The following is a 55,774-nucleotide window of genomic DNA, read 5'->3' as shown; positions in this document are numbered from 1 at the left end:
GAGTTAGAGCAGGTTAAAGAGGAGTTGTCCGCATTCTCTCCAGAGCAGGTGGTTTGGGATATCGAAGATCTTTCAAAGCAACCGCCGTGGGGTTCTGACATTTCACAGGACATCACGTCACTGGCCAACTATTTTGTGGCGTCTACAGGTCGTGATCTCATAGAAATTTTATTAGAAGCGCTAGATGAAGCTGCCAAGAGCAAAAGGCCAACTGCTATTGTTCATTGCTAACAAGGTGCTGCTATCGGGCAAGTTTCCGCAGAGCGCGGCGCTACGTGTTGTTATAGTTAGGGGAAGCGGATTATGTCAAATAAAAGCCTAAATGACAGGGTGTCCGCTTACAAAGAGGCTTTCGCTAGTGGAGAGATCCAGGAAACGCATCAAAAATTGGTCGGTATCGTTCAAAGCCTTCGCACTGAATTTGTAAAAAGATACAAAGAAAAGTTTTCTGTAGCAGGCGTAATGCATGGTTACATAGACTTCACATACTTTTATTTGCAAAATGACTTCCTAAAAAGCCACAAGCTCAAACTCGCCGTTGTGTTTAACCACCAGCAGGTACGCTTCGAACTGTGGCTGCTTGGGCAAACCAAGGATGTCCAAATTCGTTATTGGGAAAAGCTAAAAGGCTTGTCGTGGGTCAATCCTGCAGTAATGCCTGAATATTCAATTTTCGAAGTGACACTTCTAGCTAATCCAGATTTCGACAATATTACAGAGCTGTTTAAATCTGTTCACGGTGCATTTAGCGTATTATCTCAGGAAATATCTGACACGCTGGTAGCATACGAGTAATGGCGAAAAGCTAGGTCAATCACGGCAACAGCGTTTTCGTTGTGGCTTCGCCTTCACTGTAAAGCTGCACGTGTTGGCGACGTTATGCGATCAAATCAATGGAGTATGGCTTTGCGGAAAGAGCTTAGAGAAATACTTATTGAAGTATGCGATCGAAAAATCGATCAGAAAGGATCAGAGGTAGGGTTATCGTTTTACGCATTTTTCAAAAACAAAAACGATCAGCCAGAAGTTCACATGGAGGTGGCACGGTGGTGGATTGAAACTCACGAATTGGATCATTTCGAGAAAGCAGTAAAAATCAGAGATATGGTTAAATCCGGTGCTTAGTCTTGCCATAAAACTACATAACAAACGTCTGCTGTCGTCCCTCTGGGTCTGGGATGGCCTTTTCGCTGCTGTGCGGCTTCAAGCCCGCTCCAAAGCCGGACGGTATATGCATTGAAAGTTATCGTTCTATTATCCCTATTTAATCAGTGAACTAGCTTTATACAAGGAAGAAGCTATGAATGAAGTGAATAAGTATATTTTGGATGCTATCAAGGTTCATGTATGGGGTGGTTTTGACACACCTGAAGACATTCAAGAGATGATTGCTGATTTACTTGAAGAAGGAGCTGATGAAGAGATGCTTCGTGAATCCGTAAGCATCGAGTTTAAGAAAAAGCGAGAAGCCGAAAAATCATGGCCTCAAGTTACAGACCTAGATCGATTAGATGGTGTGTTTCAAGCCCTCAATGCTAATGGCATTCTTTGCTTACATAACGCTGGCTATACCATGTCTGACGGGCATGAAGATTCAAATGAAGCATTGAGTGCGTACCCGCAAGGTGAATTCTACGGCTATTGTTTCTATCATGGTCAAGATTTAGAACGAGCTGTTTCTGGTGGTGGGTTGATGCTAGCTTATGACCACGTTAATGGTGACGTGCCTGAAAAAAATGAGGTTGCTCAAACTATCCAGCAAGCGTTAGAGAAGGCGGGATTTACCGTAGAATGGGATGGCACTACAAATCAAAGAATTAATATCCCTAAATTTGATTGGAAGCATCGTGCAAGCAGCATATAACAAGCGCATGCATCGGAACCGCCTAAAAATTCGCTCCTGGCCGAGTGCAGAGCCTCAAGCTACTCTGATGGCGAGATGACAGATAACGCCCAGAGCGAACATTCCGGCTGAAAGCGGCCTACAGGTTCAGCAGTGTTATGTGGCAGGTACGGTTATTTATGTTAAGTGGGGGATTCGATGCTCCAACGCAGTTGGGATAAGGTGGCGAGTGACGTCGACTTTAATCTTGAAATTGACCTAGCGCGATTTCTAGGCATGATCAGCCGAAAAGCCAAAGTGCTCGATTTTGGCTGTGGATACGGACGGATTTCCAACGAACTTACCGAGTGCGGATACATTGACGTTACGGGTGTTGATCCTTCCTTCGCCATGATCGAGCGTGGAAGGAAGGCGTTTCCTGGGGTGCCTCTCCTACATTTGGATGGGATTGATCTTCCGTTCGGCGAAAATGCATTTGATGTTGTCGTCATTTGCGCGGTATTTACGTGCATTCCTTCACTTGATGAGCGAGATAGAGTGTCTGCGGAGATAACCCGCGTGCTGAAGCCTGGCGGCATCGTTCATATATCGGAGTTCTGTTCCGAAAAAAGTAAGGGATTTATTTCCGGTCTCGGCATACCGATGCGCTACTGTAGCCCAGCAGAACTCCGCGACGCATTCGTTGGTTTTTCCTGCCTTCACGATGAGGTTGTGAGCGCAAGCACTATTAGTGGTGATTCTACGTCCAGTTACCGTGCGTTCATCCGAAAGCCACTGAACAAAGCAATGCACGCGACAAGCGCATGATTGCAGGCGATATGCGCTAGGATCATACCACTACCCGTAAATTAAATTGACTTCACATATGTCTGAGAAGCCAAAATCGTATTTCGAAGGCGAGGTTGATCGTTTATACACAGAGGAGCTATTTCGGGCTGAGCTGTACGTTCAAGTAAGGCGGTCGAAAGCACTCATGGAAAATTACTATTCTGAGAGAATAGAGGTGAATGAGCTCGCAAAAACTGCACTTATGTCTCGCTTTCACTATATTCGTACTTTTCAGAGCATGTATGGCTTAACGCCCAGAAGCTATCTGAGAGATTTGCGTATCAAACAAGCCAAGAACCTACTGAGGAGCGGGTTATCAGTTACTGAAGTATGTTTCGCGGTGGGTTATGAAAGCTTGCCTACGTTTTCTGCAGTTTTCAAAAAATGTACTGGATATACGCCGAGAGACTATCAGTGGCTCCACAAGAGCAATCGAGAATAAGTGTTCCAACTTGTTTCCAGCTATCGTTGGCATTCCATTAGTTTAGCCGGAGTTCTCATCGCCATGATTAAAATTTATGTCACAAGCGTCCCAGTTGAGAGTCAGGAAAAAGCCCTTGATTTCTATACAAATATTTTGGGGTTTGTTAAGAAAAAAGAAGTATCTTTGGGTGAGCACAAGTGGTTGACCGTTGTATCTCCGCAAGAGCAGTCGGGAGTTGAGTTGCTGCTAGAGCCTATGGCATTTGAGCCTGCAAGAATCTATCAACAATCGCTGAAAGAGGCTGGCATTCCTTGGACGTCTTTCGCTATTGACGATCTTGAAAAAGAGTACGCCAGACTTTCCGGGTTAGGAGTGAGGTTTTCAATTCCTCCCAAGGAAGCTGGGACAGTCAAAATTGCCGTCTTTGATGATACTTGTGGAAACTTTATTCAGCTGGTGCAAGAGCTATAAACCAAAAAGCGGAACGCACATAACAATGCCTTGCAGCCGACCACGCTTTTCGCTCCCCCTTGATCATGCGCTCCAAGCGGTCGGCTTAGTTCAGGTGTTAGTCCTACTATAGGGTTTGAAAACTGAGCAAGATGAAGACTGGTGGACCAATGCTCATTCAAACATTCATCTCGAAAACACCCATGACAACATGGCGTTCCCACAGAATTGCTTGCCCATAGGGTTGGATTCTAAAGTGCAGTGCTACTCAATCTGGGGTGAGGTCGGCGGTAAGTGCGATCCGGAGTAGTGAAATTACTTAGCCACTGCAGCAACGATGGATATTTCCACTAGTAATTCAGGGCTAGCCATTTTTGCCTCTACACAGGCACGTGCAGGCGCACACCCTTTGGGTACCCAGGTGTCCCACACTTGGTTCATCGCCTCGAGAAGAGCCATATCTTTCAAATACAGTGTAGCAGAGAGCATGTGATGCTTATTGCTACCAACGGATTCAAGAAGGGCATCGACTTTGGCGAGCATTGTTTCGGTCTGGCCGGTAATATCAGCGTGAGGGTCTTTGGCTACCTGACCACATAAGTAGACAGTGTCGTGGTGTACAACAGCTCGGCTCATACGGGTGCCGGTTTCGTGGCGTAAAAGTGACATTCTGAAACTCCAAGAAAAATTGAAAAAGTAGTCAGTCTGCAATGTCTGCAAGCTCACCGATTGTCAAGGGCTTAATTGGTGGGCGAAGGTGATAGTAGCCAACAGCGTCGACAGGTTGATTAGTGCGCTCAGCGAGCACCTGAGAAACCGTCAAACCGCATAGGCGCCCCTGGCAAGGCCCCATGCCCGCTCGGCAGAAAGCTTTGGCTTGGTTGGGCCCTTGGCAACCAGCGTCTGCGATGTGGCGCAGTTCACCTGCAGTGATTTCCTCGCAGCGACAGACAATAGTGTCATCTTCAGGAGTGAGAAAAGTTCGGGCAGGTTGATAGAGCACATCCAGGAAAGGTCGTATGGATTGTTGTGGTCTCAAGCGCCGCCGAAGGGGCTCCGCTCGTGTATCGCGTGCACTTTCCTCCAGCTGCCCTAATTGATTGGCAATCTGCAATACTGAAATTCGTCCGGCTTCCTCAGCTGCTTGAGCACCGGCGATACCGCTTGAGTCACCTGCCACGAAGATGCCTGCCCTGGAGGTTTCACCCCAGAGGTCGACCTGGGGATGCCAGCAAAGCTGTTGCTCGTGCCAGTGGTGTTCAAGCTCTAACGCTCTTGTTAACTGCACATTGGGTACGACGCCTTGGTGGACCAGAAGTGAGCGACAATGTAACTCTTGATCAATCCCCTTGCGGCGATAGTACACCTTGCCTAAATGATCATCGTTACCTAGTTCGGCTCTAAGGCTTTCTACTCCAGTAATATATGGAATCCCCGAGCGCTTGAGTGAGCTCAGCAAGCCAACTCCTTTAAGGAGCAACTTGGGGTTACGCAGCGCACCAGGGATAAACCGTGCTGCATGAAGGTAGTTTGCGCGGGGGGTGGTATCCAGTACCGCTTCGATAGCAACACCTGCATTAGACAACTGGCTAGCTATCAACAGCAAAAGAGGGCCACTGCCAGCCAGCACCAGAGGTGCCGGTGGCACCAGGGCGCTACTCTTGAGCAGTACTTGAGCGGCGCCGCAGGTCATGACACCAGGAAGCGTCCAGCCGGTAAACGGCACTGGCCGCTCCTGGGCGCCAGTCGCAATCAGTAATCTACGGGCACGGATCTGTCGGCTACGGCCATGATGGGAAACATTTAGCGTCAAATTTTCTTCGACATCCCATACCGAGGTGCTGGGAATGTAGTCGATGTGCGATGCCTGCATGGCTTCTAGTAGGAGCCGACCCTTGTAGTAGTCGCTACCAAGTATCCCCTTGTCGGCTAACGGTGCTCGCTCGATAGCTCTGTAGATTTGCCCGCCGGCTTCTTCTTGCTCATCGATCAATACGGTGGCTAGCCCAAGTTTTCCCGCTTCAGCTGCAGCGGCCATTCCAGCTGGGCCTGCACCTATGATAGCAAGGTCATAGCAGTACTCGGTCATACTACGTTTATTCATGTTGCTGCCTCCTGCGGGTGAGCATGGATATCGCGGGCACCGAGTTGACGGCGAATCTGCATACCATCGCGAACTTTTACCATGCAGCCCTGCTGATTGGACACGCCATCTATATCCAGCAGGCATTCGAAGCATACGCCCATGAGGCAGTAGGGGGCTCGTGGGCTACCACTTGTCGGCGTCGTGCGAGACGGCACCAAACCCGCCATCAACACGACTGAAGCGGCGGTATCATGACTGTCTACTTTGATTGCCTGACCCTCTAAAAAGACTGTCACTGACTCACCTGTATGAGTGGGCAAGCGTTCAAAGTGTGAAACGTTCGGCATGGAATACCTCCAAAGACGGGTCGTATAGACCGCTGGCAATTGAGTCAGCCAGCGGACCTTCATGAAAGGCCGTCAAGGTGACGCCGCTGTGGCAAGTGACAAGGTGCGCACCAGGGTAAGCCGTCGACGATTGATAGATTGGATAGCCATCCTGTGTCATGACGCGCAATGCGCCCCAAGCGCGAACCAGTTTCACATCGCGCAGCAAAGGGAACAGTCTGATTGCACGGTGGGCTATCTTTGCCATGACATCGGTAGTAGTTCCACTGTCGAAGCCCACGTCTTCTTTGGAGTCACCGATCTGGAGGGTACCCTCGCCAGTCTGGCGAACATGTCCGGTTGGATAGTTAAGGAAGGGGCGAACCCTTTCTCCCACGAGCACTTGTCCACGGTTGGGCAACAATGGTGCAGTCAGGCCGACTTGGGGAGCCAGCTCACGATTACCTAGGCCGGCACACAGCACAACCCGAGCACACTCCCAGTCACCAGCACGCCCACGGATACGAAATCCTGCGGGGCGGGGGACAATAGTTTCCACCCGTCCTGTATTGTCAATGATGCCCCCTTGCATCTGGAAACGTTTCGTCATGGCACGCAGCAGCAGCAGTGGGTTTACGTGGCCATCTTCCGGGCACCAAGTGGCACCAGCCACTGTGTCTCCTACTTCTGGAATTTTTTCCCGAGCCTGCTTCAGATCCATTGTTTCGTAGGGGTAGTCTCCGCCTGCCGCTTCGCGCATTTTTTCCAGCATGCGTGTGCGGTCCTCAAGCTCTTGTTCTGTCAGGCAGAGGTACAATCCTCCACGCTGCTGAAGCTGAACATCGACTCCGGTATAGTCCTCAATAGCTGCAGCGAAGGTGGGCCATAGCCGTGCGGATAGCCGAGTGATATCGGCATATTCCGGCAAGGTATCTCCTTTACCCTGTACCCACACCAAGCCAAAATTACCTCTTGAGGCACGCAACGCCACGTCACCTTCGTCGAGCACCGCGACATGCAATCCGTTGCGCTGCAAACCTAATGCGATTGCCATGCCAACCAGGCCGCCACCTATCACGCAGACGTCGGCGATACGCGCTCCTGGCGTCACTGTTTCTTTCATGGTGAATCCTTGCGTCGTTCCGGGTAACTCGGTGAGCCCGGCCGAGTGGCCGAGCTAGGAAGCGTATCAACGACCAGCGCGATCCAGCACATCGTTAGCCCATTCGCTACCGATATCGTCGAGAATTACGGGCCATACTGTCTCGCGAACGATTTCCGCATGCTCGGCGATCTGCTCGTCCGACGTTGATACAATGGTGGCACCCGCTTCTTCAAGAAGCTGCTCGTTACGATCCTGATCCGCCTCGGCCTTTTCCCAGCGATTTCTCTCGAAGCGCTCTGCTGCTGCGCTTAAGGCTTCTTGCTGATCTTCAGCCAAGCTTTCGTAGGCGGGTTGGCTAATCAATAGGTACCACATCTCGAAATGTGTGTTGAGCGGTAAGTAATACTGCGTAACATCTCGGAAAGAGGCGTAATAGCCCTCGGCTCCCGAGCCCATGATGCCGTCGACCACGCCAGTTTGGATGGCGGTAAAGGCGTCTGAAAAAGGTAAGGGAGAGCCGATATACCCGATGTTATCTGCCATCAGCTGGAAAGATTTCATCGGTGGCACACGCAGTCGGGCGCCTTTGTCAGCGGTAGGGTCGTTGGCATTATCCACTTCACTATTTAGTGCCACCCCACCGAAATAGACTGGCCATGCTCCTAGAACATGAATGCCCTGATCTGAGTAAAGTTCTTCGACAGTCTCACGCAAAGGAGCGCCCGCTGTGAACGTCTCTTCAGCGTCTTCCCAGTTCTGCACAAGATAAGGCAAGTAGGCTAACTGGAAGCGACGATCAACTTCTGATGACGGAGGCTGAATAGCCATATCCACCGAGCCGATGCTAAGACCTTCCTGCACCGTGGTGTAGTCGCCGAGAGCACTGGCAGGAAACAACCGGATACTAATTGCTCCATTGGTGGCTTCTGCTACGTCTGCTGCGAATGTGCGCGCATCATTATCGATGGCGGTTCCTTCGGGGCGTACATGCGATAACATCAGGTTGGCAGCTTCAGCCATCGTGCTTGCTGAAACCGATAAGGCGATAGCAGCCGTCAGAAACTTAATTGAAGGCATTTTCATTGTTTTCTCCACTTTTTTATTGCAGGTATCGTGCTCGATTTATTGGAATTGATCAGTAACCGAACAGGCTGGGTAGATATTCGGACAGGTCAGGCCAGGCTGAAACAAGTACCACCACTGGCAGATAACCAAACAGGATCAGTGTCATGGCGGGTTTGACTACTTCGGTGAACTTCACCTTGCCAATGCGGGCGCCGAGATAAAGGATGCTTGCGTAGGGTGGGGTTACGCCGCCCATGGCGGTGTTGACACCCATGATGGCAGCAAACTGAATGGGACTGACTCCCAAGGCTTCCATCAGAGGAAGTAGCAAAGGACCGGTCAGGATAATAGCGGTGATATCGTTGACTACCATGCCGATGCCGAAAAGCATCAGATTGATAAGCAGCAATAAAAGGAACTTGTTGTCAGTAACCGCGAAGATCATCTCGACCAAGGCTTGGGGAATACCTTCCCGTACAAACAGCTGACTGAGTATCAAGCTGAACAGGATCATGATCAGGATGGCACCAATGGAGGTAGCGGACTCCTTGCCTGACTCAAGCAGCGTCTTCCAGGTTAGGCCACGATAGATCATGAAACCTACTGGTACGGCGTAAATAACAGCAACTGCAGCGGCCTCGGTAGGCGTCATGATGCCACCGTAAATACCGCCTAGAATTATCACTGGCATTAGTAGTGCTGGTAGTGCATGAAACGTGCGTCGACCGGCATCACGAATTCGCTGGTCGAATGCCATTGGTTCGTCAAGCACCAGATCGAATTTGCGCGACATAAACATGTTGACAGCACAGAACAGAAACATGATCAGGAGGCCTGGGCCTAACGTTGCCAGGAAGCTTGCTAAGATAGATGTGTCCGTAACCCATCCATAGACAATCATTGTGACGCTGGGAGGAATCAGTAAGCCCAGAATCGAGGAGCTTGCAATCAGCGCTGTCGCGTAAGCTCGGGGATATCCTTTGCGCTCCATTTCAGGAATGAGAATGGGGCCAATAGCCGCAATTCCCGTTAGACCGCTTCCGGAAATAGCGCCAATGATGGCGCAACTAATTGTTGCCATTACACCCAAGCCGCCACGAACCCGTCCCACGAAGATGTTGACGAACCTGAGAAGACTGGAGGCAATGCCACTAACGCTCATCAATGTTCCAGCAAAGACGAAGAGTGGGATTGCCAGGAGTATCGGGTTGGTGAGCTGGCTGAATCCCCACATCATCATACCGCGCATTGTCGACTCGCCGATCATGGTCATGACCATGAGAGCCGCACCGAAGCAGTAGGGTAGGGGGACTCCTAGGGTCAGCAACACGATCAGCACAGCAAATGCAAGAAGTGCTATCTCAATCATGATTTTTATCCTTGTTATTATCGGCCAAAACTTTGAATTCCTGAACTTCAGCAGTTTCGGGATAATTGGGGTCACTAGGGGGATGGTCGGGCTTTTGGCGAATACCAAATAGGTAGCCGAGATTGCGCAGCAAGTGCCACAGAGTAAAAATAACCATTAGAACGAGACCGATTATTAGTGCGGACTCATAAATAATGGTTGGTATATAAAGGGTTGGAGTGCTTTTGCCTACCCGAGAGGCATAGCTGATGTAATCCCATGCCCAAGTAGTCAGCCAAATCGAGATAATCACGCTGAGCGCATCGGAAAAAGCCTGCAGATAACTTTTAGCACGATCAGTTTTCAAAAAAATATCTAGCACATTAGCTCTAATCTGAGTGTCTTCACGTGACGCATTGACACTGCCGAGCATATAAAGCCAAAGAGTAGGAATCAGCGTGGCTTCTTCCAGACCCATTACCGGCATCTCAAGCAGGTAACGAGTAATAACCTGAATAAACTGGCTACCTGCTACCAAAATGATAAGAAAAGTTAAGGTATAGCGAAAAAATCGTTCCATAGGGCCTTCTCGCGTGTTTTGTTTGTTTGCCAGGGCCGTAAAGCAGCTTCATCGACATCTTGGCTTTCGTGACGTATAACATCCAATCGTTTGTTTGTATTTATTGATAACATTATGTTGTTAACTATTTCGGAAATTGAACATGCCAAAGTTGACTTATCGGCAGATCGAAGCCTTTCGAGCAGTCATGATCAGTGGAACAACTAGGGGAGCAGCAGATATCCTTTATGTCTCCCAACCTGCAGTAAGCCGCTTGTTAACTGACTTCGAGGAGACTATTGGGGTTAAGATGTTTGAACGGCATCGGCGCAGGCTGGTTCCTACGCCGGAAGCGCGCTTCTTCTACGAGGAAGTGGAACGGGCCTTCGTCTCACTTGAAAAGCTATCTCGAGCTGCTGAAGAGCTGAGGGAGTTCCATCTGGGATCGCTGCGTATCGCTTCCATGCCTGCTGTGTCGCTGGAGTTTCTGCCAGCTTTGACCGACCAGTTCTGTCGACTACATCCCGGCGTGTCAGTCACCTTGCAGGTGCGCAGTACCCAGCAAGTAGCTGATCTAGTGGCCAGTCAGCACTTCGACCTAGGGGTAATCTCAGGCATAGAACTTAACGACCCGAGTATCGAAGCAAGCGTTCTCGCAGATAGCCGCTTGGTCTGTGTTCTACCGTCTGGGCATCGGCTAGCCGATCACAAGGATATTCGGCCGCGAGACCTTGAGGGCGAAATTTTTGTCTCACTAGGCTCAGAGCAGAGTATCCGCCACAAGATTGATAGTGTCTTCGAACACGAGAACGTCAGCCGACAACTAATGATCGAAACACAACTAGGGTTCGGTGCCTGCGCCTTCGTTCTGGCTGGCAGCGGTGTCTCATTAGTTGACCCTATTACTGCTTGGCACTATCAGCGCTTAGGTCTAATCGTAAAGCGTTTCGAGCCAAGAATTCCATATCGTTACAGTTTGATTTTACCTAAACAGAGAGGGCAGTCCGGCCTTACCAAGTCCTTTCTAGAACTGCTGAATAGCTCGCTGATAAAACTAGAAAAAGAAACTGGTGGTCTTTTTGAGAGACAGTGAGTTAATTTTTGATAGCGGGGTTGTGGTTCTCTCAAGATGGAAAACATTAGAAAGCTCCATCTAATCGGCTTTTGGCTTTTTCTACTTTGCCGAGTATAACCAGCAAGAGGGCTTTAGTCGTATCTATGAGGTCTGAAAACGCTCGAAAAAGCATTAAAAATTTAATCCCCTAGCTACTTATATAGCTTTTTCCTGTAAGACTGATCTTGGCCGAAGACCAACATTACCAGTACCGCTAATGTCGGTTTTGATTATAGCCTTCTACATCCCACTCACCCTCATCACCTCTCGTTATCGCCTGCGTCTGATTTCCATTAGCGTGAGCCAGTCGCGGGTGTGGATGATGCCGGTGTAGACTCGTTCGCAGGCGAGAAGGGGCTAGCTACAGATATCCAATGCCGTCAACATTTTGTGGGGGAAAGTATTTTATTGAGCCGAACGAATAAAGGCGTCAGCTGCAGGAGATAAATGGCGGTAACCCAACACGAGATCGAAGTGAGCTTCCGAACCCGGTAGCGAACGATAGCTGATTCGGTCTGCCTGAAAGCCACTCATGCTTTTGGGAACAACGGAGACGCCGCTTCCTACGGCTACCAGAGACAGCACCGCATGCATCCCATATGCCTCTTGCGCCACTCTAGGAACAAAGCCTGCATTGGCGCAAAGGCGGATGACCTGCAGGTGAAAGCCACGCCCCTCCACCATTGGCCATAGAATGAAAGGTTCGTCAGAGAGGTCAGCAAGCGTCAGCGTTGGCCGACGACATAGAGGATGACCTTTCGGGATAGCCATGCACAAGTGGTCACTATCGAAGCGTGTTTGCTCGATATCTTCAGTCTTCGCAAGCGGTGGAATCAAAACGCCCACGTCGAGTGTTTCGTCGCGTAACGCATCAACCTGTGCGGCCGTCGTGAGCTCGCGTAGCTCAAGACGAACCTCTGGATGATTTGTCCGAAATTCACGAATGACATCAGGCAGTCGCCCATAAAGCGAACTTCCCACATAGCCTAGGCGTACTAAACCTGATCTGCCTGCTGCAACATCTTGCGTCGCGATGACCGCTTGTTCTGCTCGTCGAAGTGTCTCGTAGGATTCCTCAAGAAATCGCTTGCCTGCAGGGGTTAAGCCAAGCACACGGTTGCCACGTTCAATAAGAGTGACATTGATATCGCCCTCCAGCTTACGAATCGCACTGGTAAGCGGGGGCTGCGACATGTTCAAGCGCGCAGCAGCTCGGTGAAAGTGTAACTCTTCCGCCACTGCCACAAACTGCGCCATGGCGCGTAAGGTGATGCGCGTTTTGGTGTCATTCGTCATGCTGCAACTCCGAATAGGCCATTAGTGACTTAACAGATCAGCTATTTATTTAGCGCCGTAATATTAAAAATATATCAAAAGATCATATTATTAGTATTTTATATATTGAATTTCCCCTTTCATACTTTTGACTCGTATCCACAGAAAGCAAGGAGTATGAAATGGTGCGCTTTGATAGGCAGGTGGTGCTGATTACCGGAGCAGGTCGTGGGCTGGGTTTAGCATATGCCCGGTGTGTTGCACGCCTTGGGGCAACGGTGCTGCTGCAGGATAATGGTGCCAATTCTGCGGGGCATGGAACCGATCCGCAGGTGGCGGAGCAAGCCGCCGAGCAACTCCGATTGGAAGGTCTGGATGCAAGAGCCGTCTTGGTGGATATTGGTTCACGTGAAGGCTGCCATGCACTCGTACGCAGTGTTCTGACCATCCACGGACGAATGGATGCGCTGATTCATAATGCAGGGTGGGTCGCCTACAACAACATTGACGCGATAGAGGAGAGCGCCTTCGACCACATGATGGCCATCGCCGCCAAGGCGCCGCTTTGGCTCGCACAGGCAGCTTGGCCTGCGATGAAAACAGCGGGCTATGGCCGTATCGTCATGACTACGTCTTGTCGGGCACTCTTTCCGCAGTATGTTCAGAGCGGGCTTGCTTCCTACGCAGCTGCCAAGCTGGCGGTAGTGGGAATCATGAATGTGCTGGCTGCCGAAGGCCAACAGGATGGGATTATCGTCAATGCGGTTTCCCCCGTTGCCAAGACACGCATGTGGGGAGTCGAGGAGGAGCCAGACGAGTTGCGCCCCTCTGATGTTGCGCCAGGCGTGGCATATCTTGCCTCTTCACAATGCGCAGAGGGTGGCTGGATACTGCGCGCCGCGAACGGTCAGTTTCATGCCACCAAAGCACTGGAAGCAGAGGGAGTTGACTATCCGCGTGATCTGCGTGCAGTTGGTGCCTCGACAGCGGATGAGGTAGCGGCGAACTGGGTACTGATAGCTGTTCCTAGCTTAGAGCCCCGTTCATGAGCGAGGTGGCCTTTGCCAGTCAAGCCGTGCTGGGAGAGTCGCCGGTCTGGAGCGCTTCCACTAATCGGCTGCTATGGGTAGATGCCCTGGGTGCCTCACTCAATCTATTCGATCCAATAACGGGCCAAAATGATGTCTATGCGATGCCCAGCCCGTTGGGCTTTATCGCGGAGACATCGGCTGGCCAGTGGATCGTCGGCACCGGTTGCCATGTTGAGCGAGTCAGTAGGTCAGGTGATCGACAGAGAATAGCGACCGCGCCGCATGGCAAAGTAGGATATCGGTTTAATGATGCTACCCTCGACCCGTTCGGTCGCCTGTGGGTGGGCCTGATGAATGAAGCGCTAAAAGAGGATTCGGGCTATCTCTATCGGCTTGACCCTGATGGCGCGTGGTACACGGTCGATTCGGGATTCACGCTCATTAATGGCATTGACTGGAGCCGTGATAGGAGCACGCTCTACGTGACTGACTCCCGCAAGGGTGTCATCTACGCCTATGATCACGACCCCTTATCCGGCGAGGTTAAAAACCGGCGCCCCCTGATCCTTATTAACCCCCATCAAGGCAAACCGGATGGGCTAACGGTGGATAGAGAGGGATGCTTACTCAGTGTTCTTTTTGATGGCGCTGCTATCGCCCGGATATCTCCAGAGGGGGATATTGCCAGTACGATCGCGCTCCCCGTCCCGCGCCCAACCAGCTGTGCCTTTGATGTAACGGGCCAACACCTCTACGTTACCTCTGCCCGGCTTGGTTTATCCAAAAGCGAAATAGCAAGAGCGCCCGCCTCTGGGGCGCTGCTTAGAGTTAACTATCAGCAGGTGACGGGTGAATATCACAGGTAAGCGTTGCCCAAGAGAGCATCGCGCATCGTCTGCCCCTCATTAAAGCGATTATGAGCACTGTTCAAAAATTACCCGGCTGCTCCATGATAACGAGGACGGTATCAAGCAGCGCTAGTTTATCGATCCTCACGTCAATGTATGCTGCAGCTATGGCGCTGGCAAATTTGTGGAACCTTAGCTGGCTGGAACGCTGCAGCGAGACTAACTGTGAAAGCCAAGAGTATCCAGCTCAGTTTGGTGCAGTACCACCCTAGCCAAGATGCATTAAACGGTAGCGTAAAGGTGATGAATGACCTAGGTCATGAAGTGTCCACTATCGACTAAAAACCTAAGCGCTCAAAGCAGGTTAAATATAACTTAACTTAACTGCTAGGATCGAAGCTTTATTCTCCAAAATAGGGGGTGTAGTGGCTGGCGTATTCGATTGTCCACATCAAAGCTGCAAAGCGGAGTATAAGGTTAATCCTTACAACAATGCTTGGATGAACTAGCTGGTTGTAGTTCTATCAAAATTGCTAACAATCCAAGGCAGAGGGACATACTTTGCTTCGCTGCGCTCAAAACGCAAAATATGCTCCTGCTTGGGGGAGTTAAATCTCTACTTCATTGATACCTAAAAGACCCCTTGTGTCCGGAAACAGAAGTATAGAGCACTATCGACAGAAAATGGCCTTATCAGCAACATTTGGTTGCTCGTATTGAAAATGCTGTGCATCACACGGGGTGATTGGTGCTATACTGCTCTATATATGGTGCCAGGTGATGTCAATAAGTTAAGAGGCGGTTAGACACACATTTTAATATTTTTTAGTGCGCGTTGCAGCGGAATATCAAACGCGCTATCTAATATAGCTGTTAGTTTCCGAAAAGTCTTTAGAGGAGTAGAAACATGGACTTTCCTAAAACCCGCTTCTTAATAAGGCTCAAAGAAGACATCACCAATCGTCAAGAAAGTATTGAGAAATTTCTAGATCATCTAGCTCGTGTGGCTGGTGTTTATAAAGAAGAAATAACTGATTTAAATATAAGAAAAGGCTGCACTATTGTAGAAGGATATATGAACCGCGCAGCAATTGAACGATTATATGAATTTTATGAGCACCTTAAAGATAATGAAGCAGATACCGACGAGTTAAGGGCTCTCCAATCAATTATTATGCAATTTAATATTGAAGCATTGATTGATGTTCCCGCATCTAACGAAGTGAAAAGATTCAAACCGGCACATAAAAATAAAAAAGTATTTGTTCTTGTTCACGGATGGGGTGGAGACAAAGAGAGCACATTTGGCAACTTGCCGGAATACCTAAATAGACAGCTTAATATCGATATAGAGGCTTATCCATATCCTTCTGGCTGGCTAAAAAAATCGCCATCTGTTACTTTTATCGCCAGAAATTTAGACAATTGGATTAGAAATAATTGCCAAAATTGTGAAATAGGAGTTCTTGGGCATAGCCTAGGTGGCTTAGTAACTCGTTATTTCGCGGTCATACAAAAACACCGTAGAAACCCTTTGCCGATTAAGCAAATCACCCTGGCAGCGTCGCCAACAAATGGCGCTCACCTTGCGTCTCTAGCAACAAAGATTCCATCATTCAGTTCAAGCCAAATAGAAGAGCTACGCCCTAATTCTGGTTTTCTCGTGGATTTAAATGAAAGGTGGTCTTTATGGTGCCAGGATAATATTCCAAATTCTTGCCTACTTGCGACGATATATGCTCTAAACGATAAGGTGGTCAGCTATACTAGTGCAATTGGAGGAGACAACGAAGCGATACCTATCTATGATGAGGATCACATAAGCATTGTTAAGCCGAAAAATAAAGAAAGCGAAGTCGTACTTACAATTGTGCGGCTTGCAAAAGAGGCTGGTCTTAAAAATAAAATGAATGGTTAATAACAACCACATTAATAAAGACATCAAAAAGCGCCACTCGTTCCTCGCTATGCCTTTTGCTGCCAGCAATGTGTTGTGCGTAACATCAGAATAAGTTGAATGTCCGCTCCTGGCCGAACAACGACGGCCCGGGATAGGCCGTCGTTTGTCCTTATTAAACTTCTGTCTGTTCTGCCATTTCCAACGCATCATCGACCTCCATCCCTAGATACCTGACTGACGGTGTTTTCCAGTTTTGTGTGACCCAGGAGCAGTTGCACTGCCCTCAAGTTTTTCGTGCGACGGTATATCAGCGAAGCTTTCGTGCGACGCATCGTGTGCGTGCCATAAATGGACACATCTAGACCTCTTTCGGTACCCCAAGCTTTGACAATACGGGCATATTGGCGCGTTGAGAGATGCTTTGCGCTATTGATTCGGCTGGGAAATAAGAAGTCTTCGTTTCGGAGCTGAGCCAGCTGTATCCAGTCGATAATAGCGATACGGGTTTGCTCGGTTATTCGAACTGGACAGGTCGATGCGTTTTTTGCTGCATCACAATGGCTCGTGGGGATATGCACGTGCCATGGGCTATATCCCGTATTCGTAAATTGACGAGGTCGCAGCCTCGTAATTTGCTATCGGTGGCTAAATTGAAGAGGGCGAAGTCTCTCGTCTTTTTGGCAAGCTGTAGACGAACACGGATGGCCCAGATGTCTGGAAGGCGCAGAGGCGCCCTCTACCCAACCAACTTGCCTTTATTACAAGGTGTAGGTGTGCAGGAGATTTCAGTCAAAACGTTCATGGTGTGTTCCTCCATTAGGTGGAGGTCAAAGAATGGCTCAACTCACGCTCTTCATGCGCTAAGGTTAACTTACAGTCAGGGTTCGACCCCAAGCGGACATGCCAGGAAATGCAGCAGGCGCGCGAATTTTGAATATGCTGCCTAATAAAAATTAATATAATTAAAAATCATAGGCTTGGGAAAATCTGGCAGGCGGCATTAGCCGGAAAAAAGTGCCGGCACGTTCCTTCAATCATAGAACGTTCCGTCTAATACGCTGTTAGATTTCCGGAAGGTCCTCAATGTTTACATTACATAGGGCAGGGAGATGAGCGAATCAAAGCGTTGGCAGATCGGAACTGGAATTGCCATAACTGGAATTCTATTGACTATCTTTGGATTCTGGCTAGATGGACGTCGCAAATCATTGGAAACTTGTGAAGTATTAAAACTGGAACTCATGAACAAAGTTGCAGCGTTTGAAACTCAAGAGAGTGCAAGATTCGAAAGAGAAAGGCGTATATCTGTGTTGGAGGAAGAACAACAACGACTTGAGAGGAGGATTGAGAAGGCAAACCAGTATTTCGATGCTCAAGAGGAAGAGAACTCCGTTGCCATTCTCAGTCAGACAATATTGGATGCGGAAGCTATGGCAAACCATGATTATGATCATCGCTTTTTCAGTCGCCCCACACAAAACGGAAGAAACGTAGGTGATATCTGGATCGAGTATCTTAAGCAAGCTGGCTTTCCGCCTAATCCGACGGCAACAAGAACGTTGGTGCGTGAGTTTCTTAGGTTGGGATTGGATGATACTGCAGCTAACCAAATTGCGTTGGGCGTCCCAGCTGACCAACGTACTGTTAATTACGTTGTCGAGAAGCTCAGAGAATTGGAGCGAAGTCTCGAGCGGAAGCGTGATCAAAACTATTCACCTGAATTTCAGGGTGTTGGTAATAGGACAGAAATTGTTGGCCCGCTTAGTCAGGATTTCGAGCGCATCGAAGAGCAGCTTTCTAGTGTGTATGAAAAGCAATCAGATGGCCTCATCACTGGCGAGCGTCTTGAAAGAGAGATTGACGCTATTTGCAACCAAGTTTCAGAAAAAGGTTGTGATCTGCACAGGCGGACTAATATTAACTGTAGAGAAATCTAACAAGTGGCTCCAAATCGACGCGTTTCCGCGCGCTTGAGCTAGGCGTTAGCCATGAAACCTACGAGTGCATATGAACGCAGATGAAAAGATACTCCAGCGGCTACAGCAACTGATTGATCGTGGCCTGGAAATTAAAAATACCAAGCAGTCTCCCCCGTCAAATTTTATAGGATTCGATGCGACAGTAGACTCAGAAGCCGCGAATCAGTGGCATGCAAACGCAAAGAGCATCCTAGGAAAAGCTTTCGGAAGAGATAGCGAGCATTATTCATTATTTGAAACTTGCTTCGAGAAAGGCGTAACTTATTCCCCTTTCGTTCGTGGTATCGGAATACTGAAGGCAGCTCAGGAAGATCTTGAATATGGATACATTCAAGATGTAAAAAATCTTGTAGCAGCAGAAATGTTTTCTGATCTTCTGGAACAAGCTTCTGAGCTGCTTGACGCTGGCTATATTGGACCAGCGGCAGTGGTTGCAGGTGCTGTCATTGAAGATAACCTGCGTAAGCTATGTATAAGCCATTCCATCGAGCTTCCCGACAAACCAAAGCTAGACTACATGAACTCCCAATTAGCTAAAGAAAATGTCTACAACAAGCTTACTCAGAAGCGTTTGACCGCTCTTGCTGATATCAGGAACTCTGCCGCTCATGGCAAGTGGGACGATTTCGCTAAGAAGGATGTTGAGGATATGATTTCTTGGGTAATGTCGTTCGCGGAAACGCATCTTGGCTAACAAGTGCAGGCACAGCGACGCCCTTTCTATTGCGCCTTCGGCTCTATTCCAAGGTCACGCGTGCTGCAGGAGTTATGTGCAAATTGAACTTTGAATGGCTTCGATCAAGTCCCATAGCGAGGAAGTAGTATAATAAATGATGAACTGAATGACCTGGTTCTTTCTATAAATCTTGAAGTGAAAGATGACTTTCAGAGAGGTGCTACAACGACTTGGTATAAATTACCAAAAGAGGCCTTAGCTGATGACGTCATCGATGCACTGCATGCCCATTTTGAACACTATAGAAGCAGTTCGTTAGATGATGGATTCTTGGTTTTGGCACACCCGGAGCCAGACGAGTAGGACAAGCACATAACAAGGCAATTAAATTTATTCCGACCCAATGGGCATCCACCGGCTGGCTTTTTCTCCGCTTTGCTGAGTAATAGCCGCCGTTTATTGCTGGCGTTATATCAGCACTGCCTAAAAGACCGCTCTTGGCCGTAAGCAGCCCATATATGCCACAAACAGAATTAGCAGTGATTGATATTATCCAATGATAAGCTTTTCTTTTAGCGGCTTGCGCATAGGGGCACTGGTATACGCAACGGTATACTTTTCGAGTTTGCATATAAAATCTTTTAGATTTATATGTTTGCTTATAGTTTTAGACTTACCAGTAGCCCAACCCTACCCCAAAAAACGCTCAAGAAACCCCAAAAACCGATGATCATTGGCATAGGCAATATGCATACGCATAGACGATGCATCCGGCCCATTAGGGCGTAGTGAAAAGATACTGCCAGGCGCGATGAAAATACCTTCGTCCGAGGCTATTTTGGCAAGTTGCATCGCGTCGATATTATTCGGCAGGCGCGCCCATAAGTAATAACCTTCACCAGGCCCCTCTATATTCTCAAGTCCCACTTCTTTCAATGCAGTAATCGTACTGGCACTGGCCTTGGTAATACGTTCGCGAAGCTGTACCAGGTGACGGCGGTAACGCCCGTGGGCAATCATGTCGTGAATCAGGCGCTCGCTGAAGGTGGAGCTGTTAACGACAGTCACCATTTTGATATCGGTAAGTGCATTAACCAGCCCAGGGTTGGCCGCCAAGTAACCCGAGCGAATGCCGGTGGAAAGCGTCTTGGAAAACGTACCGACGTAAATCACGCGACTCAGATCATCCAGTGCTGCCAAGTGAGCGCTTCCTCGGTGGAGTAGATCAGCGAAGGTGTCGTCTTCTACCAGAATCAGGTTGTAGCGTTCTGCGAGTGTCAGTAGCCGATACAGCTGGTTAAGTGAAAGGGTAGAGCCCGTCGGGTTATGGGCATTAGGCTGGAGAAAGAAAACATTGGGGCGATATTGAATAATCTTGCGCTCCAGGTCATCTAGGTCCAGCCCATCGTGGCTGCGGGAAACGCCAATCAGCTTGGCCTTGGCCAGGCGCAGCTTGCCAAACAGCGGGTAATAGCCGGGCGTTTCTACCAGGACGCGGTCGCCTGGGGCGATTAGGTGGCGAATAATAAGATCAAAGGCATGATTGGCGCCGAAGGTCAGCAATACCTGTTCATAGGAGGCGTGGATGGAGCGCCCAGCCAACACCCTGGCAATCGTTTCACGCAGTGGGAGATACCCTTGAGGAGCACCGTACTCGATATCATCATTGCCGATAGACGTTAATCGCTTGGCTTGCCGCGCAAGCGCCGCGCCGCCCATCCAGCTGGCGGGCGCTCGGCCGTCGCCTACCCGTACCTGAAAGTTACCTACCAACTGCTCCCTCAGAAGCGAGACGCTATCGACGGCTTCCTTTAGCTCGTAGGTCTTTTCCCGCGCTTCAAGCGCGGGGGGCTGCGTAACAAAAAAGCCTGCCCCTTGGCGGGCACGCAACCTGCCCAGCGCAATTAACTGATCATAAGCATCCACAATGGTGTTTTTTGACACTCCATGCTGCCGGGCAGCTTCGCGTATAGAAGCGAGCCTAGCACCTGGGGCAAGGCGGCCTTCGTTGATAGCCTTGATAATGGTGTCGGCCACGTGCCTGGATTTCGACATGATCCGTATCTTCCGCAAAACGGGTTAAGCCCGGTGAAATCAGTGTACCTGTCTTTTGATGGGTACAGTACTTCGTACAATCTCGCCAACTGTACCTATCAGTACTCAGCAAGTTTACCCATCATGTGCTCCATTAAAAAAGACACATCCATAATAAATTCAAGGAGACACGCTATGTCTGAAAAGAAGAATCGGTTTCTCAATGTGTGGGATGACTCGGTGAGTGGGAGAGATCTTCTGCTGTCACTGTGTATTTCGACGCCGTTAACACTAGGCGGCTATCTGCTTGCTCCAGCGCAGCCTCCGCTTCCTCTTATTCTTGGGTTGAGCGGCGCTATTCTGGGCTTCTTCATCAATGCGCTGCTATTTCGCCCTAAGCGGCAGCTGCAAACCGGTGAGGATAAGTAGTCATGGATCCCGTCTTATTACTTCAAATGTTGGCGGCTGCGATCATTGCCGTCATCGTTTATACCGCGATCGGTGTTGCACCGGGTACCGATGAAACCGCCGTACTGGCTCCGGTAACGCTGGCGCTGGTGGTCGCGGGCATACCGCTTCCCGTGGTGCTGGCTTTCTTTATGGCGGCCATTGTTGCCAAGAAGCTGACCGACTCCATTCCCGTTTCGGTAGCCGGTATACCGGGAGGGGTGATGTCGGCACCTATGGTTGAGCACGCACTGATCTTGAAGCGTGAAGGTCATGCCACCCTGGCGATTCGTAAAATGGCGTCCGGTTCGGTCATCGGTACGCTGGTGGCAATCCCCATTAGTCTGTTTCTGGCTTTTCTATTGACACCCCTAGCCGATGTGCTTGGCCAGTATGCCAGCCAGATATTCTTTGGCGGGGCCGTATTTCTTGCTCTGATGAGCAAGGAGAAAGTCATCAGCCTGATCAGTATTGTGCTACTGGCAGCATTGATTCAGGGCTTGCGGCACCTGTATTGGGGGATGGGCGTCATTCCGGAAGGGCAGACTGTATTCATCTCGTTCTTCTTGGGCATCACCATTGGCCCGATGATGTTTAATCTGGCACAGCTCACGGTCAACAGTGAGCGCCATAAAATGGCGGAGTCTGAGCCTAAGCAGATCCAGATCTACGGTAACGATGAGAAAGGGCAGCTACCCAATCCATTTCGCATTCTGACGCGTCAGGAAAGCGCCTCGGCCGCAGCTAGCTCTGTCCTGGGTTCGGTCACATTCTTCATGAGCCCGGTCGGCATCACGATCTTTCTGGGTGAAGTAATGTCGAGCTGGGTGAAAGGTACGGTCAATAAGGCTAGTCGCGCGCTATCTTCAATGGATGCCGTCACCAACGCCTCTTACATCGCGGGCATCTTGATTCCCTTAGCGGCACTAGGCATACCGATGAGCCCGATGGCGATTGGCCCAGGCAACGCTTTCTTCAACGCACCGCCGGTACTGACGCTCGAGCAGAATGCTCACCACTTGATGAGTTTTTCCGAAATTACCATCGCCAGCATTTTGGGTGCCGGTGTCGCTTTGCTGATTACCTACCCGATTGCGGTTCGGTACGCACGGCGTATCTGCATCTTTGTGTTCAAGCACATTCCTCACGAAGCGTTCCTGGCGATGTTCTTCTCGCTGGTCATGCTGCTTGCCTATATGGATGCCGGAGTAATGGGCATTTTGGGCGTGATGGTGCTGGCACTGATGGCAGGTCTACTCAACCGTTGGGGCGTCAACTATGGCGTGCAGTTCATGACGCTTTATGCCGCACCGTGGCTTTTAGGGCTAATCGCTTAATCCGTTTGGATCCATGCCTGACGCATATGCTGACTCTTGGTAAATCGTACACGTCAGGCACATTTACTTATTCAACCTCAATTGATCAGAGGCATTATTCATGGCACACAGCACATCCCGCATTCCTGGTTTTTATCAGCTTACTCCCAGCGAGCGGCTTGAGAAAGTCATCGAAATAGCTGAGCTCGGCAGCGAGGTTCGCACGCATTTCTCTGATACGGGCAATATCTCGTCGGCCACTGCCGATGCCATGATCGAAAACGTCATTGGTACGCTGAACCTGCCAATCGGCGTTGCCACCAATTTGATTATTGATGATGAGGAACAGCTGGTACCCATGGCGACCGAAGAGTCTTCCGTGGTCGCCGCCGTGTGTAATGCGGCCAGGCAGTGTCGCGCGTCGGGCGGGTTTCATACCGATACATCAGAACCCATCATGATTGCGCAGGTGCAGTTGCTGGATGTGCCTAACCCCGAGTTTGCACGCCTTCGGCTGCTTTCCGAATTCGAACAGGTAAAAAGCATTTGTGATGCAACCGACCCAGTACTGCTCCAGCACGGTGGGGGGTTCCGTGACCTGGAAGTGCGCGTTCTCAACAACATGCTGATCGTTCATCTGCTGGTGGATGTGCGTGACGCCATGGGTGCCAATGCTGTCAACTCGATGGCGGAAGCTGTCGCGCCTTCTCTAGCGGAGTGGAGCGGTGGTCGCAGCTGTCTGCGTATTCTGTCCAACCTCGCTGATCGACGCATTGCTCGCGCACGTGCTACCTGGAAACTTGAAGATCTTGGCGGGGAGTCGGTACGTGACGGTATGCTCAACGCGTATCGCTTCGCAGACCAGGACCCTTACCGGGCAGCTACCCACAACAAAGGCATCATGAATGGAGTTAGCGCTGTCGTGCTGTCAACGGGCAACGATACCCGCGCGGTAGAAGCGGGTGCTCATGCCTACGCCGCTCGCACGGGGCGTTACCGTTCCTTGACACATTGGGAAGCCGATAGCGAAGGGAACCTGACCGGTACCTTAGAAATGCCTATGCCGGTAGGCTTGGTAGGCGGCGCTACTCGATCGCACCCTAGTGCTCGGCACTGTCTTGATATTCTGGGCGTTAAAACAGCGGATCGCTTGGCGCGTATTATTGTCGCGGTGGGTTTGGCGCAGAATTTTGCCGCCATTAAGGCGCTGGCGACCACCGGCATTCAGAAGGGCCATATGGCACTGCATGCTAAAAATATTGCGGTAATGGCCGGGGCCGAGAACGATGAAGTTGATCGTATCGCAGCGCTGCTTGTGGATGGCGGTAAGGTGCGTGTGGATATCGCCCAGCAACTGCTTGAACAGCTGCGTAACGGCTAAGGAGACAACATGGCCTTGCCATCCTCTGTGCGCCTGGTCGAGGTCGGTCCGCGCGACGGTTTGCAAAATGAACAGACGTTTGTGCCTACTCACCTGAAGCTTGCGTTTATCAAGCGCCTGGTGGAGGCGGGTTGTGCAAATATCGAGGCGGCGAGCTTTGTGTCGCCTCGCTGGGTGCCGCAAATGGCCGACCATCGGGAAATAATGCAGGGCGTTGAGCGACGCCCTGGCGTTGTCTATTCAGCCTTGACACCTAACCTGAAAGGCCTTGAGGCAGCGATTGAGTGCGATGTTGACGAAGTCGCCGTATTTGGCGCAGCAAGTGAAGCCTTTTCTCACAAGAACATAAACTGCTCTATCGCCGAGTCGCTCGAGCGTTTTGAGCAGGTGGTAGAGCATGCGCGCCAGGCCGGGCTACGTGTACGGGGATATATTTCCTGCGTGCTTGGCTGCCCTTATGAGGGGGAGATCGCGCCTTTACAGGTGGCGCGAGTTGCCAAGGCGCTATACCAGATGGGCTGCTATGAGGTATCACTGGGCGATACGATCGGCACCGGAACGCCATCAAAAGCCAAACATATGTTGGCGGCTGTTGCCGCTCAGGTGCCAATAAATAACCTGGCCGCCCACTGTCATGATACCTACGGCCAAGCACTTGCGAATCTCTATGCGATGCTGGAAGAGGGCCTAAGCGTTATTGATAGTTCCGTCGCCGGTTTGGGGGGCTGCCCCTATGCCAAAGGAGCTTCTGGCAATGTGGCCAGCGAAGATGTGGTGTATATGCTTGAGGGTTTGGGAATCGAGTCAGGCATTGATTTAAACGCGCTGGCAAGAACGGGGGATTGGATCACAAAAGTGATCAACGTACCCAATCGGTCACGCGCTGGCAGCGCCTTGATGGTGGCAGGGGGATAGCGTATTCAACCTGACTTTCGACATATTAGAAGCAGGTCATCATTTCTGGCTGCCATGCCAAGAAAGTCCGAACGTTGACTATAATGAAAGAATATCAGCGGGTTTTGCGCTGCTAATAATCACTGTTCAACGTAACAATGCAAAGGGAGAAGCACATGGCTCGTTATGGCCTGTTGGTTTTGATAGGGATGGCACTGGCGGGATGTTCGACCCTAGGTACTACTGATGGCGCTAACCAGGCGCAGCAGGTTGCCGTCAATTACTGTGAGCAGGAAGGCGGCGAGGTGCGATCGCGCCAGGAAGCGGGCAAGACTCGTCAGTATTGCCACCTGTTAGAAGGACGGGTGGTAGAAGTCAATCTGCTTTATCAGACGGAAGGTTTGCGCGTTCACTAAGCGAGGTGCGGCGTATGCGTTGTCGTACCGGCGCTTGCCTAGTGTTTTAACTATTCTTGATTCAGTGCGTTGACAACAGTTGTGTTGGAGACGATGGACAGCAACGGTAGCTGGAAGAGGCACTTGCGCGTGAGCTCGAAGCGGCTGGCCACAGTATAGATTGGAACACGGTTATGCGCGCTTGATACGCTATCGGCTACGATTGAAGGGCCGCTGCAACGGCCTCGAAATGCACTTTGTCAGGTTCCTTTCTGACAACCTTTAAATCGCGTGTGCCGGGACTGGTTTTGCGCTGCCACTACAAACCAGCCCGTAATGCGGGCGTTATAAATCGCTACATCAGTGATACCTAAAAGACCGCTTTTGGCCGATAACGACGGCTTGGCCTAAACCGTCGTTTAACGAATTTATGGGATAGCGCTGAAAATGCGACGAGACTTGAAGATGGCTCTTGTCAATTAACCAAAAACCTATCAGCGCGGTTAACGGCAGAGCGGGGCAATGCTAGCCAGACACAACTCAGGAGTTGCCGCCAAAAGTTTTACGCCAGTCGCGTGGGCTGACTTGATGATGTTGCCTAAAATGTTGACGGAAAGACGTTGCCGTATGAAAGCCTACTTGTTCCGCAATCGCTTCCACTGACAGGGAGGTGGTTTCCAGCAGCTCGCGCCCGCGCCGTAGGCGCTCATTGACAAGCCACTCCACCACCGTCATTCCGGTTGCTTTTTGAAAGTGGCGCGTGAAGGTGCGTCTGCTCATGGAGGTTCGAGCGGCTAGCTCATCGATGCGATGCGAGCCGACCACGCTTTTCGCTCCCCCTTGATCATGCGCTCCAAGCGGTCGGCTTAGTTCAGGTGTTAGTCCTACTATAGGGTTTGAAAACTGAGCAAGATGAAGACTGGTGGACTAATGCTCATTCAAACATTCATCTCGAAAACATCCATGACAACATGGCGTTCCCACAGAGCTGCTTGCCCATAGGGTTGGATTCTAAAGTGCAGTGATACTCAATCTGGGGTGAGGTCGGCAGTTTCCTGCAGGTATCGCCATAGAGGCTTGCTATCTTTTATATCAATGATAACAACGGAATAACGAGACGAACTTGCCTCGGCTTCTTGGTGGATTTCGCGATAACGCAGGACAACGCTGTCTGCGCTGACGAGTAATGTTTCATATTGTTCAATGAGGATTGAAAGTGAGGGGCGTGTACCTTTATTGTTGCGAAACAATGCATCCACTTGAGATTGGTCCATTACGCTACCTGATGTTGTCACCATGGTAAAAGATGGACAAAAGCTACTGATAAGCTTCTCTAACGAAGCATCTTGCTCGGCGCTTCCTGTGAATACATCTTGAATCCACACGTGCAGATCTAGAACACTACGATGGGCAACGGCGATTAACTCTTTTTCGGGTAGCATGATGATATATCCTCGTTTGGCTTACGATTAAGTTGTTTTATGATGAGTAAAGGAGTGACGCCAATAAAAGCAGCGAGCAGGAATGTCAGTTGATACGCCGACATATCATTGGCGTAGTGCTGCAGTACATTGAACAGAAGAGTGAAAAAAGCGGCGCCAAGGCTAAAAGACATCTGACGGTTGAGGTTCCAAACTGCGCTGGCCTTGATTAATGTTGCTTCGTCAAAATCCATCATCGCGGTAGTTTGTGCCGTATTGGCGCTCACACCGCCTCCTAAGCCCATCAATAAATACGCAATAATAAGTAACGGAATGTTGGAATGGTGGCCAACAAAAAATAGCACAGCAATACCGGCAGAATGTGCCAACATACCAAACAAAAATAGTGAGCGAGCGCCAATGCGATTATAGAGTCTACCACCTACGGTAATCGCAACTAATGAGCCAGCCCCGTAAAGCACCATCAACATCCCCGTTTTTTGAGCAGACCAGCCTAATACCTCTTGAAGAAAGAAGATATTCAGTAAGTTTACTCCTGTGAAGACGCCCGGCACCGCTAAATACACCAATACAGAAAAACGCATATGCGTATTTTTAAATACACTCAAATCAAGAATGGCATGCGTGGTTTTACGATAATGGTGTAAGTAGAGAACGCTGAACCCCAATCCTACGATGAGAAATAATATTGGCAGTAGTTTCGAACTCGCATTTGCATAAATAGAAAGTCCGATGAGTAATGTTGCGAGTGAAGTACTAACAAATAGAAGTCCTTTCATATCTGGTGGTAGCGCTTTTTTGGTTTCAGAGCGAATCCAATAAGCAGACAATATAGCGGCCAATAAACTAAAGGGAATGTTGCTGAGAAAGACCCAGCGCCAAGATGAATAATCAACAATGATACCGCCGATACTGGGTGAAATAGTCGGAGCAATTAATGCAATACTCATAATGAGTGTTGATATTTTGCTTCTTTCTTTATTTTTAAATAAATTAAAAGCCAGCGCCTGGCCTACTGGTATCAGTAAACCTCCTCCCACGCCTTGAAGGAAGCGAAAAAAGACGAGCGAGTAAAATTCATTCGTCATACCTGAACACAGTGCGCCGAGCGAGAATACTAGCATCGACACGGTCATCGTTTGCCTCGCACCAAACTTGCTCGCTAACCAATTACTAATCGGAATAATCAGCGTTAATCCTAAAATGTAGCTATTGGCAACCCAAGTCACGCTCGACTCTGAAATTGATAACTCTTGAGCAATATCCGGAAGGGCAATCGCTGACATAAAAATATTAATACAATCAATAAAAAATCCGAGCAAGAAAATAAGCGCGATACGATAACGATAAGCCATTGGTGATCCTGGTGTAAATTTAATTACGAGAATTTTAAAGCATTTGACTTGGGACTGTTAGCTGTTTAAAATAAACGCTGAGTTAAATCAGGGTAAACGATGATGTTTAATGAAATTAAACGTATTCATACGTTTATTACTGTGGTGGATAGTGGCTCTTTTACTAAGGCAGCCAATCAATTGTTTATTAGTAAAGCCATGGTTAGTATCCATATAAAATCGTTGGAAGACTCGCTCAATGTACCATTGCTTATTCGTAACTCACGCGGATTCATTATGACCGAGGCGGGAGAGTTACTTTATAACGATTTTAAAAATATCTTCTCTGATATTCACTCATCATTAGACAATGTTGTTGAAAAGCATCACTCCTTAACCGGACACTTAAGGGTCTCGTCCACCGTCGAATTTGGCGAGGTATTTCTTATTCCGCTGATTGGTGAGTTTTGTCATGTTCATCCAGAGCTCAATATCAGTTTTCATGCTGACTCATCACTCAATAAATTATTGAATGAGAAAATTGATCTTGCCGTAAGACTAGGAACGCTCGATGATTCAGCCCTAAAGAGTCGTAAGCTTGGCAGCTTCTCTACTATGATAGTGTGCTCCGCCAATTGGTTAGCACAAAACCCTTTATCCTCATTAGAGGATTTAAAAACAGCGCCGTGGATCGCTAACAGTAATCTCAAAACGCCCAACCAATGGACGCTACACAGTGGTGATAAACAGATCTTTCAACTAAAGTTTTCAGCAAAATTTAGCGCCAACTCCTCCATCGCAATCAGGTCCATGGTTCAATCTGATTTAGGTGTTGCGATTCTTCCTGAGTGGGTTATTAAAGAGCAGCTACAAAGCGGAGAGTTCGTCGAACTATTTCCAGATTGGCGTTTACCTAAGCAAGACATCAGTGTGGTTTTTACTGGCGATCATCGTGTTCGACGCCATTGCCGCTTATTAATTGACTATCTAGTAGAGAATACCCATTTTTAGACGCTAAAAAGAACCCATATTGGTGTAAGGAAAAACTCTCCTACTTGGAGTTGCCGCCAAAAGTTTTACGCCAGTCGCGTGGGCTGACTTGATGATGTTGCCTAAAATGTTGACGGAAAGACGTTGCCGTATGAAAGCCAACTTGTTCCGCAATCGCTTCCACCGACAGGGAGGTGGTTTCCAGCAGCTCGCGCCCGCGCCGTAGGCGCTCATTGACAAGCCATTCCACCACCGTCATTCCGGTTGCTTTTTGAAAGTGGCGCGTAAAGGTGCGTCTGCTCATGGAGGTTCGAGCCGCTAGCTCATCGATGCGATGCGAGCCGACTAGGTTTTCTCTCAAATAATCCAATAAGCGATTGATATGGGCGTCTTGAGTGGAAATGGCAACCGGTTGCTCAATGAACTGCGCCTGCCCACCTTCGCGGTGCGGGGGAACCACCATAATACGGGCAATCTTGTTGGCAATCGTTGCGCCGTAATACTCGCGCACCAGGAATAAGCAGCAATCTAGGCCTGCCGCCGTGCCTGCGGACGTGACTAAACGATCCTCCTCCACATAAAGCGCATTGGTGTCTAGCTTGACCCTTGGGAATCGGTCACTAAAGTCCTGCTCGGCGACCCAGTGAGTTGATGCCCGCCTGCCGTCGAGCAGTCCAGCGTACGCCAGTGCATACGTGCCGTAACAAAGACCCACCACATGAGCGCCCCGTTCATGGCAGCGGACAAGCGCCTCGGCCAGCTCAGACGGTGGCGGTTCATCCAGGTCATGCCAGCCAGGGACTACGGCTATATCCACGTTATCCAAGAGCGTTAAGCCGCCGTTGGGCTTTATTGTCATCACCTCATCACTCTCTGGCGAATCTTCCCAAGCTGCAACGATGGACAGATCGAAGAGTGAGCGATCAGGAAAGGCCATGCCGAACACCGTATAGGGCACCGAGAAATGAAAAGGAGTGATACGGGGATGGAGAATTAAACCTACGCGGGGTAAGGACATGGGTAATTCCTTAGCTGTTCTTAACTTAACCTTACCATGGTGGCCCAAAACTTTCGAACACTGACTTTCAGGCCAATTTTTTTGACGGTTGTCTCTCTCTACACTGTTGTCTACCAATCCAGCAGCGTATTGAAGGAAGTCATTAGATGCCTATCAAAACCTTATCCAGTTCTCCTGTCCTCACAACAGGGCTCATTACCGGTAACTCCTTGGCGGATTCAAACGCTCAGGGAGCGACGCAAAAGCTGCAGCAGATTCGCAATGCAACAATGAAGGTTAGCTATGGGGACACCACCTTTTTGGTGGACCCGATGCTGGCTGAGCAGGGCACTTATCCTGGCTTTGAAAATACCTACCGTAGCGAGTTACGCAACCCGCTGGTGGGGCTGCCTATGCCCGTTGAGGAGATAATCGACGGTGTCGATGCCATTATCGTTACTCACACACACCTCGATCACTGGGACGATGTTGCCCAGCAGCTGTTGCCCAAAGACCTGCCGCTATTTACACAGAATGCCACCGATGCTGAGCTGATACGCTCACAGGGATTCAATGATGTGCGCATTTTGGACGGTAAAGTTGAATTTGGTGGAGTGACACTGCATAAAACGGGCGGCCAACATGGCTCTGACACCCTCTATGCAGTTCCTGAACTGGCCCAATTGCTCGGTGAGGTGATGGGGGTGGTTTTCGAAGCCCCTGAGCACAAAACCACCTACTTGGTGGGTGACACCATCTGGCGCGATGAAGTTGAGCAGACGCTGGCGCGTTATAATCCCGAGGTGATTGTCGTGAATGCCGGCGCCGCAGAGATCACAGGCTTTTCAGGTGACCCAATCATCATGGGGAAGCAAGATACGCTGCGTATGCATCAGGCAGCCCCTAATGCGGCGATCATCGCGGTGCATATGGGCGCGGTGAACCATATGACATTAAGCCGTGAAGAGTTGTCTGATTACGTGCAAGAAGTTGGGATCCAGGATCGTGTGTCTATCCCCGCTGATGGCCAAATTATCGCCTTTTAATGCCATGGGTCGCCTTTGATGGCGGCCTGTTTCTGTGTATTAATGTCTTAACGCTGGCTTGCTGCCTTCATTCCCTAAGCACCACACACCATGCAGCCCATCCCTTAAATGAAAAATTTCAACATCAAAGTAGTAACCCCAGAAGATTGGGCGCTGTATAAGTCCGTTAGGCTGGAATCACTCAAGGATTCCGCTGACTCATTTGGCGCTACTTACCAGCAGGAATCTACATTGTCGGATGCTGATTGGCGGGCGCGCTTAGATCTTAGCGCGCGGGGGCTTGTGGCTTTTCCGTTAGTGGCCGAGCAGGGTGGCCGGGCGGTGGGGCTTGCTTGGGGAGTGATACATGTACCAGAGGTGGAAACCGCTCACATCTATCAAATGTGGGTTTCGCCTGCGGCAAGAGGGAAAGGCATTGCCAAGGCGCTTCTGGGTAAAATTAAAACCTGGGCGATAGATAAAGAGTGTGAGCGTATCGCGCTTGACGTTACAACCAGTAATGAGGCGGCAGCTGGTTTGTATCGGTCGTCTGGATTTATGGCAATGGGGCAGCCAGTGCCGCTCAGGAGGGACTCTTCTCTTATGATGCAGGCTATGCTGATGGCGTTACGCGGCGTTGGTTAAGTAACTGCTTAAGCCTATTTCGGACGCAAACTATGCGCCCGAAATAGGCTTGTTACTAATCAGCTTGGTGGGCTCTTAGCTCACTACGGCGGCGCTATCGCCAACCTGCTGCTTAACTTTCTCGACGATATACGCCCCAATGGGAATGGCAGACGTCGCCGCAGGCGAGGGTGCGTTACACACGTTGACAGTACGCGGCGTGTTGACGAACAGGAAGTCATCGACCAGCTTGCCATCGTTGGACACCGCTTGGGCGCGCACGCCAGCCGGGTAAGGCTCAAGATCAGCAAGCGTTAAGCTTGGGCAGTACTTACGCACTTGCTGCAGGTAGCCTTTTTTATAGATTGAGTTCTTAAACTCGGAAAGCCCAGGACGCAGGTTGTCTTTCAGCACCTGGCGGATGCCGCGGTGGCGCAGCATGGCTAGCGTGTCGGATAGCGACACATCGGTCTTTCGATAGCCTTCACGTTTCCAGGCTAGCACAGCGTTGGGGCCGACCGTCACGCTGCCGTCAATCATGCGTGTCAGGTGAACACCAAGAAACGGCATCGAAGGGTCAGGAATTGGGTAGATCAGGTGATTAACGATTTGATTGTGCTGCGCGGGCAGGCGGAAGTACTCACCGCGGAACGGACAGATCGTGAAGTCTGGCTCGATACCCAGCATACGTACCACGCGGTCTGCCATCAGGCCAGAGCAGGACACCATGTAGCGGGTAGAGAAATCCCCCTGGCTGGTAGATACCACCACCTCATTGGGGCGCTCACTTAAGCCGGTGACTGACGTGGTGTAACGGATTTCACCGCCAGCGGCTTCAAATTCGCGGCCCATGGCGGCAGCCACTTCAGCGTAATTGACGATACCGCTGGAAGGAACAAAGATACCACCGACGCCGGTGATGTTAGGCTCACGTTCTTGCAGTTCTTCTGCCGTCAGCCAATACCGTTCCAAGCCATTAGCCTCTGTACGCTCCCACAGTGCTTTCATACGCTGGAGTTCGAGGTCATTCGTGGCGACTAGCAGCTTGCCGCATTCGTCGTAGGCAATGCTATGTTCGTCACAAAACGCCTTGGTGGCGAGGTTACCCTCTAAACAAAAACGCGCCTTTAAACTGCCTGGCGTGTAGTAAACTCCTGCATGAATCACGCCACTGTTGTGGCCTGTTTGATGGCGGGCAGGGCCATCCTCTTTCTCAACCAGCAGCATCTTCTTGTCAGGATAGGCGCGGATCAGCTGCATGGCAGTCGACAGCCCAAGAATGCCGCCCCCGATAATAATGTAGTCGTACATAGGCGTCTCGGTAGCCAAGGGAAAATGGCCACCGTCATGGCGGTGGCCAGCTTATTCTAAATGATTATACCTGACGCGGCTGACGTAGTGTTTTGGCATGGGTGAAATAGCCACGCTGACGCATCAACTCACGACGCAGGTCAGGGTGCGGGGTGAAGCGATCGCGCCCATGTAGCCAGAAGTGATTGTTAATCAAAAGGAAGCTGCCAGTAGCGACCGGAACCGATAGCTGATGTTGGCTACCTTCCAGCGAATCAGACAGATCAGCTAGCCAATTGCCTTCTTCAAAGTCCTTCGGCTGAACGAACTGGTCAATGTAGGCCATGATCGGGCGACCCTCGGTGTCCACATCGAACACGGGGTGGTAGATATCGCGATCAACATTCTTGCTCGGTGGCGCGGTCCAGCGCATGTTACGACGCGCCAATGGGTGAGAGTAGAAACTGTCTAACCCTTCCCAGTCATCAAGGTGCAACAGTAACGAGTTACCGCCTTGCATGTTCTGTTCGTCAACTTTCATCATCAACACGTAATCGGTGTCCTGCTCCACGAACGTACCGTCGTTATGCAGCTCCATCACACGGTGTGGCTGACGTAGGTAACTGTCTGAGTTATCGACGTTCTTGACCACAAAACGCGCATAGTACTGGCCACTCATAGCGTCGTAGTTAGAGCGGCCCATCAGGTGAGCCACCGCCGTGGCGAATATCACCATATCATCAGCTTGCTCAACCTGATCCAGCCCCTCCGGTGTCACCAGAAATGCCCCGGTATCCCGATCCACCATGGTCTCAATCAACACCGGCTGAAGGGTGTTCTTGCACAGGTCATCAAGAATCTTGGCCACTCGAAAACGCAGGAAAGACTTATATTCCAGTGCCTGAACCGGCCATTCCGACACGGCGTCAAGAAACGCTTTCACTGTTTCCTTAGGGAAGCTCAGTTGCAGTAAACGGTCCGACTGCGGTGAGCGGCCAAGGGTGAAACCATGATGCTGCTGTGCGGGGATAGTGGCTGGAGCGTTCATTGGACGCCTCTCTTTAGCAAAAGGGTGAAAAAGAACTGAATCAAACAGAGAACCTACGCTTAAAAAATATCTACATTTTTATATTTCGTCAACGTTTTGTGTTTATTTAGTTAAAAATAGTGCGAGAACAACCATCAGGGGCGCTCATATCGTCAAAGTAATGAGGGGGCTCAGGGGGACTAATGGGGGACTCCAGCCTATTGCGGCTTATGCTAACTTAGTCATTATCACGTCTAAGGTGCTGTCCCATGTCTATCGAAATTTGGTTTGCCTTTGCGCTTGCATCCGTGGCCTTGCTCGCTATTCCTGGGCCGACGATTTTGACGGTTGTCAGCTACTCCATCGCCCAAGGTCGACGCGCTAATATTCCACTTGTCGCTGCGGTTGCTCTGGGCGATTCCACGGCGCTGGCTTTTTCACTGCTTGGCTTGGGTGCTGTGTTGGCCGCTTCGGCGTTTTGGTTCACCGTTATCAAATGGATCGGCGGTTTATATCTGCTCTATATGGGGATAAAGCTGTTGCGTGCCGGGATATCGTCGGTTCAGCCGGTAACCCCTGCGGTATCAGGGGCGCGCTGGAAGCTGTTCACCAATACCTATTTGGTAACGGCACTGAACCCCAAGGGCATCATCTTCTTCGTCGCCTTTTTGCCGCAATTTGTTAGCCCTGGTGCTAATGCGGAGCAGCAGTTGTGGATTTTGGCGGTCACCTTTGTGGCGTTAGCGACACTCAATGCCACGCTTTACGCGGTGTTTGCCTCATCCGTGCGCAAGATGCTTGCCTCACGCCGCGCCCAGCGCCGTTTCAATATTGTGGGCGGAACATTACTTTCTTCAGCGGGCGTGTGGGCGCTGCTGGCCAAACGACCTGCGTAATAAGTGGCCTGTGTAATAGGCGGTTGGTGATTTTAGAAAGTGTTAGCACGTTCACTCAATGATAAAGCGTGCCGTATAACACCTGTTATGCGTTCGAGGAAAAGACCGTGTCAGACCTAATGACTACCGAAGTTCGTGAATCTGTAGAGCGAAGCGTGCTCTGTTGGTTAGCCACAAGTGACGAAAACGGGCAGCCGAATGTGTCGCCGAAGGAAGTCTTTGCTGTGGCGGATGGCGAGAATATAGTGATCGCAAATATTGCCTCACCTCGCTCAGCGAAGAATGTCAGGACAAATCAGAAGATTTGCCTTAGTTTTGTTAATGTTTTTGTCCAAAAAGGTTTCAAGATCATTGGCATAGCAACTGAACTGAAGCCGTCAGAACCGGAGTATTCTCGCTGGGTTGGTCCACTTCTCCCGATGGCTGGCGATCGCTATCCAATACACAGTGTCTTCGTTGTAAGAGCTAGCGCTGTAGAGCCAATAGTTGCGCCTAGCTACCGGCTTTATCCCTCAGAGACTACTGAAGAGTCTCAAGTTCAGTCCGCGCTTCGCACTTACGGAGTTGCCCTGGATAAAGATGCCTAACCAAGCCATCAAATTCGCACCCTTCGATCGCTGGACATCGTCTCACTGACCGTTTATGGCGGGCGTTAGCTGTGATTGCTGCGCTCGCAAAGTGATACTATAGTGCCACTATCAGTCTGACTCAGAGTGTGCCCATGAAAGTTGAGCTTGTTACCAACCTTAAACGCCAAGCCACAAAAATCTTGGCAGACCTGCATCTTTCGAAAGAGCCGGTACTGATCACTGAACATGGCAAGCCATCCGCATACCTTGTCGATGTACAAGATTACGAGTTTATGCAGCGCCGATTAGAGCTGCTTGAGGGGCTTTCGCGGGGAGAGCGCGCTGTACTTGAGGGAAGAACGTACAGCCAAAGTGAGGCCAGGGAGAAGATGAGTAAATGGCTGAAGTAATTTGGACAGAGCCTGCCCTTCAAGAACTGGATGCCATCGCTGAGTACATTGCTCTGGATAATCCTGCTGCCGCAAGCCATCTGGTCCAAGACGTTTTCGATAAGACCGAGCGTTTGGAAAATTTCCCCCGATCTGGACGGATTCCTCCTGAGCTCCCCAATTCGGTATACAGGGAGATAGTGGTTCCACCCTGTCGCATTTTTTATCGTGAGGATGAGAAACAGATTCTGATCCTTTATGTTATGCGAGAGGAGCGGCAGCTTCGTGCGTACATGCTTGGGAGCAGCTAACTAGGCGCGTCACTAGGATGCCGTTGTCTTCGCTGCGTCAACGTCATCGGTGAGCTTTCGATCAATCTGGCGAAGTGCATTATGTGCGTTAAGCTAAAAACGTTAGGTTTCTAAGTTAGGTGGGCATGATGTTTTACCACCTTCTGAGCCTGATCAGTCGGCTCTCGTTTTTAAAGCTATGTAGATTGCTAAGGGGGCAAGTGTGGTTGAATCATTACGTGAGTTGCTAACTGAGTTAGAGCAATTTGGCCAGGAAAACGATGCTGCCATTGCTGATCGTCCGCGCCGTATGTTGAATATCACTCGTGATACGGGGGAGTTTCTTTCAGTACTTACCCATGCCACGAACGCAAAACGAGTGCTGGAGATTGGTACCTCTAATGGCTATTCCACTTTGTGGTTTGCCCAAGCAGCTCAGAAGATTGGTGGGCACGTCACGACGGTAGAACTTGCCGAATATAAGTTCGATCTGGCAGCCACGAATTTTGAGCGCTCGGGTCTTTCTGACTACATTACATCGCTGCAATGTGAGGCTGGCGGGTTGTTGGAAAGCGTGGAGGATTCTTCGTTCGATCTGCTCTTTCTCGACTCTAATCGTTCTGAGTATGTGCCGTGGTGGCCGCATATTAAGCGGGTCTTGAAAGGTGGTGGGCTTCTGGTGGTGGATAATGCCACTTCCCATGCTGATGAAATGGCGGCTTTTATAGAACTGGTGTCGGCGGACCCTGATTTCGCCACGTGCACTGTGCCAGTCGGCAATGGTCAATTTATGGCAACGCGGGCAGTCTGATGCTTGAACCATTGAGCATAGACAATTGAGTTAATAAATAAACGTTTATGCTAAATGTCGTTAATTTCTTGGAAAGATCATCATGAATCCAGCTGTTCAGGCTAAGTTTGAAACCTATCCGATAAGCGCTCGGCGACAGCTTGAGCGTGTGCGGCAACTTATTCTGACAAGAGCGGCTGAAGATGCGTTGGGCGAAGTTGAAGAAGTGCTCAAATGGGGGGAGGCGAGTTACCTTGTCAAAGGAGGCACGACCATTCGCATCGATTGGAAAGCGAAAGACCCAGATGCGATTAAGGTATTTTTTCACTGCCAAACGCGTTTGATTGAAACGTTCAAAGAGAGATATCCCAGTGAATTTGAGTATGAAGGCAAGAGAGCTATTGTGATCCCTTTGGGCATGAATATTGAGCAATCCCCATTAGGGCATTGCATCGAGTTGGCTCTGAAGTATCACAAGCTTAAGCATTTGCCTCTTCTCGGTGTGTAGCTGTTGAGTAGAATGCATTAAATGACTAAGTACGGTCGTCAGGCGCTCGTCTTTCGCGCAGTTTATGGCGGGCGTTGAGACAGGTACGACGATGATTGAAATTGAACATCCACAAGCGCTGGCGCGCCTACGTCGCATTGCCCTGGCTGCGCAAGGGTTGCTGCAAGTTCAGCCGTTCGGACGCGGTTTGGCTGGAACTCGTACCGCGATTAATCACCTGGGGTATGTTCAGATCGACACTATATCCGTGGTCGAGAGAGCCCATCACCATGTGGTTCACTCGCGAGTGCCTGGGTTCAAACCAGATATGATTCATCAGCTGTTGATCAATAGAGACATCTTTGAATATTGGGCCCATGCGGCTGCTTTTTTACCTATCGATGATTTTCGCTTTTCGTTACCCTACAAACACACCATCAAAAGTGGCCAAACGCACTGGTTCAGAAACCCTGACAAAAAGCTAATGAGCGAGCTATTGGCTCGCATAGAATCAGATGGCCCGCTGCGCTCTCGAGATTTGGAAAACACGGCTACGAAACGCTCAGGCTGGTGGGACTGGACGCCTGCCAAAAAAGCGCTGGAACAGCTGTATATGCAGGGCGACCTGATGGTCAGCGACCGCGAAGGCTTTCAAAAAACCTACGATCTAACCGAGCGGGTACTTCCATCTCATATCAATACGCAAATGCCCAGCGTGGAAGAGTTTGCGACGCACATGGTCGACCAGCAACTCCGCTGCCATGGGTTGGCAACACTCAAAGGCTTTACCTATCTGCGGCGTAATCCTGAGCTGCGCAATGCAGTGAGGAATCTGGTAAACGAACGGTTAGCGCAGGGAACGTTAGAAAGCGTAAAGGTAAGCAGTGGCGAGGTCTTTGTCGTGGAAGCTGGAGCGCTTGAACGCCCGTTACCCCGGTTGAAAAACCGGCTGCTGATTCTCTCTCCGTTCGATAATAGTGTTATTCAGCGCGAACGGCTCAAGGCGCTTTTTCAATATAACTATCAATTGGAATGCTATGTGCCCGAAGCCAAACGTCAGTATGGCTATTTTTGCCTGCCGCTACTTTATCGCGATGCCTTTATTGGGCGAATGGATTGTAAAGTCCATCGAAAAAAACGCCATTTAGAGATCAAGTTTTTACATTTTGAACCACATAGGTTTGATGAATGTCTCGTCGCCACGGCTTTTGTGGAAGCCATTACACAGTTTTGTCATTTCCAGCAGTGTGATTCTGTGTCGTTGACTAATGTTCACCCTAACCATCTAGCCCAGCATTTGCGCCGTGCGCTTCAAGCGCTGGGATAAGGCGAGAATTAAGTAGCTCGCTATGCCTCAATAACGTTACTGCCAAACCCGGCTAATCCGGCGCTCTGCATGGGTGGGACCTGCTGCGCTAATGGCAGGGAAGCTTGTCGCTCAACGTTGGTTGATATATGATTCGTATATGTTTCATGTTTGTTTTGTATATTCTGAGAGAGCGCTATGGGAATCGTGAAAATTAATGATCAGCTACACGAAGACGTACGCAGGGCTAGTTCGGTGATGGTGCGTTCCATCAATGCGCAGGCTGAATATTGGATAAAAGTCGGGATGCTCGCGGAGGCTAATCCGAGCATGACCTTCTCTGAAATTATGCGTGACCAAATGCAGCAAGCCGATGTCGATTTAAGGAAGGTGATTGGTGGCTAAGGTAACGCTGAAAAGTGCAGAGGAACTGCGCGTAATGCGCGAGGCTGGGCGGCTACTCGCCTCAGTTTTCAGTTATCTCGATAAACAAATAGTGCCCGGTATCTCCACGATGGATATTAACCATTGGGCCGAGCGTTATATCGTTGATCATTTACAGGCACGTCCTGCCAGCAAGGGCCAGTATGGCTATCAGTATGTGTTAAACGCGTCAGTTAACCATGTAGTTTGTCATGGCATTCCATCTGAAACTCAAAAACTTAAGTCTGGCGATATCGTTAATGTCGATATTACCTTAGAGAAGGGCGGATTTATCGCAGATTCAAGCAAGATGTACCTTCTTGGAGATGTAAAGCCTTATGCCAAGCGACTGGTTGATAAAACCTACGAGTCCATGTGGCAAGGGATACACGCGGTTAAGCCTGGCGCAACGTTAGGTGATGTAGGCTACGCGATTCAGCAATATGCTGAAAAACAGGGCTACTCTATCGTTCGTGAGTATTGTGGGCATGGAGTTGGCCGAGAAATGCACGAAGAGCCCCAGGTGTTGCACTATGGGAAGAAGGGTAAAGGGCTGACTTTACAAGAGGGGATGGTGTTTACCATAGAACCGATGGTTAACCAGGGGAAAGCAAAGATAAAAACCAAAAAAGATGGTTGGACAGTGGTTACCAGTGACAAACAGTTGTCTGCACAGTGGGAGCACACCATTGCTGTCACCTCATCAGGTTTCGAAGTGTTAACACTTCGCGACGACGAAACTATCCCTACTGCCATTAGCCAATAACTGTTTACCACTCATCATTCGCCACTGCATTTCACCCTCTTAAATCCTCTCTGGCGAAGCAGATCAGATGCGTTAAGCTGAAAACCTAGGTGCAATTAGGTCCGCATAACTTGGAGAATCCTCATGACAAGCTTTGCAAAGAACACTATTTGCCTTTGGTACGATGGTAGCGCGGAAGAGGCTGCACGCTTTTACGCGGATACCTTTCCCGATTCGTTCGTCAAGGCTGTTCATTATGCGCCGGGAGACTTTCCCACAGGTAAACAAGGGGATGTATTAACCGTTGAGTTTTCCGTGATGGGCATTCCGTGCCTTGGGCTTAACGGTGGAGCTGCGATCACACACAATGAGTCGTTCTCTTTTCAAGTCTCAACGAATGATCAAGCTGAAACGGATCACTATTGGCATGCCATTGTTAGCAACGGTGGTGAAGAAAGTGCCTGCGGCTGGTGTAAGGATAAATGGGGTATATCTTGGCAGATAACACCAGCGGTACTAATGAACGCGATTACCAATCCCGACCCTAACACCGCTAAGCGTGCATTTGATGCGATGATGCAAATGAAAAAAATCGACATTGCTGAGATTGAGGCGGCGCTTAAGGGGCGATGAGTTTGCAAGGCCGATCGAATGGCTGGAAAATCGAGGTCTTTAAGAAAAGTGATAGCCAATATCAATGACTGAAATTACCTATATCTTATTATTATCATTGCTGGCTGGTGCGGCAATGCCCACGGGGGCATTGCTTGCTCGACTTGATCTTGTGCATCCCTATTTCTTAGGTACTGCATGGCGGCATTTTATTGTTGCTTTTGGCGGGGGAGCGCTTATATCGGCAGTCGCTTTGGTGCTAGTCCCTGAAGGGGCGGGCAAGCTTTCTCCTGTATTCGCGGCGCTGTGTTTTGCTGCGGGAGGAGTGTGTTTCTATCTGTTGGATACTTTTTTAAGTAGGCTGAACAGTTCTGTTGGTCAACTGGTCGCAATGCTTTCTGATTTTGTTCCCGAAGCCATTGCTTTAGGAGCGGCCTTTGCCTCGGGAGGAAGTGCTGGCTTTTTGTTGGCGTTGCTGATGGTTTTGCAAAACTTACCGGAAGGGTTTAATGCCTTTGAGGAGTTAAGTAGTAACTCTCAACTCTCAGCAAATAAAATTGTGCTGGCTTTTAGCGGTTTAGCGTTAGTAGGTCCTGCCTCTGCCGCCACAGGGTATTATTTGCTGTCTCAGTATGAGGAGTTGATGGGCGCTTTAATGCTGTTTGCTAGTGCGGGAATTCTTTACTTAGTTTTCCAGGATATTGCACCAGAATCTAAGCTTGCACATAAAAGCATGCCCGCAGTGGGGGCAGTTACAGGCTTTTTGCTCGGTTTAGTCGGTAATATGATGATTGCCGGTGGCTAATATAGTCAGCTATTACCCATGACCAAGCGCGTGTTGATCACGGGTACGGAAAGCTAACAAATAATAGCCAGCCTCATTGATGTGGGAAGCACAAAACAGCGCTTGGCAGCGTTCTACTTCACTTGATATTTAGGCCGGTGAGGCAAGTGGAGTGACCTCCACCGTTTCCTGTAACGCCTCTACCAGAGCTGCAACCTTAGCTAACGCCTTATTCACCGAAGCTGCTAGCAGCTCGCCACCAACCTCCTGGCCTTCGATAGCGATGTAGTGGACACGGGTAATGCCAATAAAGCCAAGCGCTGTGGCTAGATTTGGTTCCAAATGATTCATATGAGCCATCTCACCACCTGGGTCGAAGCCTATTCCGCCCCTAGCGGTAAGAACAACAGCATGCCTCTCTCGATCTGCGAGCTTAGGTATATAGGGTTCGATCTGATTCGACTCATCGATATCGACGGTTCGACCGGGCCGCACGACTTGGTCAATCCAAGCTTTCAGGGCAGCAGGCATACCGAAGTTGTAGAGCGGCGTTCCAATCACCACAATATCAGCGGCAATTAATTCATCAATCAGTTGATCGCTCTCTGTCAGTGCCTTCTCCATCCAGTTTTCTCGACGCTCTGCGGAGGTGAAGGCAGACGCAATCCAGTCATGGTTAATAATAGATGGCGGGTTTTGGCCTATATCGCGATAGGTGAGCGTGTCTTGCGGTCGGCCAAATTGCCACTGACTGACAAACTGATGGGTCAAATGGCGGCTGTGAGAGCCGTGGTTATCTTTTCCAGCAATACCGGGCCGAGCGCTAGCGTCTATGTGCAGTATATGTGCCATGGTAATAGCCTCCTAATCTGAGCTGAACTCATCTATGATTAACAACGGGCTCAGCTTAGTCTGGTCATATAAACCCAAACAAACGATCTTTTCTTGCTGTTATAGATGAGGTGAATTCATTTATGGGTCATCGTCGGTTGCCCTCTCTTGCGTCGCTTCGCGCTTTTGAAGCGGCTGCCCGCCATGAAAGCGCCAAGCAGGCTGCACAAGAGCTGTCGGTTACCGCTACCGCTATTAGTCATCAGGTTCGGGGGCTTGAAGAGGCGCTGGGTGTCCCTCTCTTTCTGCGTAAGCCGCGTCAATTGGAGCTAACCGCTCAAGGCCGTGAACTTCAGCAAGTGCTGGAAACAGCCTTTGACAGTATCAGTAGTGCGGTCGAGCGATTAAGCGCTGTACCTGTTCGCCAAACCATTACGCTGTCTACAACGCCAGCTATTGCGGTGCGCTGGTTGCTACCTTGGGTATGTATGCTGCGTGATGCGCATCCCGATATTGATCTGCGTATCCACGCGACACATGAGCCGGTTGCTCTGGACGGGGTGACGGCGGACCTTGCCGTTCGTTATGGCGATGGCCGTTGGCCTGGGTTGGTAGCAGAGAAACTGTTGGATAACACCTTTATCCCGGCGTGTAGTCCCTACCTAGGCTTGCACGATATAGCGCAGCTGCCTGGGCACTCGCTTATCCATTTCCGCAGTCCAGGGGCGGTGTCTTCGCCACTGGATTGGAGCGTTTGGCAGAAGTTGGCAAAAGTTCCTGGACTGGACGTAAGTGCCGGGTTGGTTTTTTCTGATGAAACCCACGTTATTTCGGCCGCTGTTGGTGCGCAGGGTGTGGCGCTGATGAGTCGTCAGTTGATTCAAGATGAGTTGGAGGAAGGGCGCTTAGTGCAGCCCTTTGGCCCGGAATTTGAAGGCAAGCCGTTCTTTTTGGTTTACCCAGAAAGCCGACGGCATGATCCGACGGTTCTGGCTATTCGTGATTGGGTATTGGCAGTGCCGGGTGGGCTGTGCTCGTTATCGGACTGAGATAATGGAATAAATTTTATACCGTTATCTTGCCTGTAGTAACTACAAATAACGCTAAGCTGCCTGCTGGATGTTCAACACAAGTTAAGCGCTGCGCATTGATTAAATGCTCATCAGCTCATCTTCTTCCTGGCCCCGGTACTTTTCCTTTTCGAATAACTTTTTCTTGGCTTGGCTGAGCGTTTTGCCGGGCCTCCGGCTTCACCTTGAGCGGTCTGTAGGCTGTGTCTCAGCTTGGCGGCATCGCTGTGGGTGAGCAGGCCCCGTAGATCATCCAGGAGTGCTTGCTGAAACGCGCCGGGGTCATCCTGTTGTTCTGAGATCGCCCGAAGCCGCTGCTCCCATAGGGCGGTGCGTTCTGGCGTGCTTACGGCGCTGGGCAAAGCGGCAATCAGCGCACAGCCAAGCTTGGTGGCACGCAGAGCTTTTTGCTGGCGCACCAAGTAGCCACGCTGCACCAGCGTTTCAATAATACCTGCGCGGGTTGCTTCGGTGCCAAGGCCATCAGTGTCACGTAGCGTGCGACGCACGTTAGGGTCATCTACGTAGCGGCCAATGTTCATCATCGCTTTAATCAAGCTGGCATCAGTGAACGGTTCCGGCGGGCGAGTTTCTTTCTCCTCAACGCCTGCGCCCAGCGCTTGGCAGGCTTCTCCCTGGGTAAGCGGCGGCAGTGGTGGAGTTTCGTCGCGGGTGGTGAAGAGTGGCTTCCAGCCGTGATCAAGAATGCTCTGGCCACGGGCACGAAACGCTTCATCCAGCAGGGTGAACTCTGCTTTCACCTCAAAGGTGCGCAGCGGCCGATAAAACTGCGCCATCACATTACGCACAATTAACCGCAACACATGGCCTTCGGTAGCGGAAAGTTGGCTAAAGTCCGCGGGCTTACCGGTGGGTGCTAGGGCATGGTGTGCGCCCACCTGTTTGTCGTTCCAGGCTTTTGAGCGCAAGGAAAAGTCAGCACCGCTCAGCCATTGACGCAGCGTAGCATCGTTCTGGCAGGCGCTATTTAAACTACCCTGAGCCAGCGCTAGATGCTCTTCGGGCAGGTAGCGGCAGTCGGAGCGGGGGTAGGTAATTAATTTGTGCTGTTCATAAAGCCGCTGGCAAATATCCAGCACCATCTGTGCGGAGAGCCCGTGGCGACGCGCGGCGTCTACTTGTAACGCGGAAAGCGAATAGGGTAGCGGCGGCGCTTGGCGCTTTTCCTGTTGATCGAGCATGGTTAGGGTGCCCCGTGCGCCGGGAAGTTGCGCTGCTAAGGCATCAGCGGGGGTGCGATCGATCAGCCGCCCTTGTTCATCTAAAGGCTGGGGCGCTTTGGGTGCCCACCAGGCGCGCAGCTGGCCCTGGGCCACCTGCAAATCCACCCATAGCGGGTAAAACGGGTGAGGCTTGAAATCACGAATGGCATTGTCGCGGCGCACGATCAATCCGAGTACCGGTGTTTGCACACGGCCAACGGAAAGCACGCCATCATGTCCCGCTTGGCGGCCGGTGAGTGTCCAGGCGCGGGTTAAATTAATACCGTAAAGCCAGTCAGCACGCGAGCGTGCCTGGGCCGCTTGAAACAGCGGCTGGTATTCCGCATTGGAGCGCAGCTTGGCAAGTGCTCGGCTCACGGCGGGTTTGTTAAGGTCGCTGATCAGCAGCCTTTGAACGGGGCCGCGATACTTCATGTACTCGATCACTTCCTGCACCAGTAGCTGGCCTTCGCGGTCCGGATCGCCGGCGTGCACAACGCTAGTGGCCTGCTTAATCAGCTTGCGAATCACTGCCAGTTGCCCGCGTACCTTGGGGCGCGGCATCAGTTTCCACTGCTGCGGCACAATGGGCAGCCGATCCAGGCGCCACTGTTTATCGACAGGGTCGTAAGCTTCGGGCGGGGCTTGTTCTAGTAAGTGGCCTAGGCACCAAGTGACGGTGGTGTCGCCGCAGACCATAGCGCCATCCTGGCGTTTTGCGTTGCCGGGCAGCGCGTCGGCTATGGCCCGTGCAAGGCTGGGTTTCTCGGCGATAATCAAGCGCATACAGTGTCTAGCCCTGTCTGGTAACAACAAGCTGCCATCTTAGCAGAACCCGCAGCAGGTTAGCGTCTAGCTTGTGTTAGGTGGCTAGTGAGTTGTTTTGTAAATGGATGAATTTATTGTTGTGTATAGTTTTTGTATAAAATTAACGAATTGAGTAAGCTGTCAAAAAGCAATTAATGAGGCGGTTTCCATGCGCGAGCGCGGTAGAACACGACGTTTATTGGGGCTGGGTGCTCGCACGGGCGGGGCGCTGCTGAAAACTCGTTTAGGTGGCCAAGCGGATTGGCGGGCGCTGGGTGAAGCGCTGTTTGAAGGGCTTTCGGAGCTGAAAGGCCCGGCCATGAAGCTGGCGCAAATTATGTCCCAGTGGGATGACCTGCTGCCCCCCGACCTGGCTAATGAGCTTGCTCGCTTGCAGCGTCAAGCAGAGCCAATGCCTTGGCCGCGTATCCGTGAAGCGTTGGTACTGCAATACGGCAATATTGATCAGTACTTTAGCGATATAGAGGAGCGCTCGTTTGCCAGTGCTTCCATGGGGCAGGTGCATAAAGCGGTCACCCATACAGGTGAAACCGTGGTGCTGAAAGTGCAGTACCCTGGGCTTGCGGATGTATTGGAAAGCGATCTGAAGCAGGTCAAGAGGATCATGAGCTTGGGCCGCTGGTTCAAAGTGCCTCAAGCGCGTTTGGATGCGCTGTTTGAAGAGTTAGCGGCGGGGCTGCGTGAAGAGTTGGATTATCACGCCGAAGCACGAGCGCTGGCTCGCTATCGCGAGCGGTATCAGGATAATCCTCATTTGGTCATACCCGAACCACTGTTTGAGTTATCTGGCCAGCACGTCCTGGCTATGCGTTTTGTAGGCGGTACACCGCTGCGGGATTTAGAAAGCACCGATGATGGCACTCGTCAGAAAGTGGCCGTGGCGTTGGCTGATTGGATTACCGAGGAGCTGTTTACCTACGGTGAGCTGCATGCCGACCCACACGCCGGTAACTTCGCGGCGGATGCGGAAGGTCGCCTGATCATCTACGATTTTGGTGCAGTAATTCCTGTGCCTGAAGCGCGCCTAAAAGCCATGATGCAGCTATTGGATGCCACCCTGGCGCAAGACCCGATGGCCATGGATGAGGCGTTAATGAAAATGGGCGGCCGCCAGGGGCAGGGCGCGCCGCTGGCGCTTTATCGAGAATCCGCTGAGTGCGTGTCACCACTATTCTTACCTGGCGAGCAGGACTTCAGCGACGTGCGGGTACACCGCCGACTGCGTGAGTTAACACCAAAAGTGTGGGCTGCCATGGATCGCCTGCAACCGCCTGCAGATACCTTACTGCTTTCTCGGGCACTGAATGGGCACTACTGGAACTTAGTACGTCTGCAAGCGCGTCTTGATATGCATAGCCGAACCGAGCCACTGCTAGCCTGGGCGCGTAGTCGCTAACTAATTGCCGCTGCGGGAGCGCCGCCTGTCATGCTAGACTATTGCGCTTTTCAATCGCGTTTTGAAGACAGTGGAGACGGCAATGCTGGCGGTATGGGTCGATCAACTGCTGGGATTTGCCTCTGGGGCACTCTCGGCAATCAGGAAACAGGAACACTACCCCGATTTTATGACCTGGGTACGTGCCGAAGGCGCAGATTCATTTAATGGCGATGTGGCGACTGCCCAGGCGCTTGCGCCTATTTTATGGTCGCAAACGCCGCTGGAGCGGCTGAATTTTGCTAATGAGCCGTTGGCTACTCCAGGGCGTAACGAGCCTTGCTGGTGTGATTCAGGGCGTAAATTCAAACAGTGCTGCTACCGCGTTGACTTCCCCACGGATATTCCTGAGCAGATGATGTGGATGCTTTCCCTGCGTGAGTGGAAAGGCGCTACGCTGAAAGCGGCGCTGGAAAGCCAGCAAGCACCTGCCCAGGCGTTATTAGAAGCCGGATTAATTGCTGCTGAAAGTGGTCAAACCGGTCGTTCAATGCAGATTCTTGAGTCACTGTTCGACGGCAGTGATTGGTCGCGGCTGCCGGAGCAGGCTGAGCCTGCATTTGAAATTCTGTTAGATATCTATCAAGAACGTGGCTTTACCCGTAAGCGTGCTGATCTGCTCGATGATGTTATGGAGCGTGGCCCGCTGTTTTTGCGCGGCGTGGCGCTTGAGCGGTTGTGCCTAATGCACCTGGATAACGACGACTTGGACAGCGCCCGCGCTGCGTTCGTAAAAGCCCAGCAGGCGCTCCCGGATTCACCGACGCTCGCCTATATCGAGGCCATGTTGCTGCTGCATGAAGGTCATGAGGCCGAGGCTAAAGAGCGTGCTAACTTCTGGTACCGTCGTTTGGTTCGCCAGGGCGACTTAGATGAAGAGCAGCTCGAATTCCTGGCCGCGCTGGCTGAAAATCCTGGTGCCACTTTGGCCGACCAGTTGTTGAGCGCCGAAGAAGATATGGCAACGCCGCTGGTATCGCTACAGGCGCTGTTGGCGGCACTCCCTGTCGCACCGAAGCTTACCATTAAGCAAGATGCCGATTCCGGTAGGTTGCACTACACCACCACTGCTCGTGAAGAAACCCTGTTTGCGGCTTGGCACGAACAGTTTCAAGTCATGGTCGATGAAGAGATCGCCTTGGGCTTTCGCGATGACCCGTGGGGCAACGCGATAGAGTGGATGTCTGAACTATGTGCCCACCCAGAATGGTTGGATGCGCCCCAGGTAGTGCAAGATGTAACGCTAGCACTGACCAGCCGCTTTGGCAGCCTACCGTGGATGGCGCCGAGCCTGTTGGAACCACTAGCACTGCGTCTTTCTCGCTGGCTTGAACAGGCCCGTGCGGCAGGTGATGGCAACCTGTGTTGGGATGATGCCGATAACGCCATGCTGCTGAGAACCGGTCTTGCACTGGTAGTTGGTATGGAACGCGGAGCGCGCCAGCACTCCCGCGAGTTAGCCGAAGAGCTGTTAGCCATAGACCAGGAAGATAGCCTTGGCTTAAGAGAGCTGGTACTCGACCAATTGCTGCGTGATGACCGCAATGAAGAAGCGCTAGCGCTTACGGATGAGCCCCAAAAAGACGATGGCTCATTAGAGTTGGGGCTATTAATGGGCCGTACGCTGGCGCTGTATCGCTTGGAAAAGCACGATGCTGCGGAAGCTGCACTGGCAGACGTGATCAGTCATAACCGCTATGCGCTTGAGCTGTTATGTGCTGAGAACCCGCGACCTTCAATGCCTCATGCGGATGGGCAAGTTGATCCTGGCTCCCGTGCGGAAGCGTGGCAATATCGTACCTTGATGCGTGACCAGTGGCGCACCACGCCAGGTGCGCTGGCGTGGTTGGCTGACCACCGATAGCTTTATTTTGCTTCTGCAATCACTGGGGTAGGCACCAGCTGCTTATCTCGGCTGATCCAGATAGCTAGCAGAATGGCGGGTAAGCCGAGCAGGGTAGCCACTACGAAGAAGGTGGCGTACCCCTGAGCCGTGACGACCAGCCCGCCAAAACCGCTCAGAAACTTCCCTGGTAACGTCATCAGCGACGAAAACAGTGCGTATTGGGTGGCGGTATAAGCACGCGAGGTTAAGCTGGAAAGAAACGCAATAAAGACGGCGCTGGCTAAGCCATTGGCAAGATTATCGCCAATAATAGTGACGACCAACATGGGGAGTTGGTTACCTATCAACGCTAATGCGGCAAACAGCAGATTGGTCAACATGACAAAACCTGCACCAATGATCAGCAGTGGTCCAATACCGTAGCGCGCAACCAGCAAGCCGCCAAGAACGCCTCCCGTAATACTCATGGCAATACCAAAAATATTGGTCACGTTGGCGATAGTGGCCAGTGAAAAGCCTAAATCGATGTAGAGCGGATTTGCCATAGAGGCCATGGCAAGGTCGCTAATTCGGAACACCGCGATAAATACTAAAATGCCCAACGCCTTCACCCCATAGCGGCGGAAGAAGTCGGTGAAAGGGCACACAATGGCACCAATCACCCAAGCCCCTAGGCGTCGCAACACTTTCGGTTGGCCACGGCTGGCACGAATGAAGGCGCGTACCTTGGGTTCGTGAATGAGCTGAACCGTCAGTGATGCGCGCTTTGGTTCTGGACGAATCAGTACGGTGAGTACGCCAATGCCCACAAGCGCCGCCATACACAGGTACGCTGCGTTCCAGGAAATCGCCGATGCCACATACAGCGCTCCTGCACCTGCCGCTAACAGCCCCCCCCGGTAACCGATAATGTAAGTAGAGGCCATCGCTGCTTGTACATCGTCATCGGCGGATTCGATGCGATACGCGTCAATGGCAATATCCTGGGTGGCCGAGCCAAAGGCGACCAGCAGCGCAAAGGCGGCTACCCAGCCTAGGTTGCCTACTGGACTGACTCCCGCCAAGCCAATCAATCCTGCCGCAATCATCCCCTGGGCAAGCAGCATCCAGCCACGCCGCTGACCAAACGTGTGGGTTAAGATCGGCAGGGCAAGTCGGTCAACGATAGGCGCCCAAAAAAACTTGATTGAGTAGAGCATGCCAATCCAAGCGAAGAAGCCAATGGCGGCCACTTCAACGCCGTCACTGCGTAGCCATGCAGACAACGTGGAAAACACCAGCAAAAAAGGTAAGCCTGCAGAAAAACCTAGAAACAGCATGGTGATGACAGGCGCACGACAGTAAATACCAAGCGCATCCAGCCAGCTGCGCTGGGGAGTTGGGGTGGGCATATTGGTTAACACTCCAGGAAAGAAAACGTCTGCATCGAGGCCCGCTAAAAACTGCTCAGTGGTAAACTAGGCCTGATATCCATGACAAAGCCGATAGCTTACCGGAGAGGAGTTTTCAATGTCGATTACAGCCCATCAAGTAGTCACTTTACACTACGTGTTAAGCGATGTGCTTAGCGATGGCAGTACCCGCGTATTAGATGACTCCAATGCGCGTGATAAGCCCTTAGAGTACCTTCATGGGCACGATAATATTTTGCCTGGTTTAGAGAGCGCGCTAGAAGATAAAGCTGCTGGAGATGAGCTGCGTGTCACGCTGGCACCTGCTGATGCCTATGGCATCCGTAATGAAGACTTGGTGCAACAGGTGAGTCGTGCATCGTTTGGCAGCGCAGCGCTTGAACCCGGTAGCCGTTTCCAAACAGAAGGTGAAGCAGGCCCGCAAATTGTCACGGTGATGAGTATTGATGGGGACATGGTAACGGTCGATACAAATCATCCGCTGGCAGGCCATACGCTTCGCTACCAAGTCAACGTGCTGGAGGTGCGTGAAGCAACTCGCGCAGAGCTGGCTAAAGGCCATCCTCTACCGCCGGGAACCGAGCACAGCAAAGTAGAAGATCGAAAAGTGCTTTAACGGTTAGTGTTGAGCGCTAAAAAATGACCCATATCAAGTTCCTGATGGGCCGCAAATAACCCCGCTGAAAAGCTTGACCCAGGTCAGCTTCCTGCCGCGATTAACGCACTAGGATGGCGTCATACATCACGGCAGGAGGGGATCACCATGTATTGGGATGATGCTGTTATTTTTGGTCTAGTTACTGTCGCGTTAATGATTGCTTTTATGATTGGTTGGGTAGGCTTTATCGTGCGCGACCATCTCCGTAAGGATGAGCGCAAAAAGCATTAACGCCGTTATGGTGACAGTCGTCAGGGGAGGGAGTTTGCTTTTAACAGCGAGCTTCCTGTTGCCGACCCATTTGGGTCGGCTTTTTTATTAATTAAAACTATGTTTTCGAGTATTCGAGTTAATCGTCTGGTAAAGTACCTGGTTGTACAATAAGGCATTGTACCGCAAGGAAGCCATTTGCCATGAATGCTGCTAGTTCAATCGTTGCCATACGCTGTTGCGCTCATCATTATCCCAAAGCAAGTGTTGCCTGTATTCTACTATTACTTAGCTGGCTATCAGTGCCGGTCTATGCTCACGCATTAAACGTCATTAATGGTGAAAAACACACTGCACTCGCGCTTAACGAGTTGCGCCAACAATCTACGGTTAACTCGCCAGTATTTGATCCTTTTCAAGGCCGAGAAGTAGAAATGCATGGGCTTGAATTTCGTCGCTTTCTCATAAACCAGTTTGGCGAAGTTCCTCCCGCATTGCACTTTACGACATGGGATGGTTACGAAGTGACGTTAGGTGGCTGGGATGATCCGAAGTGGTTAATGGTCACGGCAGAGGATGGAGAGCCACTGACATTGCGTTCTCGGGGGCCATTGCGACTGGTTGATCAGGCTTATAATGATCAGCGTGATATCAAGAGCCTACGTGAATTCAACGACTGGATATGGATGATTCGAAGTATTGAGGCCCGTTGGTGATCATTGAGCCGCCGCCTTCTCCACCTGCTGTGCCATTGCCAGTGCCCGCTCCTTTAACTAGGAAGCGTCGCTATGTAACGTGGTTATCATTGAGCCTTATGAGTTTTATGGCATTAATGGTGATTATTGTTTATGAGGCGCGCTGGGTATACCCAGAAATACAGGCTTACTTCAGCCAGACGGGCAATTTGACAGGGCAGCAGCTAGCTACCCGGTCACGGGGATATTTACAGCTTGCCCAGCAACATTTGTTAAGCGGGCAGCCCTTGGATGATGAGCAGCGACAAGCGGTTAAACTTAATCTCGATCTTGCCTATGGATTAATTGATGTTGAGGTGTATCGTCAAAGGTATAGCTGTACCCAGTCGAGTTTACAAACCTTAAATCTACTAACTGAGCGCCTTAAAGAAACTTCCGTGACACCGTTTGATGCCGCGGCTGAACTGTTGGGCCCAATTGGCTGTTTAACGAGCATTGAGATGAGCCAGCTCGACCTACGCGGTATGGCAATTAACGAGTTTTCTGAAAGCACTCGGCGATATAATCAGATCCTTACCTATTCGAGCATGGTGATTTTTGCGCTAGGGCTGCTGTTTTGGGTAATGCATGAGCGTCAGTTGCGGCGTACAGAGCGCGCCACTAAGCAAACCATCGCTTGGATGCAACAAGCGATGCGCGATCCGCTGACGGGGATAGGTAACCGCAGTGCGTTGCATCAGGATGTCGTTGCCAAAGAAGGGGCTGTGCTTGCTGTAATCTTGGTCGATATCGACTTCTTTAAGCAGTACAACGATTCATTGGGGCACCCAGAGGGAGATCAACTGTTACGGCGCCTAGCCAGTCTGTTGAAATATGTACTGGGAGCAGAGGCAAAACTGTACCGATTAGGGGGAGATGAGTTTGCCGCAGTTTTGCCTTGTGATGATGACACGCTGTTGATTCGCTACTGTGATCAATTGACGTCTGTTTTAGAGCAGGCTGCTTTCAAACACCCCACGCATCCGCACAATGAAAGGGTAACCTTGAGTATTGGTGCCGCGCGCTTTATCGCCGGGGAAGCCACCCTTTCAGATGCCTATAAAGCTGCTGATAAAGCGCTTTACCGAGTAAAGAGTGCTGGCCGTAATGGTTGGCAAATTAGTACAACTGCATAATGTTTCCACAAAGCGCTGAGTGTGGTTAAAAAAAGTAAACAATGGGAAAGTGACGCTCAGTCAGTAGTTTGCTGTGCGCTTCGAGGCTAGGATTGTTTTTAAAACAGTGTTTTATAACCTTTCTAGCGATTAATCCGGAGTGCTGATATGAGCAATGAAGCCGATTCCCTGCTGAATAAACGGCGTTCACGACGTCAAGTGCTAGCAAGCTTAGGGCTTGGTGCCGCTGCACTTTACGTGGCCCCGACGCTGTCCTCTATAGGGCAAGCTGAAGCGCGTGAACATCACCATTCCCGTTCACGTTACTCGCGGACCAGCTATTCGAGACCCCGCTATTCAAGACATAGCCATTCAAGACCAAGCCATTCAAGACATAGCTATTCAAGACATAGCTATTCAAGACATAGCCATTCAAGACCCCATTATTCTAAACCCAGGCATTCACGTCCTTACTACGCTCGGCCACAACGCTCTCGTTGGGATGGAGGCGCTGTGATTGAGATTCGCATAAGCCGCTTATTACCTCGCTGGTAAGGGAGAGGTGCTGTGTCTACCACCTCGATAGCTGTCGATTATGCGCTGGAAAATGTTGGTCCTTGTATACGCTTGATTGATGCAGAGCAGCTACTGCCAGTGATTCATCAAGCCATGCCAGGTTGGCGGCTAACGCCCTGTGAGTTTCAGCAGAACATACCCTCTATTTGTGTTTGGCGGCATCCTAATGGTTACTGGCAAGAAGCACCGGCTCTGCCGGAAGGTATGTTATTAGATACGCCAGCAGGAACCGCATGTAGCGTGATTGCTGATTTAGCAGGGGCTTATCTGCGCCATCACCCTGAGCATATTGGGCTTCACTGTGGGGCGGTAGAGGTTAATCAACAGCTATTCATATTCCCAAATAGCCATCGAGCGGGAAAAAGCACGCTCACGGCGGCGTTTGCCGCGGCTGGTTATCGGGTGTTCGGCGACGATGTGCTGGCAATCACTCGCTGTGGTGAAGGGATAGCACTGGGCGTTGCACCTAGACTGCGCTTGCCGTTGCCGGAGGCGTTTGCACCGGAGTTCCATCAGTTTGTTGCCGACCATCTAGGGCCTCATGACGATCGCTATGGTTATCTGGCGCTAAACGAGCAGCAGTTGGCACCGCATGGGGTGCGTTGTCCGTTAGGCGCCGTACTGCTTATTGAGCGTGATGAATCGCTCAGTGAGCCACAGCTGGTTCGTCTGCAGCCGGGAGATGGATTATGGCAGTTGTTGCAGCAGAATTTCGCTGAGCATGAGTCGGATCAGGCGTTGATTGAGCGCTTTTTGCCACTCTTAAAAGATTTACCATGTTTTTTAATCCGCTATCGAGATGCTTATGAAGCGGCAACGTGGCTGGCAGCTGAGATAGATAGCAATGGGTTGCTTGACGGTGGTGTGGCGATGAATTCGTATCGTCGCCAAACGGAGCCGGAGGCGTTTAAGCAGAACCAGGCACTGGCAGCAAACGACGCGCGCAAGTGGCAAATCAGCCCGGTGGCGCATGAGTTCCCACTGGGTGAAGAGCTGTTCGTCATTGCGAAAGAGGGCGGCGAAATTCATCGTTTGAATGTGACGAGTAGAGCCGTATGGGCGCTGCTGCAGCATGAGGCGCTATGCCAAGAGGAAATTATTGATACCTTAATGGCTTTTTTTACGGGCGCCAGTAGGCAAAGTATCAGGCGGGATATCTGCCATTTATTAGGCCAATTGATCAGCTTAGGGTTAGTGCAGCCTGTCGCCGATTAGCGCTGGCACTGGCGAGGCAACCTAACTGATGATGCCTGCCAGTGTCTCTTTTATTGGCCACGAAGCGGTTCTAGCGCTGCGTGGCCGTTATAAACGCTTATGCGCTGATTAGCCCTGCTTTTTCGCGTAGGAAATCAACGATTGTTTCAGCCGCAACCATAGTTGCCTCGTTATCCCTGCGGCCTTTGTATTCCAGCTCGCCGTTATCCAAACCACGATCACCAATCACTAAACGGTGGGGCACACCCATAAGTTCCAGGTCAGCAAACTTGACGCCGGGACGCGTGTCGCGGTCATCGAGTAGTACATCTAGCCCGGCAGCTGTGAGCGCTTGATAGAGACGTTCGGACTCTTCGCGTACACGCTGTGATTTGTGGGCATTCATCGGCACCAACGCAACTTGGAACGGTGCGATAGCATTTGGCCAGATAATGCCTGAATCATCGTGGTTTTGCTCAATGGCAGCAGCGACCACGCGGGTAACGCCGATACCATAGCAGCCCATCCACGGATGACTGGTTTTGCCGTTATCGCCCAGAACCGTCGCATTCATTGCTTCGGAGTACTTTTGCCCAAGCTGGAAGACGTGGCCCACTTCAATGCCGCGCTTGATAGACAGTGTGCCTTTGCCGTCTGGCGAAGGGTCGCCTTCGACAACGTTACGTAGATCGGCAACTTGGGGCAGCGCCACATCACGCTCCCAGTTAATGCCGAAGTAGTGCTTGCCATCGATGTTGGCGCCGGCACCAAAGTCACTCATCAGTGCCACGCTGTGATCAATAATGATCGGCATGTTTAGGCCAACGGGGCCAAGTGAGCCTGGGCCAGCGCCAACTACGGCGCGGATTTCATCTTCGTTCGCCATGGTAAGTGGAGCGGCTACCTGGGGCAGGTTTTCAGCTTTGACTTCATTCAGCTCATGGTCACCACGGATTAGCAGGGCAATCAAACCACCTTCAGCGGCATGCACCATTAGCGTTTTAATGGTTTTCTCAATAGGCAGACCATGCTGCTCTACCAGAGCGGCAATTGTCTTAGCGTTGGGCGTATCGACCAGGTGCATCTCTTCGCTGGGGGCTGCACGCTCGGCGTTGCTGCCTAGCGGCGCGGGTAGAGCCTCAGCTTTTTCCATATTAGCGGCGTAATCGGAGGCGTTAGAGAACACGATATCGTCTTCGCCTGATTCCGCCAGCACGTGGAATTCGTGAGAACCCGTGCCGCCAATCGAGCCGTTATCAGCAATCACAGGACGGAAATCGAGACCCAAGCGAGTGAAG

Annotated in this window: 61 protein-coding genes (2 of these 61 only partly in view); 41 read left to right on the top strand and 20 right to left on the bottom strand. The window is 50.8% G+C overall.

The window, feature by feature from the left end; translation table 11 throughout:
- The 7 genes from IR195_RS11925 to IR195_RS11900 all read left to right on the top strand — a co-directional run.
- On the top strand, positions 1-231 hold the 3' portion of the coding sequence (locus tag IR195_RS11925) for an immunity 70 family protein (RefSeq protein WP_206047652.1). The gene continues 183 nt to the left of window position 1, outside the view; the window shows 231 of its 414 coding nt (coding positions 184-414); its start codon lies beyond the left edge, outside the window; its stop codon occupies positions 229-231.
- A 72-nt stretch (positions 232-303) separates the two neighbouring features.
- Positions 304-795, top strand: a complete 492-nt coding sequence (locus IR195_RS11920; protein WP_206047651.1) for a DUF7000 family protein — start codon at positions 304-306, stop codon at positions 793-795.
- An 84-nt stretch (positions 796-879) separates the two neighbouring features.
- Entirely contained in the window at positions 880-1,125 is a 246-nt protein-coding gene (locus tag IR195_RS20480; RefSeq protein WP_338073745.1) for a DUF6500 family protein, read from the top strand.
- Positions 1,126-1,300: 175 nt separating this feature from the next.
- Positions 1,301-1,864, top strand: a complete 564-nt coding sequence (locus IR195_RS11915; protein WP_206047650.1) for a DUF6891 domain-containing protein — start codon at positions 1,301-1,303, stop codon at positions 1,862-1,864.
- A gap of 177 nt (positions 1,865-2,041) precedes the next feature.
- On the top strand, positions 2,042-2,650 hold the full coding sequence (locus IR195_RS11910; protein ID WP_206047649.1) for a class I SAM-dependent methyltransferase: 609 nt from the start codon (positions 2,042-2,044) through the stop codon (positions 2,648-2,650).
- Positions 2,651-2,708: 58 nt separating this feature from the next.
- Positions 2,709-3,113 (top strand): helix-turn-helix domain-containing protein, encoded by a 405-nt coding sequence (locus IR195_RS20625; RefSeq protein WP_206047648.1) that lies wholly within the window; start codon positions 2,709-2,711, stop codon positions 3,111-3,113.
- Positions 3,114-3,566, top strand: a complete 453-nt coding sequence (locus tag IR195_RS11900; RefSeq protein WP_241006714.1) for a VOC family protein — start codon at positions 3,114-3,116, stop codon at positions 3,564-3,566.
- Positions 3,567-3,860: 294 nt separating this feature from the next.
- Here the strand turns inward: IR195_RS11900 and IR195_RS11895 are convergent, their stop codons facing one another.
- The 7 genes from IR195_RS11895 to IR195_RS11865 all read right to left on the bottom strand — a co-directional run bounded on the left by IR195_RS11895 (position 3,861) and on the right by IR195_RS11865 (position 10,055).
- Entirely contained in the window at positions 3,861-4,214 is a 354-nt protein-coding gene (locus IR195_RS11895; RefSeq protein ID WP_206047647.1) for a RidA family protein, read from the bottom strand.
- Positions 4,215-4,245: 31 nt separating this feature from the next.
- A complete protein-coding gene (locus IR195_RS11890) occupies positions 4,246-5,649 on the bottom strand; it encodes an FAD/NAD(P)-dependent oxidoreductase (RefSeq protein WP_241006713.1) in 1,404 nt (467 codons plus the stop codon).
- Positions 5,646-5,978 carry a (2Fe-2S)-binding protein gene (locus tag IR195_RS11885; RefSeq protein ID WP_206047646.1) on the bottom strand — a complete coding sequence of 111 codons (333 nt, stop codon included), beginning with the start codon at positions 5,976-5,978 and terminating at the stop codon, positions 5,646-5,648. The genes IR195_RS11890 and IR195_RS11885 overlap by 4 nt, the downstream gene beginning before the upstream one ends.
- Positions 5,956-7,080, bottom strand: a complete 1,125-nt coding sequence (locus tag IR195_RS11880) for an NAD(P)/FAD-dependent oxidoreductase (RefSeq protein ID WP_206047645.1) — start codon at positions 7,078-7,080, stop codon at positions 5,956-5,958. The genes IR195_RS11885 and IR195_RS11880 overlap by 23 nt, the downstream gene beginning before the upstream one ends.
- Before the next feature lie 66 nt (positions 7,081-7,146).
- Positions 7,147-8,145: a TRAP transporter substrate-binding protein DctP gene (gene dctP / locus IR195_RS11875; protein ID WP_206047644.1), complete on the bottom strand. Its 999-nt coding sequence runs from the start codon at positions 8,143-8,145 to the stop codon at positions 7,147-7,149.
- 52 nt (positions 8,146-8,197) lie between these two features.
- Positions 8,198-9,496, bottom strand: coding sequence for a TRAP transporter large permease (locus IR195_RS11870; protein ID WP_206047643.1), 1,299 nt, complete (start codon positions 9,494-9,496; stop codon positions 8,198-8,200).
- Positions 9,489-10,055 carry a TRAP transporter small permease gene (locus tag IR195_RS11865; protein WP_206047642.1) on the bottom strand — a complete coding sequence of 189 codons (567 nt, stop codon included), beginning with the start codon at positions 10,053-10,055 and terminating at the stop codon, positions 9,489-9,491. The genes IR195_RS11870 and IR195_RS11865 overlap by 8 nt, the downstream gene beginning before the upstream one ends.
- Positions 10,056-10,197: 142 nt before the next feature.
- Between IR195_RS11865 and IR195_RS11860 the strand changes: the two genes are divergently transcribed.
- Positions 10,198-11,127 (top strand): LysR substrate-binding domain-containing protein, encoded by a 930-nt coding sequence (locus IR195_RS11860; protein ID WP_206047641.1) that lies wholly within the window; start codon positions 10,198-10,200, stop codon positions 11,125-11,127.
- Positions 11,128-11,553: 426 nt separating this feature from the next.
- On the opposite strand, the gene IR195_RS11855 is transcribed toward IR195_RS11860, so the two are convergent.
- Positions 11,554-12,444: a LysR family transcriptional regulator gene (locus IR195_RS11855; RefSeq protein WP_206047640.1), complete on the bottom strand. Its 891-nt coding sequence runs from the start codon at positions 12,442-12,444 to the stop codon at positions 11,554-11,556.
- 161 nt (positions 12,445-12,605) lie between these two features.
- Between IR195_RS11855 and IR195_RS11850 the strand changes: the two genes are divergently transcribed.
- The 3 genes from IR195_RS11850 to IR195_RS11840 all read left to right on the top strand — a co-directional run bounded on the left by IR195_RS11850 (position 12,606) and on the right by IR195_RS11840 (position 16,220).
- Positions 12,606-13,472, top strand: coding sequence for an SDR family NAD(P)-dependent oxidoreductase (locus IR195_RS11850; RefSeq protein ID WP_206047639.1), 867 nt, complete (start codon positions 12,606-12,608; stop codon positions 13,470-13,472).
- On the top strand, positions 13,469-14,320 hold the full coding sequence (locus IR195_RS11845; protein WP_206047638.1) for an SMP-30/gluconolactonase/LRE family protein: 852 nt from the start codon (positions 13,469-13,471) through the stop codon (positions 14,318-14,320). Before IR195_RS11850 ends, IR195_RS11845 begins: the two co-directional genes overlap by 4 nt.
- Before the next feature lie 889 nt (positions 14,321-15,209).
- Positions 15,210-16,220, top strand: a complete 1,011-nt coding sequence (locus IR195_RS11840; RefSeq protein WP_206047637.1) for an esterase/lipase family protein — start codon at positions 15,210-15,212, stop codon at positions 16,218-16,220.
- 188 nt (positions 16,221-16,408) lie between these two features.
- Here IR195_RS11840 and IR195_RS11835 read toward each other — a convergent pair whose 3' ends face one another.
- Positions 16,409-16,780: a tyrosine-type recombinase/integrase gene (locus IR195_RS11835; protein WP_479715077.1), complete on the bottom strand. Its 372-nt coding sequence runs from the start codon at positions 16,778-16,780 to the stop codon at positions 16,409-16,411.
- Positions 16,781-17,311: 531 nt separating this feature from the next.
- Between IR195_RS11835 and IR195_RS11830 the strand changes: the two genes are divergently transcribed.
- Both IR195_RS11830 and IR195_RS11825 read left to right on the top strand, forming a co-directional pair.
- Positions 17,312-18,139 carry a hypothetical protein gene (locus tag IR195_RS11830; protein ID WP_206047636.1) on the top strand — a complete coding sequence of 276 codons (828 nt, stop codon included), beginning with the start codon at positions 17,312-17,314 and terminating at the stop codon, positions 18,137-18,139.
- 70 nt (positions 18,140-18,209) lie between these two features.
- Positions 18,210-18,875 carry a hypothetical protein gene (locus IR195_RS11825; protein WP_206047635.1) on the top strand — a complete coding sequence of 222 codons (666 nt, stop codon included), beginning with the start codon at positions 18,210-18,212 and terminating at the stop codon, positions 18,873-18,875.
- Positions 18,876-19,547: 672 nt separating this feature from the next.
- On the opposite strand, the gene IR195_RS11820 is transcribed toward IR195_RS11825, so the two are convergent.
- Positions 19,548-20,912, bottom strand: coding sequence for an aminotransferase-like domain-containing protein (locus IR195_RS11820; protein WP_206047634.1), 1,365 nt, complete (start codon positions 20,910-20,912; stop codon positions 19,548-19,550).
- A gap of 174 nt (positions 20,913-21,086) precedes the next feature.
- Here IR195_RS11820 and IR195_RS11815 point away from each other — a divergent pair, with 174 nt between their 5' ends.
- From IR195_RS11815 to IR195_RS11795, 5 genes are all read left to right on the top strand, one after another.
- Positions 21,087-21,320 (top strand): hypothetical protein, encoded by a 234-nt coding sequence (locus tag IR195_RS11815; protein WP_089038592.1) that lies wholly within the window; start codon positions 21,087-21,089, stop codon positions 21,318-21,320.
- 2 nt (positions 21,321-21,322) lie between these two features.
- Complete coding sequence (locus tag IR195_RS11810) at positions 21,323-22,675, top strand: tripartite tricarboxylate transporter permease (RefSeq protein WP_172421015.1); 1,353 nt, start codon at positions 21,323-21,325, stop codon at positions 22,673-22,675.
- Positions 22,676-22,775: 100 nt separating this feature from the next.
- A complete protein-coding gene (locus IR195_RS11805; RefSeq protein WP_206047633.1) occupies positions 22,776-24,035 on the top strand; it encodes a hydroxymethylglutaryl-CoA reductase, degradative in 1,260 nt (419 codons plus the stop codon).
- Between the two features lie 9 nt (positions 24,036-24,044).
- Positions 24,045-24,950 carry a hydroxymethylglutaryl-CoA lyase gene (locus IR195_RS11800; protein WP_206047632.1) on the top strand — a complete coding sequence of 302 codons (906 nt, stop codon included), beginning with the start codon at positions 24,045-24,047 and terminating at the stop codon, positions 24,948-24,950.
- A 155-nt stretch (positions 24,951-25,105) separates the two neighbouring features.
- Entirely contained in the window at positions 25,106-25,345 is a 240-nt protein-coding gene (locus tag IR195_RS11795; protein WP_089038588.1) for a DUF333 domain-containing protein, read from the top strand.
- Between the two features lie 519 nt (positions 25,346-25,864).
- On the opposite strand, the gene IR195_RS11790 is transcribed toward IR195_RS11795, so the two are convergent.
- The 3 genes from IR195_RS11790 to IR195_RS11780 form a co-directional block, all read right to left on the bottom strand.
- Complete coding sequence (locus IR195_RS11790; protein WP_241006712.1) at positions 25,865-26,149, bottom strand: helix-turn-helix domain-containing protein; 285 nt, start codon at positions 26,147-26,149, stop codon at positions 25,865-25,867.
- A 203-nt stretch (positions 26,150-26,352) separates the two neighbouring features.
- A complete protein-coding gene (locus tag IR195_RS11785) occupies positions 26,353-26,766 on the bottom strand; it encodes a hypothetical protein (protein ID WP_206047631.1) in 414 nt (137 codons plus the stop codon).
- Positions 26,745-28,121, bottom strand: coding sequence for an MFS transporter (locus IR195_RS11780; RefSeq protein ID WP_206047630.1), 1,377 nt, complete (start codon positions 28,119-28,121; stop codon positions 26,745-26,747). Before IR195_RS11780 ends, IR195_RS11785 begins: the two co-directional genes overlap by 22 nt.
- Positions 28,122-28,220: 99 nt before the next feature.
- On the opposite strand from IR195_RS11780, the gene IR195_RS11775 reads away from it, so the two are divergent.
- Positions 28,221-29,111, top strand: coding sequence for a LysR family transcriptional regulator (locus tag IR195_RS11775; protein ID WP_206047629.1), 891 nt, complete (start codon positions 28,221-28,223; stop codon positions 29,109-29,111).
- A gap of 40 nt (positions 29,112-29,151) precedes the next feature.
- Here IR195_RS11775 and IR195_RS11770 read toward each other — a convergent pair whose 3' ends face one another.
- Positions 29,152-30,108, bottom strand: a complete 957-nt coding sequence (locus IR195_RS11770; protein WP_206047628.1) for a GlxA family transcriptional regulator — start codon at positions 30,106-30,108, stop codon at positions 29,152-29,154.
- A 146-nt stretch (positions 30,109-30,254) separates the two neighbouring features.
- Between IR195_RS11770 and IR195_RS11765 the strand changes: the two genes are divergently transcribed.
- Together IR195_RS11765 and IR195_RS11760 are read left to right on the top strand one after the other, a co-directional pair.
- A complete protein-coding gene (locus IR195_RS11765; RefSeq protein WP_206047627.1) occupies positions 30,255-31,133 on the top strand; it encodes an MBL fold metallo-hydrolase in 879 nt (292 codons plus the stop codon).
- Positions 31,134-31,241: 108 nt separating this feature from the next.
- Positions 31,242-31,757 carry a GNAT family N-acetyltransferase gene (locus IR195_RS11760; RefSeq protein WP_206047626.1) on the top strand — a complete coding sequence of 172 codons (516 nt, stop codon included), beginning with the start codon at positions 31,242-31,244 and terminating at the stop codon, positions 31,755-31,757.
- A 75-nt stretch (positions 31,758-31,832) separates the two neighbouring features.
- Here the strand turns inward: IR195_RS11760 and lhgO are convergent, their stop codons facing one another.
- Complete coding sequence (gene lhgO, locus IR195_RS11755; protein ID WP_146944894.1) at positions 31,833-33,047, bottom strand: L-2-hydroxyglutarate oxidase; 1,215 nt, start codon at positions 33,045-33,047, stop codon at positions 31,833-31,835.
- 64 nt (positions 33,048-33,111) lie between these two features.
- Complete coding sequence (glaH, locus tag IR195_RS11750; RefSeq protein ID WP_125748740.1) at positions 33,112-34,074, bottom strand: glutarate dioxygenase GlaH; 963 nt, start codon at positions 34,072-34,074, stop codon at positions 33,112-33,114.
- Between the two features lie 248 nt (positions 34,075-34,322).
- Between glaH and IR195_RS11745 the strand changes: the two genes are divergently transcribed.
- From IR195_RS11745 to IR195_RS11695, 11 genes are all read left to right on the top strand, one after another.
- Positions 34,323-34,949 carry a LysE family translocator gene (locus IR195_RS11745; protein ID WP_206047625.1) on the top strand — a complete coding sequence of 209 codons (627 nt, stop codon included), beginning with the start codon at positions 34,323-34,325 and terminating at the stop codon, positions 34,947-34,949.
- A 107-nt stretch (positions 34,950-35,056) separates the two neighbouring features.
- On the top strand, positions 35,057-35,536 hold the full coding sequence (locus tag IR195_RS11740; protein WP_241006711.1) for a pyridoxamine 5'-phosphate oxidase family protein: 480 nt from the start codon (positions 35,057-35,059) through the stop codon (positions 35,534-35,536).
- 134 nt (positions 35,537-35,670) lie between these two features.
- Positions 35,671-35,928, top strand: a complete 258-nt coding sequence (locus IR195_RS11735) for a type II toxin-antitoxin system Phd/YefM family antitoxin (protein ID WP_095603088.1) — start codon at positions 35,671-35,673, stop codon at positions 35,926-35,928.
- Positions 35,916-36,218 (top strand): type II toxin-antitoxin system RelE/ParE family toxin, encoded by a 303-nt coding sequence (locus tag IR195_RS11730; RefSeq protein WP_206047624.1) that lies wholly within the window; start codon positions 35,916-35,918, stop codon positions 36,216-36,218. The genes IR195_RS11735 and IR195_RS11730 overlap by 13 nt, the downstream gene beginning before the upstream one ends.
- A gap of 202 nt (positions 36,219-36,420) precedes the next feature.
- Positions 36,421-37,008, top strand: coding sequence for an O-methyltransferase (locus IR195_RS11725; RefSeq protein ID WP_206047623.1), 588 nt, complete (start codon positions 36,421-36,423; stop codon positions 37,006-37,008).
- A gap of 82 nt (positions 37,009-37,090) precedes the next feature.
- Entirely contained in the window at positions 37,091-37,495 is a 405-nt protein-coding gene (locus IR195_RS11720; protein ID WP_125748698.1) for a DUF1801 domain-containing protein, read from the top strand.
- Between the two features lie 91 nt (positions 37,496-37,586).
- On the top strand, positions 37,587-38,801 hold the full coding sequence (locus IR195_RS11715) for a winged helix-turn-helix domain-containing protein (protein WP_206047622.1): 1,215 nt from the start codon (positions 37,587-37,589) through the stop codon (positions 38,799-38,801).
- 177 nt (positions 38,802-38,978) lie between these two features.
- Entirely contained in the window at positions 38,979-39,185 is a 207-nt protein-coding gene (locus IR195_RS11710) for a ParD-like family protein (protein WP_125748691.1), read from the top strand.
- Positions 39,178-39,969 (top strand): type I methionyl aminopeptidase, encoded by a 792-nt coding sequence (gene map / locus IR195_RS11705; RefSeq protein WP_206047621.1) that lies wholly within the window; start codon positions 39,178-39,180, stop codon positions 39,967-39,969. Before IR195_RS11710 ends, map begins: the two co-directional genes overlap by 8 nt.
- A gap of 123 nt (positions 39,970-40,092) precedes the next feature.
- Positions 40,093-40,581 (top strand): VOC family protein, encoded by a 489-nt coding sequence (locus IR195_RS11700; RefSeq protein ID WP_125748685.1) that lies wholly within the window; start codon positions 40,093-40,095, stop codon positions 40,579-40,581.
- A 64-nt stretch (positions 40,582-40,645) separates the two neighbouring features.
- Positions 40,646-41,365 (top strand): ZIP family metal transporter, encoded by a 720-nt coding sequence (locus IR195_RS11695; RefSeq protein ID WP_089038558.1) that lies wholly within the window; start codon positions 40,646-40,648, stop codon positions 41,363-41,365.
- 129 nt (positions 41,366-41,494) lie between these two features.
- Here IR195_RS11695 and IR195_RS11690 read toward each other — a convergent pair whose 3' ends face one another.
- Positions 41,495-42,196 carry an FMN-dependent NADH-azoreductase gene (locus tag IR195_RS11690; protein ID WP_206047620.1) on the bottom strand — a complete coding sequence of 234 codons (702 nt, stop codon included), beginning with the start codon at positions 42,194-42,196 and terminating at the stop codon, positions 41,495-41,497.
- Between the two features lie 122 nt (positions 42,197-42,318).
- On the opposite strand from IR195_RS11690, the gene IR195_RS11685 reads away from it, so the two are divergent.
- A complete protein-coding gene (locus tag IR195_RS11685; protein ID WP_206047619.1) occupies positions 42,319-43,224 on the top strand; it encodes a LysR substrate-binding domain-containing protein in 906 nt (301 codons plus the stop codon).
- Positions 43,225-43,337: 113 nt separating this feature from the next.
- Here IR195_RS11685 and IR195_RS11680 read toward each other — a convergent pair whose 3' ends face one another.
- Positions 43,338-45,254, bottom strand: coding sequence for a DNA topoisomerase III (locus IR195_RS11680; protein ID WP_206047618.1), 1,917 nt, complete (start codon positions 45,252-45,254; stop codon positions 43,338-43,340).
- Between the two features lie 190 nt (positions 45,255-45,444).
- Here IR195_RS11680 and IR195_RS11675 point away from each other — a divergent pair, with 190 nt between their 5' ends.
- Positions 45,445-46,692, top strand: coding sequence for an ABC1 kinase family protein (locus tag IR195_RS11675; RefSeq protein WP_206047617.1), 1,248 nt, complete (start codon positions 45,445-45,447; stop codon positions 46,690-46,692).
- A gap of 82 nt (positions 46,693-46,774) precedes the next feature.
- Complete coding sequence (locus tag IR195_RS11670) at positions 46,775-48,595, top strand: SEC-C domain-containing protein (RefSeq protein ID WP_146943690.1); 1,821 nt, start codon at positions 46,775-46,777, stop codon at positions 48,593-48,595.
- A 2-nt stretch (positions 48,596-48,597) separates the two neighbouring features.
- Here IR195_RS11670 and IR195_RS11665 read toward each other — a convergent pair whose 3' ends face one another.
- On the bottom strand, positions 48,598-49,968 hold the full coding sequence (locus IR195_RS11665; RefSeq protein WP_206047616.1) for an AmpG family muropeptide MFS transporter: 1,371 nt from the start codon (positions 49,966-49,968) through the stop codon (positions 48,598-48,600).
- Between the two features lie 118 nt (positions 49,969-50,086).
- Between IR195_RS11665 and IR195_RS11660 the strand changes: the two genes are divergently transcribed.
- The 6 genes from IR195_RS11660 to IR195_RS11640 all read left to right on the top strand — a co-directional run bounded on the left by IR195_RS11660 (position 50,087) and on the right by IR195_RS11640 (position 54,497).
- The gene (locus IR195_RS11660; RefSeq protein WP_146943686.1) at positions 50,087-50,605 is read left to right on the top strand and encodes an FKBP-type peptidyl-prolyl cis-trans isomerase; all 519 of its coding nucleotides are present in this window, start codon (positions 50,087-50,089) and stop codon (positions 50,603-50,605) included.
- A gap of 147 nt (positions 50,606-50,752) precedes the next feature.
- Complete coding sequence (gene ccoM / locus IR195_RS20550; protein WP_267900570.1) at positions 50,753-50,878, top strand: cytochrome c oxidase subunit CcoM; 126 nt, start codon at positions 50,753-50,755, stop codon at positions 50,876-50,878.
- A 182-nt stretch (positions 50,879-51,060) separates the two neighbouring features.
- Complete coding sequence (locus tag IR195_RS11655; protein ID WP_206047615.1) at positions 51,061-51,573, top strand: hypothetical protein; 513 nt, start codon at positions 51,061-51,063, stop codon at positions 51,571-51,573.
- A 98-nt stretch (positions 51,574-51,671) separates the two neighbouring features.
- Entirely contained in the window at positions 51,672-52,727 is a 1,056-nt protein-coding gene (locus IR195_RS11650) for a GGDEF domain-containing protein (protein WP_206047614.1), read from the top strand.
- A gap of 277 nt (positions 52,728-53,004) precedes the next feature.
- On the top strand, positions 53,005-53,223 hold the full coding sequence (locus IR195_RS11645; protein WP_206047613.1) for a hypothetical protein: 219 nt from the start codon (positions 53,005-53,007) through the stop codon (positions 53,221-53,223).
- A 50-nt stretch (positions 53,224-53,273) separates the two neighbouring features.
- On the top strand, positions 53,274-54,497 hold the full coding sequence (locus tag IR195_RS11640) for a PqqD family peptide modification chaperone (RefSeq protein ID WP_206047612.1): 1,224 nt from the start codon (positions 53,274-53,276) through the stop codon (positions 54,495-54,497).
- 97 nt (positions 54,498-54,594) lie between these two features.
- Here the strand turns inward: IR195_RS11640 and IR195_RS11635 are convergent, their stop codons facing one another.
- Positions 54,595-55,774, bottom strand: the 3' portion of a protein-coding gene (locus IR195_RS11635; protein WP_206047611.1) for a proline--tRNA ligase. 551 nt of this gene lie beyond the right edge of the window; only the last 1,180 of its 1,731 coding nucleotides appear in the window; the start codon falls outside the window, past its right edge; its stop codon occupies positions 54,595-54,597.

The sequence above is a fragment of the Vreelandella venusta genome, from assembly GCF_015689495.1.
GTDB classification, from domain to species: Bacteria; Pseudomonadota; Gammaproteobacteria; order Pseudomonadales; family Halomonadaceae; genus Vreelandella; species Vreelandella venusta.
This window is presented reverse-complemented; position numbering and strand designations above follow the sequence as displayed.

Bases quoted from the DNA above. Each gene is read 5' to 3' on its own strand.
- IR195_RS20480 (WP_338073745.1), top strand. From the start codon at position 880: ATGCGATCAAATCAATGGAGTATGGCTTTGCGGAAAGAGCTTAGAGAA.
- IR195_RS11805 (WP_206047633.1), top strand. From the start codon at position 22,776: ATGGCACACAGCACATCCCGCATTCCTGGTTTTTATCAGCTTACTCCC.
- IR195_RS11765 (WP_206047627.1), top strand. From the start codon at position 30,255: ATGCCTATCAAAACCTTATCCAGTTCTCCTGTCCTCACAACAGGGCTC.
- IR195_RS11695 (WP_089038558.1), top strand. From the start codon at position 40,646: ATGACTGAAATTACCTATATCTTATTATTATCATTGCTGGCTGGTGCG.
- IR195_RS11860 (WP_206047641.1), top strand. From the start codon at position 10,198: ATGCCAAAGTTGACTTATCGGCAGATCGAAGCCTTTCGAGCAGTCATG.
- IR195_RS11810 (WP_172421015.1), top strand. From the start codon at position 21,323: ATGGATCCCGTCTTATTACTTCAAATGTTGGCGGCTGCGATCATTGCC.
- IR195_RS11685 (WP_206047619.1), top strand. From the start codon at position 42,319: ATGGGTCATCGTCGGTTGCCCTCTCTTGCGTCGCTTCGCGCTTTTGAA.
- IR195_RS11665 (WP_206047616.1), bottom strand. From the start codon at position 49,968: ATGCCCACCCCAACTCCCCAGCGCAGCTGGCTGGATGCGCTTGGTATT.
- IR195_RS11910 (WP_206047649.1), top strand. From the start codon at position 2,042: ATGCTCCAACGCAGTTGGGATAAGGTGGCGAGTGACGTCGACTTTAAT.
- IR195_RS11780 (WP_206047630.1), bottom strand. From the start codon at position 28,121: ATGGCTTATCGTTATCGTATCGCGCTTATTTTCTTGCTCGGATTTTTT.
- ccoM (WP_267900570.1), top strand. From the start codon at position 50,753: ATGTATTGGGATGATGCTGTTATTTTTGGTCTAGTTACTGTCGCGTTA.
- IR195_RS11655 (WP_206047615.1), top strand. From the start codon at position 51,061: ATGAATGCTGCTAGTTCAATCGTTGCCATACGCTGTTGCGCTCATCAT.
- IR195_RS11745 (WP_206047625.1), top strand. From the start codon at position 34,323: ATGTCTATCGAAATTTGGTTTGCCTTTGCGCTTGCATCCGTGGCCTTG.
- lhgO (WP_146944894.1), bottom strand. From the start codon at position 33,047: ATGTACGACTACATTATTATCGGGGGCGGCATTCTTGGGCTGTCGACT.
- IR195_RS20625 (WP_206047648.1), top strand. From the start codon at position 2,709: ATGTCTGAGAAGCCAAAATCGTATTTCGAAGGCGAGGTTGATCGTTTA.
- IR195_RS11785 (WP_206047631.1), bottom strand. From the start codon at position 26,766: ATGCTACCCGAAAAAGAGTTAATCGCCGTTGCCCATCGTAGTGTTCTA.
- IR195_RS11710 (WP_125748691.1), top strand. From the start codon at position 38,979: ATGGGAATCGTGAAAATTAATGATCAGCTACACGAAGACGTACGCAGG.
- IR195_RS11660 (WP_146943686.1), top strand. From the start codon at position 50,087: ATGTCGATTACAGCCCATCAAGTAGTCACTTTACACTACGTGTTAAGC.
- IR195_RS11920 (WP_206047651.1), top strand. From the start codon at position 304: ATGTCAAATAAAAGCCTAAATGACAGGGTGTCCGCTTACAAAGAGGCT.
- IR195_RS11865 (WP_206047642.1), bottom strand. From the start codon at position 10,055: ATGGAACGATTTTTTCGCTATACCTTAACTTTTCTTATCATTTTGGTA.
- IR195_RS11850 (WP_206047639.1), top strand. From the start codon at position 12,606: ATGGTGCGCTTTGATAGGCAGGTGGTGCTGATTACCGGAGCAGGTCGT.
- IR195_RS11895 (WP_206047647.1), bottom strand. From the start codon at position 4,214: ATGTCACTTTTACGCCACGAAACCGGCACCCGTATGAGCCGAGCTGTT.
- IR195_RS11670 (WP_146943690.1), top strand. From the start codon at position 46,775: ATGCTGGCGGTATGGGTCGATCAACTGCTGGGATTTGCCTCTGGGGCA.
- IR195_RS11650 (WP_206047614.1), top strand. From the start codon at position 51,672: ATGAGTTTTATGGCATTAATGGTGATTATTGTTTATGAGGCGCGCTGG.
- IR195_RS11880 (WP_206047645.1), bottom strand. From the start codon at position 7,080: ATGAAAGAAACAGTGACGCCAGGAGCGCGTATCGCCGACGTCTGCGTG.
- IR195_RS11795 (WP_089038588.1), top strand. From the start codon at position 25,106: ATGGCTCGTTATGGCCTGTTGGTTTTGATAGGGATGGCACTGGCGGGA.
- IR195_RS11720 (WP_125748698.1), top strand. From the start codon at position 37,091: ATGAATCCAGCTGTTCAGGCTAAGTTTGAAACCTATCCGATAAGCGCT.
- IR195_RS11800 (WP_206047632.1), top strand. From the start codon at position 24,045: ATGGCCTTGCCATCCTCTGTGCGCCTGGTCGAGGTCGGTCCGCGCGAC.
- IR195_RS11915 (WP_206047650.1), top strand. From the start codon at position 1,301: ATGAATGAAGTGAATAAGTATATTTTGGATGCTATCAAGGTTCATGTA.
- IR195_RS11680 (WP_206047618.1), bottom strand. From the start codon at position 45,254: ATGCGCTTGATTATCGCCGAGAAACCCAGCCTTGCACGGGCCATAGCC.
- IR195_RS11820 (WP_206047634.1), bottom strand. From the start codon at position 20,912: ATGTCGAAATCCAGGCACGTGGCCGACACCATTATCAAGGCTATCAAC.
- IR195_RS11760 (WP_206047626.1), top strand. From the start codon at position 31,242: ATGAAAAATTTCAACATCAAAGTAGTAACCCCAGAAGATTGGGCGCTG.
- IR195_RS11825 (WP_206047635.1), top strand. From the start codon at position 18,210: ATGAACGCAGATGAAAAGATACTCCAGCGGCTACAGCAACTGATTGAT.
- IR195_RS11890 (WP_241006713.1), bottom strand. From the start codon at position 5,649: ATGAATAAACGTAGTATGACCGAGTACTGCTATGACCTTGCTATCATA.
- IR195_RS11690 (WP_206047620.1), bottom strand. From the start codon at position 42,196: ATGGCACATATACTGCACATAGACGCTAGCGCTCGGCCCGGTATTGCT.
- IR195_RS11715 (WP_206047622.1), top strand. From the start codon at position 37,587: ATGATTGAAATTGAACATCCACAAGCGCTGGCGCGCCTACGTCGCATT.
- IR195_RS11840 (WP_206047637.1), top strand. From the start codon at position 15,210: ATGGACTTTCCTAAAACCCGCTTCTTAATAAGGCTCAAAGAAGACATC.
- IR195_RS11775 (WP_206047629.1), top strand. From the start codon at position 28,221: ATGATGTTTAATGAAATTAAACGTATTCATACGTTTATTACTGTGGTG.
- IR195_RS11870 (WP_206047643.1), bottom strand. From the start codon at position 9,496: ATGATTGAGATAGCACTTCTTGCATTTGCTGTGCTGATCGTGTTGCTG.
- IR195_RS11815 (WP_089038592.1), top strand. From the start codon at position 21,087: ATGTCTGAAAAGAAGAATCGGTTTCTCAATGTGTGGGATGACTCGGTG.
- IR195_RS11730 (WP_206047624.1), top strand. From the start codon at position 35,916: ATGGCTGAAGTAATTTGGACAGAGCCTGCCCTTCAAGAACTGGATGCC.
- IR195_RS11830 (WP_206047636.1), top strand. From the start codon at position 17,312: ATGAGCGAATCAAAGCGTTGGCAGATCGGAACTGGAATTGCCATAACT.
- IR195_RS11885 (WP_206047646.1), bottom strand. From the start codon at position 5,978: ATGCCGAACGTTTCACACTTTGAACGCTTGCCCACTCATACAGGTGAG.
- IR195_RS11675 (WP_206047617.1), top strand. From the start codon at position 45,445: ATGCGCGAGCGCGGTAGAACACGACGTTTATTGGGGCTGGGTGCTCGC.
- IR195_RS11700 (WP_125748685.1), top strand. From the start codon at position 40,093: ATGACAAGCTTTGCAAAGAACACTATTTGCCTTTGGTACGATGGTAGC.
- IR195_RS11855 (WP_206047640.1), bottom strand. From the start codon at position 12,444: ATGACGAATGACACCAAAACGCGCATCACCTTACGCGCCATGGCGCAG.
- glaH (WP_125748740.1), bottom strand. From the start codon at position 34,074: ATGAACGCTCCAGCCACTATCCCCGCACAGCAGCATCATGGTTTCACC.
- IR195_RS11845 (WP_206047638.1), top strand. From the start codon at position 13,469: ATGAGCGAGGTGGCCTTTGCCAGTCAAGCCGTGCTGGGAGAGTCGCCG.
- dctP (WP_206047644.1), bottom strand. From the start codon at position 8,145: ATGAAAATGCCTTCAATTAAGTTTCTGACGGCTGCTATCGCCTTATCG.
- IR195_RS11770 (WP_206047628.1), bottom strand. From the start codon at position 30,108: ATGTCCTTACCCCGCGTAGGTTTAATTCTCCATCCCCGTATCACTCCT.
- IR195_RS11735 (WP_095603088.1), top strand. From the start codon at position 35,671: ATGAAAGTTGAGCTTGTTACCAACCTTAAACGCCAAGCCACAAAAATC.